Below are 57,671 nucleotides of genomic sequence, written 5' to 3' on the forward strand. Positions count from 1 at the left end.
CCCTGCGGATCCGGCCGTACGGCGCCCAACAGCGGGTTCGACGCCAGCGGCGAGACCTTCACCTGCGCGCCCGGCCGGGGTGCCTGCACCACCAGACCGTTGCCGATGTACAGCGCCACATGGGTGGCCTTCGGGAAGTAGACCACCAGGTCACCCGGGCGCAGCGCGTTCAGCGGCACCCTCGGCAGCTGCCGCCACTGCTCCTGCGAGGTCCGCGGAATGACCCGGCCCGCCTTCGCCCAGGCCTGCGAGGTGAGCCCCGAGCAGTCGAACGAGTCCGGTCCCTCCGCGCCCCACACGTACGGCTTGCCGACCTGCCCGATCGCGTACTTCACCGCTTCGTCGCCTGCCCGGGACGGCGGCCTGACCGAGGACAGCGCGCCCGAGGCGACCAGTGCGCCCTGGGCCTTCGCCGCGCCCTGCTGCTCCAGCCGGGACAGCTCGGCGAGCCGAGCGGCGGAGAGCTTGGCCAGCTTCGCCTCGACGGCCTTGAGCCGCGACTGCACGGCGTCCCGCTGCTTCTTCCGCTTCGTGGCCAGCACCTGCTGCCGGTCCAGCACCTTGCGCGACTCGGTCGCCAGCTCGTCCGCGCGCTTCTCCGCAGCGGCGAGTCGCTCCACGGTCGCCGCCCGCCCGGCCGCCGCCCGCCGGATCACGTGCTCCTGGTCCAGGAAGTGCTCGGGATCGGGGGCCAGCAGCAGCCGCACGTACGACGAGAAGTCCGACTGCCCCTGGTACTGCTCCCGGGCCAGCTCCCCCGCCGCGTCCCGACTGCCGGCCAGCGCGACGCGGGCGGTGGCGAGCGAGGCACTGAGCTTCTTCGCCTGCGCCGTACGCTTCTTCAGCTCCGCCGCGGTCCCGTTGTACGCCTCGGTGGCCTCCTCGGCCTGCTGGTACAACTTCTGCATCTCGGTCAGCAACGGTGCGACGCTCTTGCCCGCTGGCCCGGGGGCCGGGGCGGGAGGGGCCGTGGGCGCGACGGGCGGCTTCGCGGCACCGCTCGCCTCCGGCCCCGGCTCCACGGGTGCGGCGGCTGCCGGCCAGGCTACGACGATCGTGGCCAGCGCCGCGGTGCAGACCACGCGCAGGACTCCGCCTGACACGACATCACCTCCGGCGACGGGGCGAATCACGGAACTACCCCATGAGTGAGCGCAACGAATCAATACGGTCACTCGGTGTCAGGAGATTCAAGAACCCAGCGGTGTGGCCACAGACGGATTCGCCCGGAAGGCGGTGAGCGGGTGCGGAAGCCGAGGGCTTCGGCTATGGCCTGTCCGGCGGATCAGGGACGGGTGGCGGCCTTCTCGTAACGGGTGGCGAGGCAGCCTCGCTGCGGCGCACCATGGTAAGGCGCGAGCACGACATGGAGTACCTGCCAGGAGTTCGCCGGTGGCACGTGGACAGCTGCGGATCTACCTCGGGGCGGCCCCCGGGGTCGGGAAGACGTACGCCATGCTCGCGGAGGGGCAGCGGCTGCGTTCACTGGGGGCGGATGTCGTCGTGGGCTTCGTCGAGCCGCATGGGCGTCGGGTGACCGCGGCCATGGCCGACGGTCTGGAGACGATTCCCCGGCGTACTTTGGCCCATCGTGGTGCGGCGTTCTCCGAGATGGATCCGGACGCGGTGCTGGCCCGCCGCCCTCAGGTCGCGCTGGTGGACGAGCTGGCCCACTCCAATGTTCCGGGGGCCCGCAATGCCAAGCGGTGGCAGGACGTCGAGGAGCTCCTCGACGTCGGCATCGACGTCGTCACCACGCTCAACGTCCAGCACCTGGAATCCCTCAATGACGTGGTCCGGCAGATCACCGGGGTCAGGCAGCGCGAGACTCTGCCTGACGAGGTGGCGCGTCGCGCCGATCAGATCGAGCTGGTCGATCTGCCGCCCGAGGTGCTGCGCCGCCGTATGGTGCACGGCGACATCTACCCACCGGACCGAATCGAATCCGCCCTCACGCACTACTTCCGGGTCGGCAACCTGACCGCGCTGCGGGAACTTGCCTTGCTGTGGCTCGCCGACCGGGTGGAGGAGGGGTTGCAGCGCTACCGGGCCGAACACGGCATCTCCGTTCCCTGGGAGACCCGGGAACGGATTCTGGTGACCCTGAGCGGTGGCCCTGAGGGCGAGACGCTCATCCGCCGCGCCGCGCGGATCAGCGCCCGTACGCCCGGCACCGAGCTGCTGGCCCTCCACGTGGTCCCGGAGGACGGGATCACCGGCGTTGACCCGGCTGTACTGAATGCGCAGCGCACCCTTCTGGAGTCGCTCGGCGGCAGCTACCACCAGACCACGGGCGAGGAGGTTGCCGATGCCTTGCTCCAGTTCGCCGAGGCGGAGAACGTCACTCAGATCGTGCTGGGCGCGAGCCGACGCGGCCGTCTCGCCTCCCTTCTGAGAGCAGGCGTGGGAGAGCGGACGGTCAAGCGGTCCGGCCCCATCGACGTGCACATCGTCACCCATGAGGAGGCGGCAGGGACCGCTGTGCCGATGCTTCCGCGGCCGAGTCGTGGCACGGGCCCCCGGCGGTACTGGACCGCGCTGGTCGGCGCCGTGGTGCTGCTGCCCGTACTGACGCTCCTGCTGACCGCGCTTCGTGGACACCTCGGCCTCGCCGGTGACCTGGTGATCTATTTGCTTGCCGTGGTCGGGGCCGCCCTGGTCGGCGGTCTCTACCCCGCGCTGTTCGCCGCGGTTTTGGCGGCGCTGCTCGCCGATTACTACTTCACGGCACCGGTGCACTCGCTGGCCATCGAGCGCGCCGACGAGATCGCCGCGCTCGTGGTCTTCATCGCCACGGCCGCTCTCGTCGGCACGGCAGCCGGAAGAGCCGCACAGCGCACGCATCAGGCCGTACGCGCGACATCGGAGGCGAAGGCGTTGAGCCGCCTGGCCACCGCCATGATGCGTGGCCAGGAGCTGCCGGCACTGGTGGAGCAGATCCGGGAGAACTTCGGCCTCGGAGCGATCAGCCTGCTCGAAAGGGATCCCAGAGCGTCCCCCGTGCCCCGCTGGTACGTGGTCGCCAGCGCCGGGGAACGGCCGCCGGAAAAGCCCTACGAGGCGGATGTGGAAAGCCCGGTCGACGACAACCTCACGCTGGCCGCCCGCGGCAAAGGACTGAGTACGGAGGACCTACGCGTCCTCGCGGCGTGCGCAGCCGAACTGGGGCTGGTCCACGACCGGGGGCGTATGGTCCGGAGCGGCGGTGCCACGGACGCTCTCGCAGCCGCCGAACGCACCCGGGCATCTCTGCTTCTGGCAGCAGGCCGCGATCTGCGTGCTCCATTGCGCGCCGCCGAGGAGGCGCTCCAGCGCTTGCGGCGTGGGCGAGCCGACGAGCCGGTTCCCGAGGAGGCGCAGCTTCTGGATGCGGCCCGCGCGGCCGTGTACCGGGCGGCGCAGTTGGTCACCGATCTCGATGATCTGAGCCGTCTGCATGCCGGGGCCCTCGACCTCTACCTTCGCCCGGTCGACCTCAACGAGGCACTGGGTGCCGCCTTGGACGACCTCGGGCCCGGTGGCCACTCGATCGTTCTGCGCCTGCCGGAACAGTTGCCTGACGTGATCGCCGACGCCGCGCTCCTCACCCGTGCCCTGACCGCACTCGGGGCCGACGCACTGCGGCACAGCCCGCCGGACCGGCCCCCCGTCTTCACCGCCGAGGCCCGGGGCGACCGCCTGGTGATCCAGGTGAAGGACGGGAGGCACGGCCCGGGCCCGGAGCCGGGCACAGCCGCCACCAGGGCATCGAGTACCAGGAGTGACAGTCTGGCTCTGCGGCTGTCGCGCGACCTCACCGAAGCCATGAACGGCGCCCTGGAGACGACCACCGAGGACGGCGGGGCCGCCTTCTCGGTGGCGCTCACTCTTCCCAGCGCCGCGCCCGGCGGCGGCGCGACGTCAGGCCATGCCGGGTGAATCCCCACGCTCCACGTTCACCTGATCGGCCCGCGGGGAATCAGGCCACTCCCGAAGCGAACTGATATAGCGTCAAAAGCGAGCCATCGCGCCATATGTGGGCCACGGCGAGCAGTCCCGCCTCTGATGCCTCTGCGAGGTGCTTCGCGTATGCCGGACGTATCGTTCATCGGCCTCACGGTCGTGGTTTTCGCACTCATTGGTCTGGTCGCAAAGGGGGCCGGACGTCTGTGAGCGCGGAAAACATCGTGGGTTTGATCGTTGCCGTATGCCTCGTGATCTACCTGGTCGTCTGCCTGCTCCTCCCTGAGAAGTTCTAGGCGGAGTGGCTGGATGAACGACACTCTCGCGGGATGGCTCCAAGTACTTGCCCTGGCGGTCGCGCTGGGGCTCTCATTTCGACCGTTGGGCGGCTACATGGCCCGGGTCCTGACCACCGATCACCATGGGCGGGCGGAACGTCTGATCTACCGGGCAGGCGGAGTGAACGGCGACGCCGACCAGACGTGGCCGGTCTACCTGCGCAGCATCCTGGCCTTCTCCGCGGTGTCGGTAGTGTTCCTGTACGCATTCCTCCGCCTGCAGAACCATCTCCTGCTGTCTCTGGGAATGAAGCCGGTCGCCACGGACCAGTCGTTCAACACCGCGGCATCCTTTGTCACCAATACCAACTGGCAGTCGTATTCCGGCGAATCGACCATGGGGCACCTGGTCCAGATGGCGGGCCTCGCGGTGCAGAATTTCGTCTCGGCGGCTGTGGGCATCGCAGTCGTTGCCGCACTGATCCGGGGCTTCGCCAGGAAGAAGACCGACCGCGTCGGAAATTTCTGGGTCGACCTGACTCGGATCGTGCTTCGCGTTCTGCTGCCCCTGGCGTTCGTCTTCGCGATCGTTCTGGTGGCCGCCGGTGCCGTTCAGAATTTCCACGGAATCCACGACATCACCACCATCGCGGGCGGGCATCAGCGCCTGACCGGGGGCCCAGTCGCCTCCCAGGAGGCCATCAAGGAACTGGGCACCAACGGCGGTGGTTTCTACAACGCGAACTCCGCACACCCCTTCGAGAACCCAAACGCCTTCACCAACCTGATCGAGATCTACCTCATGCTGGTCATCTCGTTCTCGCTGCCGCGGACCTTCGGGACGATGGTCGGCGACAACCGACAGGGCTATGCCATCGTCGCCGTGATGGCATTGATCTGGGGCGCATCGGTCGCCATCGTTACTGCCAACGAGCTGCACAGCGTCAGCAGCACCGCCGGTCACGCGGCCGGCGGAATGATGGAGGGCAAGGAGGCGCGGTTCGGGATCTGGGCCTCCGCCCTGTTCGCCGCATCCACCACCCTTACGTCGTGCGGCGCGGTCAACTCCTCCCACGACTCGTACACGCCGGGCGGTGGCGGGATGGCGATCTTCAACATGATGCTGGGGGAGATCGCGCCCGGCGGCACCGGATCCGGGCTCTACGGAATCCTGATCCTGGCGATCGTCACGGTCTTCGTCGCCGGACTGATGGTCGGCCGTACGCCCGAGTACCTGGGCAAGAAGCTCCGGGGCCGGGAGATGAAACTTGCCTCGCTCTACATCCTGACCACACCCGCGCTCGCCCTGGTCGGTGCAGGCCTGGCCATGGCGTTCCCGGGGGAGAGGGCCGCCATGCTCAATTCCGGACCGCATGGCTTCTCCGAGGTCCTGTACGCCTTCGCGTCGGCTGCGAACAACAACGGCTCGGCGTTCGCAGGGCTGAGCGTGAACACCGTCTGGTACAACACCACACTTGGTGTGGTCATGCTCGGCGGCCGGTTTCTGCCGATGGTGTTCGTCCTGGCGCTTGCAGGCTCGCTCGCCGGGCAGCAGCCCGTTCCGGTCACCGCAGGCACCCTGCCCACTCACCGGCCTCAGTTCGTCGGCCTGCTGACCGGAGTGATCCTCATCGTCGTCGGTCTGACGTACTTTCCCGCGCTCGCACTCGGCCCCCTTGCGGAGGGTCTGCACTGATGTCCACGACCGCCGCTTCCGCTCCCACCCCGCCCGGCGGCGGGCGCCCGCAGCACCGGGTCTCGGGCGGACTGCTCGATCCCAAGCAGCTTCTGACGTCCTTCCCCGACGCCCTGCGCAAGCTGGATCCGCGCTCGATGGTCCACAACCCCGTCATGTTCGTGGTGGAGGTCGGAGCAGTCCTGACCACGCTGTCAGCCATCAGGACACCCGGTGTCTTCGCTTGGGTGATCACGGCATGGCTCTGGCTGACGTCCGTCTTCGCCAATCTCGCCGAAGCCGTGGCCGAAGGACGCGGCAAAGCCCAGGCGGAGACTCTGCGGCGCACCAGGACGACGACGACGGCCCGCCGTCTCACCGGCTGGCGGCCCGGCGCGATGGACGCAGCAGAGGAGGAGGTTCCGGGCGTCGACCTCCGCCTGGACGATCACGTCGTCGTGGAGGCCGGGCAGGTCATCCCCGGCGACGGCGATGTGGTCGAGGGCATCGCGAGCGTCGACGAGTCGGCCATCACGGGCGAGTCGGCACCGGTGATCCGTGAGTCGGGCGGTGACCGGTCGGCGGTCACGGGCGGTACCAAGGTGCTCTCGGACCGGATCGTGGTGAAGATCACCTCGAAGCCGGGCGAAACCTTCATCGACCGGATGATCGCACTCGTGGAGGGGGCCGCGAGGCAGAAGACACCGAACGAGATCGCGCTCAACATCATGCTGGCATCCCTCACGATCATTTTCCTGATCGCGGTGGCGACCCTGCAACCCTTCGCCATCTTCGCAGGGGCCGAGCAGACCCTCGTCGTGCTCGTCGCCCTCGTCGTTGCCCTGATCCCCACGACGATCGGCGCGCTGCTGTCGGCGATCGGCATCGCGGGCATGGACCGGCTCGTGCAGCGCAACGTACTGGCGATGTCCGGACGCGCGGTGGAGGCCGCCGGCGATGTCAACACCCTGCTGCTCGACAAGACCGGCACCATCACCCTCGGCAACCGTCAGGCCGCCGAGTTCCTGGCGGTGGACGGGGTGATCACCGAAGAACTCGCGGATGCCGCCCAACTGTCGTCGATCGCCGATGAAACGCCCGAGGGCCGCTCGATCGTCGTCCTCGCCAAGGAGCAATACGCGCTGCGCGGCCGTGGTGAGGGTGAACTGGCCCAGGCACAGTTCGTGCCCTTCACCGCTCAGAGCCGGATGAGCGGTGTCGACATCAGTGATCCTCAGGGCAACCGGTCTTTGCGCAAGGGAGCGGCGACGGCAGTGATGCGCTGGGTCCGTGACAACGGCGGTCACCCCACGGCAGAGGTCGGCGCCATCGTCGACGGAATCGCCGCGAGCGGCGGCACCCCGCTGGTCGTCGGCGAAGTGACTCGGCATGGCGAAGCTCGCGGCGCCCGGGTCCTCGGCGTCATCCACCTGAAGGACGTCGTCAAGGAAGGCATGCGCGAACGCTTCGACGAACTGCGCCGCATGGGCATCAAAACCGTCATGATCACCGGCGACAACCCGCTGACCGCGCGCGCCATCGCCCAGGAGGCAGGGGTGGACGACTTCCTTGCCGAGGCCGCGCCCGAGGACAAGATGGCCCTGATCCGGCGCGAACAAGAGGGCGGCAAGCTGGTCGCGATGACCGGCGATGGTACGAACGACGCGCCCGCTCTCGCCCAGGCCGATGTCGGCGTGGCGATGAACACCGGTACCTCGGCCGCGAAGGAGGCCGGGAACATGGTGGACCTGGACTCCAACCCGACGAAGCTGATCGAGATCGTCGAGATCGGCAAGCAACTGCTGATGACGCGCGGCGCGCTGACGACCTTCTCGATCGCCAACGACGTCGCGAAGTACTTCGCGATCATCCCGGCGATGTTCGCGGCGGTCCACCCGGGTCTGGACAAGCTCAACATCATGCGTCTGCACAGCCCGACCTCGGCGATCGCCTCCGCAATCGTCTTCAACGCGCTGATCATCATCGCGCTGATCCCGCTCGCGCTGCGCGGTGTGCGCTACCGGCCGTCCTCCGCCGCGAAACTGCTCAGTCGCAACATCTGGATGTACGGGCTCGGCGGGCTGGTACTTCCCTTCGTCGGCATCAAACTGCTCGACCTCCTCATCCAGTTCATCCCCGGCCTGCGCTGACAGACGTCCCGACGAAAGAAGAAGGCGATCCCACGGTGCGCCCCCACCTTCCCCCCGTACTCCGGCACCATCTGACCGCCTTGCGGATACTGCTGGCGTTCACCCTGCTCACTGGCATCGCCTATCCGCTGCTCGTCACCGCCATCGCCCAGGCCGGTTTCTCCCACCAGGCCGACGGCTCCCTACTGACGACGAACGGCAAGCCAGTGGCCTCCTCACTGATCGGCCAGAACTTCACACTGCAGAAGAAGAATCCCCAGGGCGCGCAGGAGTCGCTGCGCCCCGACCCCGCATGGTTCCAGCCCCGCCCGTCCACGGGCGGCTACGACCCCGTGAACTCAGGCGCCTCCAACCTTGGACCGAACAACACCGATCTGATCGAGACCGTCCAGGACCGCCTTGCCGCCGTTGCCGCCTTCGACGGAGTTCCGTTCTCGTCCGTCCCCCCGGACGCCGTCACCGCCAGTGGCTCCGGCCTCGACCCGGCGATCTCCCCTGCATACGCCTACGAACAGGTCGACCGTGTCGCGAAGGCACGCCACATCGCGCCCGCCAAAGTCAGGACGTTGGTCGCCCAGCACGTCCAGGGACGTGTTCTGGGCTTCCTGGGGCAGGAACACGTCAACGTGGTCGAACTCAACCACGATCTGGCCAAGCTGGTGTGACCACCTGCCGGTCGGCCTAAGAGGAGCTCACAAAATGGGAGTCCGATCAGCTCGCGGCGTCTGGTGCGTGCGATCGTAAGGCGCTGGGAGGCCCTTGTAGCGGAGCTACTAGGGCGTTTCGGCAACGCAGCGAGCGTGCGTGCCAGGCGTCGCGAGCCGGGCGCCCATTTTGTGAGCTCCTCTAAGCGACCGGGAACGCGTAGAAGATCCGGTCGCGCTGGATGACGGCGGTTGTTCCGGACGCCAGCACCCGGTACGGGGCGGTGACCGTGGGGCCCTTCGGGTCCTGGTCGCCGATGTCCTGGAACTTCCACAGCCGGCGGCCGTCCTCCGCCGTGAACGCGGTGACCTGGGACGCGTCCGCGGCCAGCAGTGTCCTGCCGGTCGTGCTGAGGGTCACCGCGGGGGCGGCGGTGCCGGGGGCGGCCTCCGTGGAGCGTCGCCAGCGCAGTCGGCCCGTCTCTCGGTCGACCGCGCCGACTTCCTGGTTGCGGTTGGTCGTGTGCAGCAGCGTGCCGGTGGCCACGGGAGTTCCGTACGGGGTCCCCGTGGTGCCGTTCAGCGTCCACTTCGGCTTGCCCGTGTGGAGTTCGAACGCCTGGAGGTCGTCGCCCACCGCCGCGTACAGTACGTCCCGGTCGTCGCCCAGAGCCGCCGCGTCCGGTGCGACCGTGCCGAACGACCGGCTCCACAGTTGCTTCCCGGTCTTCTGGTCGAAGCCCCGGAAGACGGCCTTCCCCTTGGCGGCCTTCACGTCGTCAGGGGTGAGCGTGGCCGTGCTCTGGCGTACGACGAAGTCGTCCTGCCCGGTCGCGATCAGCCGGTACACGGGGGCGGCGGGTCCACGCCCGGTGGGTACGGGGGTCCGCCACACTTCCTTGCGCTGGAGTACGTCGTACGCGAAGAGGTACGACCTGACGACCTGGGTGTCCTTGCCGCGCTTCTTGCCCTTCTTCGCTGGCGGGGCCTTGACCGTGACCTTGTGGGACCCGGTGAACCAGACCACCGGACCGAACGTGCCGACGATGTGCGACACCGTGAGGCCCGGCAACCCGGTGAACTGGTCCGCGTAGCCCGCCCGGTGCACGACCTTGCCGTCCTTCGGTGACAGCCACAGGAACTCGGTCGGACCCGCGACGAAACAGAGGTCCTTCCCAGCCGGCAGCGCGGCGCGCCCCATGGCGGCGTCCGCGTTCTGCCAGGCCCGGCGGCCGGTACGCAGATCGATGCCGACCGCCCCCTGCTCGCTGGTCACGACCAGCAGCCGGTCGTTCCAGAGGGTGGCGGTGAGCGGCGGCGGTTCGGCCGCCGGGTGACGGTACACCCAATGCGGCTGCGGCGGCAGCCCCGCGACGGCGGCACCGCTGTGGCTCGGTGCGGGCTTGGGGTCGTCGGTCGTGCCTCCGTCCCGGGACCCGAACGCGAGCACCCCGCCTCCGCCGACCACCAGCCCGGCGGCCCCGGCGGCGAGCCCGATGAAGAGGCCGCGCCGATCGAGCGTGGCGGAGGCGGGGGAGGATGCGGGAGTCACCGGGACCGGAAGCGGGCGGGGCGGCATCGGCGCGACGGGCGGGAGCACGGCAGGAAGCCCGGCGGAGGGACCGGCAGGCGGGCCGGCGAGTTCGCGGGGGACGGACAACTGGGTCGTCGGCCGGTCGGTCGTCGGTACGTGACGCCCGATGTCCCCGAGCTGAGTGGTACGTGTGTCCCCGGCGGGTGCCGGGGAGGTGGTGGTCGCGGGTTCCAGGGCGGCCGGGCCGACCGGAGCCTCGGACGATACGCTCGACGGCGCGACGGCGGGTGCGTCGGTCGGCTCATCGGCCGGGACCGAGTCCACGGGTCCGTCGACGGGGCCGTGGACGGGTCCAGCGGCCGGCTCGCCGACGACCCCGTCCGTCGGACCGCTCACCGGCGCATCCACCGGATGCCCCGCCTCGGTCAACTCCCGTACCCGCACCGCCTGTTCCGCCACCTCGGCCACCAGCCGCTCCGGCAGCCAGCCGTCCTTCGCCAGGCCCGCCGCCCCTTCCAGGGCGAGCTCTGCCGCCACCGTTCCCGCGGTCGGCCGGTCGGCCGGGTCCTTCGCCAGGCAGCGGGCGATCAGGTCGCGCAACTGCGCCGGGACCGCGCCGAGTTCGGGGTCCGTGCGGGCGATCCGTTCGGCGCCCTCGGCGGCCGGTCCGTCGGCGAGCGGGGTCGTGCCGGTTGCCGCGTACGCCAGCAGCAGGCCCAGCACGAAGAGGTCGGAGGCCGGTCCGGGCTCCTCGCCCTCGACCTGTTCCGGGGTGAGGTAGGCGAGCCGCACGGACAACTGCCCGCCGGGGCGGGCGTCGGCGGCGGCAGCGGCGGCCAGCGGGCCGAACGCGGTGAGCCGCGGCCCGTCCTCGGCCAGCAGCACCGTCCGGGGTGCCAGGCCCTGGAGTACGGCTCCGCTGGCGTGCACGCGGGAGAGGGTCTCGGCGATGCCCGCGCCCAGTATCCGTACGGCACGCTCGGGAAGCGGGCCCATGACCTCGATCGCCTCGGAGAGGCTCAGCGCGGGTACGTAGGGGCCGGCCGTCCACAGCAGGCCGTCCTCCGCGCCATCCGCCGGGGCGTCCAGGTGCGGCTGGACCCAGCCGCCGGCCAGCCGGTCCGCCGTGCGGGCCTCCGCCTGGAAACGGCGCCGGAAGGCGGGCAGCGCGGCGAGTTCGGGACGGGCGACGGTGAGCAGCACGGGCTCGCCGGTGGCGCCCCCGTCCTTGTCGGCGGCCGCGTCGTGTGCGACGTACTGCACGGCGCTCGCGGTCTCGCGGAACCGCGCCAGTGCGGTGTACGGACCGATGCGGCGTGGATCGTCCTGACGCAGCGCCTCCATGGCGCACCCCCTTGCTGACCGTTCCCGGCACCAGAGCGTCGATCTTAGACCGACCCCTCGGCCGCACCCGGCCCCGTACCCTCAGTCCGGCTTGGACCAGGGCCACTTGGGGCTGTGCCGCGCACGGCCCTCCGGGGCGTACTCGTACACCCAGCCGCGCGGAATTCCCAGCCGCTTGGAGTGACCGGCCGGGACTCGGCGGTACGCGTACACGGTGGCGGGCCCGCCGTCGGCGGCCGGCACCGGGACCTCGTACCACTTGGGCGGATGGCCGGTCGGGCCGACGAGGACGGGCAGTACCCGCCCGTCCAGCGGGCCGCCGGTGAAGGGGGTGTTCTCGCTTTTCACCGCGCCAGTCTGACCGATCAGCCCTCGGGCAGCAGATGGGCAGCTCCGCCGACGACCGGGATCAGCCGCTCCGCCAGCCGTCCGGCCGGCCCCGCCGCGGTCTCCAGCGGCAGCAGCTCCGCCACCGCCGAAGCCGTATCCGGGTCCGTCGCCGCCGTCGCGGCCAGCAGTGCGATCAGCTGGTCGACGAGCCAATCGCGCAGATCGGCCGCGGCGGGCCGCTTCCCCTCGTCCAGCCACATCAGGGACGCCGCTTCGACGGCCGCGATCCAGGTGCGCACCATCATGCGCAGCCGGGGCCCGGCGCCGTCCCCCGCACCCGCGTCGCCCCGGCCCAGGTGCAGCAGGATCTGCTCGGCCGCCGCCCGCCGTACCTCGTCGACGATCGCCGTCGTACGGGAGGTCTCGACGACGCTCCCGCCGCGCAGCAGTGCGCTGAAACCGGTGTCGTGCTCGTCGACGAACGCGAGATAACGGTCGAGCACGCGCAGCACCCGTTCGGTCGGCGGGCCCGCGGGCGGCTCGCTGAAGCACAGGATCAGCTTCTCGGCGGCGGACCTCAGCGCCGCCTCGTACAACTGCTGCCGCCCACCCGGGAAGTAGCGGTACACGAGCGGGCGGGAGACCCCGGCGACCGTCGCCACCTCGTCGAGCGAGACCTCGTCGGGGGCCCGGTGCGCGAACAGGGTGAGGGCCGCACCGAGGAGCTGGGTGCGGCGCTCCTCGACGCTGAGCCTTCGGTACGCACGGGTCTGCGGCGCGGCAGTGGTCATGCCATGAAGCGTAAGCGCTGCGGGCACCCGGGCGACGGGGCGTCGGCTCAGAGCCTGTCGGGCTCTCAGGCGAGCAGGCCCGAGCTCTTCCACAGCCTGCGCCCCACCCCGTTGAGTACCCCGATGTCCTCGAAGAAGTCCGTCAGCCGCTTCGCGCCGCTCTGCATGACCTCCGCCCGGTGGCCGCTCGCCCTCACCTGGGCGACGGCCTCGCGGCGGTCCAGGCCGACGTTCTCGTACACCTGCGGGTTCACGAAGCAGACGGAGAAGACCCGGGCCGCCTCGCCGCAGCTCACCCGGGTGAGCTCCCGCTCCCAGCGCGGGGCGGTCACCATCTGGCGGCGCAGCTCCTCGCGGGCGTACCGGACGTGCCGCGCCTCCTCGACGACATGGATACGGGTCACGCCGCGCACCAGCGTCTGGACGCGCTCGTCCGGGAACGTCAGCCGCTGCATCCAGTCGAGGATCTCCTCGCCGAGCAGGGTCGCGGCGAACGAACCGGGTGTGGTGGAGACGGTCTTCAGCACGCGTGCGAGGTTGTGATAGACGCGCGGTACGGGGTAGTCGGGCGAGCCGCCCCACTTGATCATGCGGCCGAACATCATCGAATGCCGGCACTCGTCGGCTATCTCGGTGAGCGCGTAGCGGACGTGGTTGCTGGTCACCCGCTTGTCGTAGATGTGGCGGATCAGCAGTTGCATGAGGATGATCTCGAACCAGATACCCAAGGAGGCCAGCGACGCCGCCTCGTGCCTGGACAGGTCCATCCGCTGCTCCTCGGACATCCGCCGCCACAGCGGGGTGTCGTAGAGCGAGACGAGCTCGGGCGGCCAGAACCACTTGCCGTCCTCGATCGCCGCGTCCCAGTCGAGTTCCTTGTCCGGGTCGAAGGAGTGCTTGGCCGAGGAGGCGAGCAGCCGCTCGGCGATCTCTTCGCGGTCCCGGAGCGGGCCGAGTGCGTCGCGGAGCAACTGCACGTCGCGTTCGGTCACTGTCGTCATGGCTGGAAGCACCTCACCCAGGGGTTACCGGCGGTCAGTCCTTATGAGACTCCCTGTCAGCAATGCCGTCAATCCCTTGCGTGCGACTTGTTGACCCCGCGTCTACCAACGTGTGAACCTGCCAACTGACGTAACCCCCATGGAACTTGTCGGAGCATGCAAGGCGAAAAGGAGCAGTCCGTGTCGACACACGACCTCTACACCACCGCCCCGGACACACCGCTCTGGCAGGTTCCCGCCTCCGGCGCGGCCCGCTTCAGCTGGGACTACGACGACGGCCGCGAACGCCTGCTCGCCCTCTACCAGAAGGGCAAGGACAAGCAGTGGGACGGCAACAAGCGCATCGACTGGTCCCTGGAGGTCGACCCCGCCGACCCGCTCGGCACCCCGGACGACGTCCTCACCCTGTACGGCACGCCGCACTGGGCGAAGATGACCGAGAAGGACCGGGGCGATCTGCGCACGCACTACACCGCCTGGCAGTTCAGCCAGTTCCTCCACGGCGAGCAGGGCGCCATGGTCTGCGCGGCCAGGATCGTGGAGTCCGTGCCCGACCTGGACGCGAAGTTCTACTCCGCGACGCAGACCATGGACGAGGCCCGGCACGCGGAGGTCTACAGCCGGTTCCTGCACGAGAAGATCGGGATGCTCTATCCGGTCAACGACAACCTCCAGGGGCTGCTCGGCGACACCCTGCGCGACTCCCGCTGGGACATGCCGTATCTCGGCATGCAGGTCCTCATCGAGGGCCTCGCCCTGGCCGCGTTCGGCATGATCCGCGACACGACGACCAAACCGCTGCCCAAGCAGATCCTCGCGTACGTCATGCAGGACGAGGCGCGGCACGTCGCCTTCGGGCGGATGGCACTGCGCGACTACTACAAGCAGCTGAGCGACGCCGAACTGCGCGAACGCGAGGAGTTCGTCATCGAGGGCTGCTATCTGATGCGCGACCGGCTCAGGGGCGTCGAGGTGCTGGAGAACTTCGGCATCGGCAAGCGCGAGGCCGAGGAACTCTCCGAGCAGTCACCGTTCCTGCAGCTCTTCCGCAAGCTGCTGTTCAGCCGGATAGTGCCGTGCGTCAAGGACATCGGCCTGTGGGGCGAACGGCTCCAGAAGGCGTACGTCGACATGGGCGTCCTCGAACTCGGCGACTCCAGCCTGGACCTGCTGATGGCCCAGGACGAAGAGCTGGCCGAGCAACTGGACCGGGACCGTTTCGCGGCTGAGGAACAGGCCAGGGTCGCCGAGGTCGAGGAGGCGATGACGCAGGGGGAGTCGAGCCCGTCGGGGGACTGAGGGCGGGAGCGTCCGGCCGGCGGGGGACCGGGTCTCAGAGCCGCGAGACGAACCCCCGCACCAGCGCGGCCACCTGCTCCGGCACCTCCAGCAGCATCGCGTGCGTCGCTCCGATGCCCTCGGCCGTGACGCCCGCCCGTTCCGCCGCCAGCTCCGACAGATCCCGGGCCAGGCCCCGCCCGTATGCCTCCATCAGCTCGTCCAGCCACTCCAGGCCGGGCGTCGGCGGCACCCGGTGCAGGGCCCGGACCAGCAGCAGCGGGCAGGGGACACGGCGGAACAGTGCGAACAGATCGAGGGCGTCCAGAGCATCCAGCATCTCCAGGGCGCACTCCCGCTCCGGCAGCAACTGCCACCCGCCGTCGTCGAGTTCCCGCACACTCGCGCGGAACGACGCCTCGGCCCGCTCGTAGGGGATGCCCAGCCCCATGCTGTACGCGGCCTGCTGCTCGACGTACTCCGCAGGCATCCGCTGCCCCGCCGACGCCTGGGCCATGTCACCGATGTCGGCCAGCCGCCTCGCCACCTCGTCCGGGTCCAGCCCCGGGTACTGCGCGGGCGTGCCCCACCAGAATCCGTCCAGATTCACCGCCCCCGGCACCCGGTCCGGCCGCTCGGCCGCGTACAGCGCGGCGACCATCCCGCCCAGCGAGTGCCCGACGGGGATCACCGGGCCCGTGATCCCCAGGGTGGCGAGGGTCTCGTCCAGGTCGCTCAGCACCGCGTCGAACGACCACGACGACGCGGCGCTGAGGCCGTGGCCGGGCAGGTCGACGGCGAGCACGCGGTGGCCGGAGGCGAGGAGGTGCGGAGCGACGGCGTCCCAGTCGGCGAGGGAGCGCGAGGCCGCGTGGAGCAGGAGAAGAGCCGGCCGGCCGTCGCCGTGGCCGCCGTGGTCGCGTACGTGAAGAACGGTCATGGGGCCACGGTAGGACGCGAAATCCGGCTCGAGATCGTTCGACAGCATGAGGGAACGGGACGCTTCCGTGGGCCATGATGGATGTACGCCATCCGCCGCCCCCGGAAGGATGGCGTGTATGACGCCTCCGCGAGGACGTCGGTCGCGCCGCCGAGCAGGCAGCTCTGCAGGCGGTCGTCACCCGCGCACACCCGGAAGGAGGCGCGGTGGCTGTCGCGGTCGCGGCGACGCTGTCGGGCCGGGTCGAAATCGCGTTCGCACGCGTGACGTAGCGTGGCGCCATGACCATGCCACCGCAGCCGCCGCAGGGCCCGTACGGACCGCCGCAGCCGCCGCAAAACCCGTACGGACCGCCGCAGCCGCCGCAGGGCCCGTACGGGCCTCCGCAGCCCCAGCCCCAGCCCCAGTACAACCCGTACGCCGAGCAGACCCCGTACGGCCATCCGCAGCTGCAACTTCCGCCGCAGGGGCCGTGGGGGCAGCCCGGGGCTCCCGGCCTGCCCGGCGCGCAGCCGCCGAAGAAGAAGCGGACCGGACTCGTCATCGGGATCACGGTTGCCGTACTCGCGGCGATGGGCGGGCTCGGCTACGCCGCCTTCAAGCTGGTGGATGCCGGCAATGCGGTCGCGGGCAGCTTCCCGCCGGCGGAGTACAGGCTCACCGTGGAGAAGAAGCTGCTGGACGGTGAGTTCACTCTGGCCGAGGACTTGTCGCAGACCCAGGGCAAGGAGATCGAGGACACGTACGACCCCAGCATCCGGAATCCGAAGGCGGCTGTCGCGCAGTACTCCTCGTCCGAGGGCGGTGTGCTGGTTCTGTCCGGTATGTGGGGGCAGCTGCGGAACCCCGAGTTCGCGCGGCGCAAGATCCTTTCGGGGGCCGCGGAGGCGGACGGTGCGACTGTTGCCGTACCCGCCAAGGAGTTCACGCCCGACGGATACGACATCACGGTCGAGTGCCAGGTCGTGCGGCAGAAGACCAGCGGCGTGTCGAGCAGCCTCCCCATGTGTGCCTGGGGCGACGGGAACACGGGCGCCATGGTCGCCGTGGTCACGCCCAGGACCGCGGTGAAGGACCCGCAGTCCATCGACCTGAAGCAACTGGCGGCGGACACCGCGAAGGTCAGGTCCGAGTCGCGCAAGCCGATCGGCTGATCACTCCGTTCAGTCCGGGGCCGGGGCGGGCGCCGGGAATGTCGTGCGCAGGGTGAACGCCCGCTCCGTCGGGCCGTGTTCGCGCAGGTTGCGCAGGCGCTCCTCATGGCCGCACGGTAGTCAGTGCGTTCTCCACCGCACGGGCCATTCCGAGCAACGAGGCGTCCGCCCCGCGGTCCGCCACCAACTGGAGCCCGACCGGGCAGCCGTCCGCGGTGAATCCGGCGGGCACACTCGCGGCGGGATGGCCGCTGAGGTTGAACGCCCAGGTCAGGGCGGTCGAGTAGAGCTCGCCCGGACCGTCGTGGCCGTGCGGACGGTTGGGGGTGGTCGGGGTGAGCAGCAGCGGAGTACGGGCGAACAGGGCGTCGAGCCGGAGGTCGTTCTCGCGCCGGATCTCCGCGGCGGCAGGGGACGGCTCCCCGCTCCGGACCGCCTGCCACGCCTCTCGCGGGTCGAGCAGCTCGCACCTGCGGTCCACGAGTTGCACCACCCCGGCGGCGACGAGCCGCCGCACCGCGTGCCGGACGACCGAATCGACTTCCGGGTCGATCTCCGCGTACCCCAGACCGGGAGTGAACACGGCGGGGACCGGAAGGTCCGCCGTCGCCGGGGCGTCCACCGTCGTCCGTTCGTGATGGTCCAGGACACAGTGCAGATAGGTCTCGGCATGAGCCGCCGAACGGGCCAGCACCCCGGCCGACGCGAGGCCGGACCGGTCGGGGGAGGGCAGCAGGCCGTTCGTCGTCTTCAGGCCGAACACCCCGCACCACGCCGCCGGAATCCGCACGGACCCCGCCCCGTCGCTGCCGGTCGCCAGTTCCACCAGATCCGCCGCGACCGCCGCCGCCGAGCCGGCCGAGGAACCGCCCGGCGTGCGGTCGGGGCGCCACGGGTTGACCGTACGGCCGTGGGCGCCCAGCCCCCAGGTCCGCCAGGGGGTACCGGGGCCCGGCACGGAGGTCGCGCCGACCGGGACGCCACCGGCCGCGATCAGCCGCCGGGCCGCGTACGAACGGATACCGCTCTTCCCCTTGACGGCGAACGGCATTCCACCCAAGGGGAGTTGACGGGACCGTTCCGTGTCGGCGAGCGCCCTTTCGGGCCACACCTCGATGAACGCGCACAGGCGCGGATCCTCCCGCCCGATCCGCTCCAGCGCCCGGCCCGCCGCACCCGTATCCGCCACCCGATCAGTCTCGCAGGGCCGCCTCCATGACGGAACGGGCGATCGGGGCCGCGCTGCCGCCGCCGCTGATGTCGGCCCGGTTCGCGGCGGCGTCCTCGACGACCACGGCGACCGCGACGGCCGGCTGCCCCGCGTTCGGCGCTTGCGCCCAGGAGATGAACCAGGCGTAGGGCCTGCCCGAGTTGTCGATGCCGTGCTGTGCGGTGCCGGTCTTGCCGCCGACCGTCACTCCGTCGATCGCGGCGTTGGATCCGGTGCCGCGCTCCACGACGTCCACCATCATCCGCCGCAGCTGCATGGCCGTCCGCGGGTTCATGGCCCGGTGGTAGGTGCGCGAGCCGTTCCGGTGGACGATCGAACCGCTTTTCGTGGTCGTACGGTCCACCAGATACGGGTACTTGAGGTCGCCGCCGTTCGCCACGGCAGAGGCGACCATCGCCATCTGGAGTGGTGTCGCCGACGTGTCGAACTGCCCGATCGACGAGAGCGCCAGCTGGTCGTCGCTCATCTTCGTGTCGAAGTTGCTCTTCGCCACCCCCGACGGGATCTGCAGCCCGGTGTCGTTGAAGCCGAACTTCCGCACGGCGTCCACCATGCCCTTCAGCCCGACGCGCACCCCGAGTTCCGCCATCACGGTGTTGCAGGAGACCCGGATCGCCTCGGCGAGCGGGGCGTTCTCGCAGCCCTCCGCCTCATTGGGGAGCGTGGTCGTCGTACCCGGCAGCACATAGGGGGACGGGGTGTCGGTCTCGGCGTCGGGATCGGTGACGACGCCCGCGTCGAGCGCCGCCGCCGCCGTCACGATCTTGAAGGTGGAGCCCGGCGGATACGTCTGCCGGATCGCCCGGTTGAGCATCGGCCGGCTCTTCGCCGCGTTCAGCTGCAGCCAGGCGTCGGTGACGGACGAACCGGTTCCGGAGAGCCGCCCGGGATCGTACGAGGGGGTGGAGACCAGCGCCAGGATCCTGCCGGTCGACGGTTCGACGGCGGCGACCGCGCCCCGCCGCCCGCCCAGCCCGTCGTAGGCGGCGCGCTGCATCGAGTCCTTGATCGTCGTGACGACATTGCCGCCGGGCTGCTGGCTGCGGGTGATCTCGTTCCACAGCGGGAACGGGGCGAGCATCGAGTCGGTGCCGGACAGGATGCCGTCCTCGGCGTGTTCGATCAGGGTCGTGCCGTACGTCTGCGAGGCGTAGCCGGTCACCGGCGCGTACAGCGGGCCGTTCTTGTACGTGCGCTCGTACTTGAGCTGCTCGCCGGTGTTCCGGGAGCCGGTGACGGACATGCCGCCGATCAGGATGTTGCCGCGCGGCTGGTGGTAGCGGGTGATCGTGAGGCGGCGGTTGGCGGGGTTGTTGTCCAGGCTGTCGGCTTCGAAGACCTGGACCCGGGCTGCGTTCAGCAGCAGCGCCACGAGCAGCAGAAGCAGCAGCGCGGCGGCCCGGCGGATGTAGCGGATCACGGCCTGACCTCCGGGGCTCGTGACGGGCACGACGGGTACGGGGGCACGGCGGGCCGGCGCGGGGCCACGGCTCGCGCGTACCGGATCGAGGCTTGTGCGAACGGGGCCACGGCTCGCGCGTACCGGATCGAGGGCGGCGCGCACGGGCTCACAGTTCGTCCTCCGTCATCGGCGCGATGACTCCGGTCTCCACCTGGCCGGAGTGCGGTCTGCGGGCCTGGTCGCTCACCCGGATCAGCAGCGCCACGATGATCCAGTTGGTGACGACGGACGAACCGCCCTGGGCGAGGAACGGCATCGCCATGCCCGTCAGCGGGATCAGCCCCATCACCCCGCCCGCGATCACGAACACCTGGAGTGCCAGGATCGAGGCGAGACCGATCGAAAGCAGCCGTCCGAAGGGGTCGCGCAGGGCGAGCCCAGCGCGGTAGCCGCGGGCGACGAGCAGTGTGTACAGCAGGAAGATCGCGGTCAGCCCCGTCAGGCCGAGCTCCTCGCCCGCCGTCGCCAGAATGAAGTCGGACTTGGCGGCGAAACCGATGAGGATGGAGTGGCCGAGCCCCAGCCCGGTGCCGAGCATCCCCCCCGCGGCGAACGCGAACAGCGACTGGGCCAGCTGGCTGGGGCCCTGACCGGCTTTGATGGAGGCGAACGGATCGAGCCAGTCCTGGACCCGGCTGTGCACATGCGGTTCGAAGGAGCCGACGACGAACGCGCCGACGGCGGCGAGCAGCAGACCCACCGCGATCCAGCCGGTTCGGCCGGTCGCCACATACAGCATGATCACGAAGAGGCCGAAGAAGAGCAGGGACGTGCCCAGATCGCGTTCCAGGACCAGTACGCCGACGCTGAGCAGCCAGATCGCCACGATCGGGCCGAGCACCCGGCCGGTGGGGAGCTGGAGCTTCCAGATGGTGCGGCCGGTGTAGGCGAGGGCGTTGCGGTTCGCGGCGAGATACGCGGCGAAGAACACCGCGAGCAGGATCTTGGCGAACTCACCGGGCTGGAAGGAGAATCCGCCGACCCGGATCCAGATCTTGGCGCCGTTCACCGCCGGGAAGAAGATCGGCACGATCATCAGGACCAGGGCGGTGGCTACCGAGAGATAGGCGTACCGCTGGAGCAGCCGGTGGTCGCGCAGGAAGACGACCACCGCGATGAAGAGCGCCACGCCGAGCGTGGACCAGATCAGCTGGGTGGGGGCCGCCTGGTCCTTGGGGGTCTCCAGGTCGAGCCGGTAGATCAGCACCAGGCCGAGACCGTTGAGGAGTACGGCGATGGGCAGCAGCAGCGGATCGGCGTACGGGGCACGTAACCGGACCGCGAGATGGGCGACGAGGGCGAGCAGCCCCAGGCCCGCGCCGTAACCGGCCACATCGGGCGGTACCGCGCCGTTCCGGGCCAGACCGACGGCGGCGTAGCCGTAGACGGGGATGAGGACGGCCCCGATGAGGAGCAGGAGCTCGACTCCGCGCCGCTTGGGCAGACGTAGATCGGGCGGGGGTGCGTCCGCCGTCGTTGCGGTCATGCCACGCAACGTAGCAAGAGGTGGTGTCTATTTCCCTTATGTCATAGCGGGTATGTCCGTCGGGATGACGGGCCGGCAACTGATGCCGACGTGCTCGGCCGATGTGTTCGTGAGGTCTGTCCGGCGGTGGGCGTCGGCGGCTACGTGACGTTGACGCACCGTCACTTCAGTGCTGCCGCCCGGACCCCGGATCGTCCCGGCGCTCCGCCGCCTCGTCGTCCGGTCGTGCGTACGCGGGGAGCGTCAGCCGGGCCACCGCGCCGCCGTCCGGAGCGTTGCGGAAGACGAGGTCGGCGCCGATGGCCGCGGCCTGCCCGACGGCGATGGTCAGCCCGAGACCGTGTCCCTTGCCGCCGCCCTCGGTACGGAACCGCTGCGGGCCGTCCTTCAGCAGATAGTCCGGAAAGCCCGGTCCGTGATCGCGTACCGTCACCGTCGGCCCGTCGACCGTCAGTACCACCGGGGGGCGGCCGTGCCTGTGCGCGTTGGTGATCAGATTGCCCAGCACCCGCTCCAGGCGCCGCTTGTCGGTCTCTACGCGCACCGGCGCCCGTGCTCGCCCCGGGCCGGTGCCTCCGAAACGGATCTCGGTGTCCGTTCCGGACGCGCGCACCACGCGTTCGACGAGCGGCGCCAGTTCGTGCACATCGAGATCGACCTGTTCGGTACGGGCATCCAGCCGGGAGATCTCCAGCAGGTCCTCCGTCAACGCCCGCATCGTCCGGACCCGGTCCCGCACCAGCTCGGACGGGCGTCCCGGCGGCAGCAGTTCGGCGGCGGCCGACAGCCCGGTCAGCGGGGTGCGGAGCTCGTGCGCCACATCGGCGGTGAACCGCTGCTCGGTCAGCAGCTTGCGCTGGAGCGTGGCCGCCATCGTGTCCAGCGCTCCGGCGACGATCGCCACCTCGTCCTGCGGGCGCGAAGGGTCCGCCGTACGCGGGTCGTCGACGCGGGCGTCGAGGTCGCCGGCACTGATCCGGCGCGCCACCCGGGCCGTCTGGTGCAGCCGCCGGGTGACCCGGGTGACGGCGAACGCGCCGACGAGGAGGGTGGCGCCGGTGGCCAGCAGGGAAGAACCGATGATTGCTCCGTCGAGGGCGTTGATCGTGCGGGCGCTCTGGCTGTAGTCCACCTGCGTGGCCAGTGCGTGGCCGTCGGCCGGAGCCGCCGCCCACATGGCGGGACGCCCGTTGTGATCGGCGACGAGCGTGCCGCGCCGGCCGTGCGCGGCCAGCGCGCGCAGGGAGGCGGGCAGCCCCGGCGGGTCGATGCCGGAACCCGGCGGGAGCTCCTCGCCCGTCTGGTACGCGGCGCTGACGTCCGCCAGTCGCGACAGTGCCTCCGCGCGGGCCTGGTCGACGGTCGCACGGGTCACCTCGGTGTGGACCAGCACGCTCAGCAGCGCGGCGAGGGTGCAGCACATCGCGGTGATGAAGACGGCCGACTTCCAGGTGAGCGTCGCGGTCCAGGAAGGCATCGGCGGTCTGCGCCGCTTTCCGCCCTGCTGTCCGGGCCCGCTCCGTTCCGCTGCCTGCCGACCGGTCCGGTGCCGTCTCATCGGCGCTCCGCGGACACGCCGACGGACCCGGTGGCGGCCGACCGGGTGGCGGTGGGGCGCGGCTGCGCGGCCCGGGTCGGAGGGATCCGCAGGATCTCGTCCCGGGTGGGCAGCATCGCGCGCTGCCGGTCGTCCCACGACCAGGCGGTGCGGTACTCGTATCCGGTGATGACCGACGGCACCCGCATGATCAGGTCCCGCCCGGCCAGCTCGACGCTGATCACGGCGTCCGCGGTCGACAGGATCCGGGTCAGGCCGCCCGCCTCCGGCATGTAGACCCGTACGGAGAGCTGGTGGTCGGCCAGCCGGATGCCGAGCACCATCTCGTCCTTGCCGTCGCCCGTCAGGTCACGGAAGTAGGGCCGCAGTACGGGACAGGAGGCCGGCTCGGTGCGGCACGCGTCGATGCGGTGGACGGTGTCGGCGGGGAGCTCGGCGGCGCCGCTGGCCCGGTTGGGCCGGGCCTTCAGGCCCGCCTGCACCACCGCGACCGGGTCCAGGCGGTGCACATCGCCGTGCGGCACCTCGATTCCGGGGATGCGCGCGGTCTCGCCCTCGCCGTAGTCGTACGGAGCGGCGGAGGCGGGCGGCAGCTCGGGCCAGAGCCGGGCGGGCCCGACGGCGTCCGGGGCAGGTCCGGTGCTCCGCAGTCCGCCGCCGACGCCACAGCCGGCCAGCAGCACTGTGCCGACGACGACCCCGAGGGCCGCCACCGTGCGGCCCCGCATCCGGCGCTGCGGACGCATAACAGCCTCCCTTCCCATGGTCCGTACCTCATAGACCTTATTCGGAAGGAAGTCTGTTATCCCTATTTAGTGCTTGTTGGTGCCGGTTAGTGCTGGTAGGGGTTCTGACTCTGACCACCCGGTGCGTATCCCGGCTGCCCCTGCGCCGGTCCCTGTCCCTGCCCGAACGGGTTGCCGTTCTGCGAGGCGGCATGCTGCGCCAGCAGTTGTTCGGCCGCCTCCTTCGGGACCTGCTGCTCCCCACCACAGAACGTGCACTGCGTCGCGAACTTCGTCGAGAACGGGAACAGCGGCACGAAGAACAGCGTGAACTTGGTGACGCGCTTGCGCAGCGTGTGCGCGGCCGGATTGCCGCACCAGCCGCAGACCATCGTCAGGATGGCCAGTTGGTACAGATAACCCCGCGTACCGAAAATGATCATGTTGTGGGTCCCTTCCCCGTATCACCCAGAAGAGCCTGTCGGCAGAGCGCCAGCAGCTTTTCGTCCTCGTATGTGTCGTGGCTGCCGTATCCGCCGTCCATCGCGTTGTGACGGCGTACGGAGGCGAGTTCGGCGCGTAGCGCGTGCGCCACGTCCGACCCTGCACCAGCGACCCCCGTCCGCGCCAGGGATTCCGCCACCCGGACCCGGACATGACGATGGTGCTCCCAGGCCGTCAGGAGCACCGGCACGGACTCGTCGGCCCGCCCGGACACGTCCCACAGCGCGACCGCCGCATCCACCCGCAGCCACGGCTCCTCGTGCCGGAGCAACGCGCGCAGCCGGGGCGCGGTCACCGCCGCCCGCGTCCCGAGCCCGCCCAGCGCGTTCACCGCGGAGCGCCGCTCGTGGACGCGCTCCGCCTGGAGGCCCTCGATCAGCACCGGCAGCACGGCGTCGGCATCCCCGTCGACCGCCCACAGCGCCTGAGCCGCCTCGGTCGCCGAGACGGACCCGGGACGGCGCAGCAGCGTACGCAACTCCGGTACGGCATTGTGCGCGGCGGGCCCGAACGAGCCGAGCGCCCGTAGCGCCGCCGTACGCAGCCACTCGCCCCGGTACTCCGGCGCGCCGCGCAGCACCCGCAGCACCTCCGGCGTCGCCTCGTCCGCCTGCAGCGCGGTCAGCCCCGCGAGCAGCGGGCCCGCCCGGTCGTACGCCGCCTCGTCGAGACGGACCTCGCCGAGCCTGCGGCGCAGCGCTGTGGCCAGCGGGGCCGCCGCCGCGCCCAGATGGCCGATGGTGAACCCCACATCGTGCGGCACCTCGGGCCGCTCCAGCGCCGCGGCCAGAGCGGGCACGGCTCGCGCATCGCCCAGCCGGGCCAGCGCCTTCACCGCGCTGCCGAGCCCCGCGGGGCCGCTCGGCCAGTCCTGCACCCAGGAATCGGGGTCCGCCGCCACCCGCGCGGCCAGCGCGTCGGCGGCGGGCGCGGCCAGCCCGAAGAGTTCCTCCAGCACATGCGCGGCGGCCCCGGCCAGCCGTGGCTCCGGCGTGGCGAGCTGCTCACCGACGAGCCGGACCAGCTCCTCGTACGAGCCGCGCCAGACCCGGATCAGCCCGCTGCTCATCCGCAGCGCATCGATCCGCTGGTGCCGGTCGGGGCTGCGCAGCTGGTCCGACAGCAGCGCCGTCCGCTCGGCGATCCGGTCGTCGAGCCCGACATGCAGCGTCCGCAGCAGATCCGCGGTCCAGGGGGCGGTGCGCCCCGAGGTCTCCTCGTCGGACAGCGCCCGCAGCTGCCCCACCAGCGTCACCGGCGCGGCCCGGTCCTCGGCGGGCGGCTCCCCGGCCCCGGCCGGATCGGCGTGCGCGTCGACGGCCGCGACCGCATCGGCCGCACCGGCCCCGGCCCCGGCACCGGCGGCGCCGGTCCGACCGTCGGTCGCGGGGGCCGCCCCGGACCGCCGTCCGGGGGCGGAGCGCAGCTGCCGCAGCAGCCCCGTCACCACCCGTACGACATCGCCCGGCAGCGCGTCCGGCGCGCAACGCGCCAACTGGGCCAGGGCGGCGAGCCGCAACCCCGCCGGGAACCCCTCACCGGCGAGCCGGGACAGCCAGCCGGCCGCCTGCCCGGCCAGCCCACGGTGCCGCAGAGCGACCCGCCCGGCGGCCTCGACCAGGGCGAGCCGCACCTCCTCGGCCGGCTCCACCGGCAGCCGCTCCCGCAGCAGCGCGAGCACCCGCGCCGGGCGGTTGTGGAGGGTGGCGAGCGCCAGGGGAGCGGTGAGCCGCACTCCCGGGTCCTCGTCGGCCATCAGCTCGCAGAACACCCCGGCGCCCGCGGTGACGGCGGTCGCCGCCATCGCGTAGTTCGCCGCGCCCTCGAGCTCCTCCTCGTCGATCTCGTCCTCGTCGTCCCCGTCCAGATCGATGCCGCCGATGCTGGTCAGCAGCTCGACGATGCCGCCCCGGTCCTGAATCCCCGGATCCACGACGAGCTCGAACAGAAAGGGAATGCAGGCCAGCGTGCATGCGTACACATCGCCCTGATGGTGAACGGCCCCGTACATACCGTCCAGCGCCACCTCGCGCTCCGCCGGATCGCCGGACGCGAGGCCCCGCAGCATCGCCGGCACATCATCGGCAGGCCCGTAGGCATGCTCCATCGAGGCCCAGTCGACCTCGTCGATTCCTGCGAACACGCCATCGCCTCCCCACGTAACTCCACGAAGCAGTGTCTGCGAGGAGTCTGCACCACGGTTCGGACGCTCCGCCCTCCGCATGCGGTCTTTTCCTTACGGACATGACAAGATCGTCCGTTATGCGCTATGCGGCCGTGGGGGCGAATTCCGGCCGTCCCGACGGCCCGTACGAGGTGTCATCCGCTCCGGCCCCGGACCCCGGGGCGGGGGGAACCACCCACGCCTGCCTCCCCGACCGCCGTCGCCGCGGACCACCGCTACCGCGCAGCCGGCAGCGGTCGCGCCCGGTCCGGATCGATGAGCGGCCCGAGCAGATCCCCGTACCGCTCCAGCCGCGCCGCCATGTCACCGGCCAGGAAGACCAACGTCCCCGGCGTCCGGCACGCCCCGATCTCCGCCCAGGTGACGGGCGCCGAGACGGTCGGTTCCGGCCGGGCGCGCAGCGTGTAGGGGGCCGCGGTCGTCTTCGCCGCCGCGTTCTGGCTGAAGTCGACGAACACCTTCCCCGGCCGCAACGCCCGCGTCATCCGGTGCACCACCCGCTCCGGAAGCACCTGTTCCGCCTCGACGGCCAACCGTTTCGCGTACGCGGACACCCGATCGGAGGGGGTCGGCTCCAGCGGTACGAGCAGATGCAGCCCCTTCGACCCGGAGGTCTTCCCGTACGCGGGCAACCCGTCCGCCGCCAGCCGCTCGCGCAGCCACAACGCCACCGCACAGCACTCCACGACGGTCGCGGGCGCACCCGGGTCGAGGTCGAACACCATCCGGTCGGCGATCCCGGGCATCTCGGCCCGCCACTGCGGAGTGTGGAATTCCACCACCAGATTGGCCGCCCACATCAGCGAGGCCAGATCCTCCACGACCACCTGTCTGGCCTGCTTGTCCTCCTCGTGCGGCACCGGGGTGGTCCGTACCCAGGACGGCGTACCCGGCGGCGGATTCTTGGTGAAGAAAAGCTGCCCGTCCGGCCCGTCCGGATAGCGCAGGAAGGACACCGGCCGGTCGCGCAGATGCGCAGGCAGGACCTCCGCCGCGGTGGTCGCGTAGTAGTGGAGCACCTCTCCCTTGGTGGTTCCCGTGGCCGGATACAGCACCTTGTCGAGGTTGCTGAGCGCCAGCCGCCGCCCCTCCACCTCTGTGATCGGCGTCATACGATAAGAATCACATGTTTCGTGGATCTATAGGCATCTGTGCGGACACAAGGGGTGAACGGTGAGGTCCATTTGGAACGGCGCCATCTCCTTCGGGCTGGTCAGCATCCCGATCAAACTGGTCAACGCCACCGAGAACCACTCGATCTCCTTCCGTCAGATCCACCTCGCCGACGGCGGCCGGATCCGTTACCGGAAGGTCTGCGAGATCGACGAGGAGGAGGTCACCGCGGCCGAGATCGGCAAGGCGTACGAGGAAGCCGACGGCTCGGTGATCCCGATCACCGACGAGGACCTCGGCGCGCTCCCGCTTCCCACGGCCAAGACGATCGAGATCGTCGCCTTCGTGCCGGCCGCCTCGATCGACCCGCTCCAGATGGACGCCGCGTACTACCTCTCCGCCAACGGGGTCCCGGCGGCCAAACCGTACGTCCTGCTGCGTGAGGCGCTGAAGCGGAGCGAGAAGGTCGCCCTGGCGAAGTACGCGCTCCGCGGCCGCGAACGGCTCGGCATGCTGCGGGTGGTCGACGATGTGATCGCCATGCACGGCCTCCTGTGGCCGGACGAGATCCGCAGCCCCGAGGGCGTCGCCCCGGAGGCCGAGGTCAAGGTCCGCGACGCCGAACTCGACCTTGCCGACGCGCTGATGAACACACTCGGCGAGGTCGACATGGACTCGCTCCACGACGACTACCGCGAGGCGGTCGAGGAGCTCATCGCGGCGAAGGCGGAAGGCCGGAGCCTGGCGCCGGCCCAGGAGGCGGAAGCCGGCGGCAAGGTCATCGACCTGATCTCGGCGCTGGAGAGAAGCGTCCGGGCCGCGAAGGAGGCTCGCGGAGAGGAGACAGGGACCGAGGAGCCGCAGCCGGAGAAGGAGGCGGCGAACGCCCCCGCGGCCGAGGTCACTTCGCTCGCCGGCCGAAAGAAGTCGGGCGGAACCGGAGCGAAGAAGAAGACCGCGGCGACCACCGGGAAGACCGCTGCGAAGAAGTCCGCGTCGAGCAGGGCACCGGCCGGGAAGACCTCGGCGCAGTCGACGGCGAAGAAGCCGGCAGCCAGGACCGCGGCGAAGAAGACCGCGGCGAAGTCGGACGCCAAGCCGACGAAGAAGGCGGCCCCGCGCAAGCGCGCCTCCGCCTGACGGGTGCCTGCCGCGCGGTGATGCCCGCGCTGTTCCTGCTGACGGGTGCCTGCCGCGCGGTGATGCCCGCGGCTGTCCGCCCTGACCGGCGCCTGCCATGCGGCGACGCCCGCACCTACCCCTCCTTCTCCTCCGCCGGTGCCGGTGTGAAGCCGATCAGTCCGAGCCGCTGGGTGGCGCGGGTCAGCGCCACGTACAGGTCGTTGACGCCGCGCGGCGAGCCGGTTCTGATCCGCTCCGGCGCCACGACGATCACCGAGTCGAACTCCAGCCCCTTGGACTGCCGCGCGTCCAGCAGGACGACGGGGCCGGTCAGGTCCGGTTTCGGGCCGTGCGACGCATCCGGCATCGCGTCGGCGAGCGCGGCGTGCAGTTCCGGCGGTGCGATCACCGCGACCTTCCCCTCGGCGCAGCACTCCTTGGCGACGGCTTCGGACGTGGCATGCACCAGCTGTTCCGGCTCGACCGCCATGGTCCACGGTTCGACACCGGTCGAGCGCACCGACCGGGGCGGCTCGAAGGCGGGGTCGGCCTCCCTGCGGACCTCGGCGGCGGCCTCCATGATCTCCGCCGGGGTGCGGTAGTTGACGCCGAGACGGGCGTGGTGCCAACGGTCACCGACGTACGGGCCGAGGATCTGCTCCCACGAGTCGGAGCCGGCGGCGGAGCCGGTCTGCGCAGGGTCGCCCACCAGCGTCATGGAGCGCGTGGGGCAGCGGCGCATCAGCAGCCGCCAGGACATCGCCGAGAGCTCCTGCGCCTCGTCGACGACTATGTGGCCGAAGGCCCAGGTCCGGTCGGCCGCGGCCCGCTCGGCGGCGCTGCGGTGGTCCGTCTCCTCCTGGCGTTCGGCGAAGCGTTCGGCGTCGATGATGTCGTGGGCGGAGAGCACTTCCGCGTCGTCCTCGTCGTCGAAGTCGGTGCTGCGCGAGCCGAGGGAGAGGTCGAGGACGCCCTGGGCGTAGGCGATCCGCTCCCGGCGCTCGGCCTCCTCGGCGGCGCGCACGGCACTGTTGTCCTCGCCCAGCAGTTCGGCGGCCTCATCGAGCAGCGGCACATCGGCGGCCGTCCACTCGGTACGGTCCGTCAGGGCGGTGGGGTCGACGCCGGGGCGGCGGATCGACGCGGCCTCCGCGGGCGGCAGATGCGTGGGCCGGGCGAGGAAGTCGGCGACCAGCCCTTGAGGGGTGAGCCGAGGCCACAGACTGTCGATTGCGGCGTGCACCTCGTGGTTGGCGGCCACTTCCTTGTGGAGCTGCTCGATGTCGGAGGCGTCGAGCAGGTTGGGGCCGCCGAGCGGGTCGGCGCCGATGCGGTCGGTGAGCTGCTCCGTCAGCGCGTCGATGATCCGGGCGGCGAAGTGGCGGTGGGCGAGGTTGTGGGGCAGTCCGGTGTCACGGGCACCGGCCCGGGCGCGGGCCGCCGATGCGCGGTCGAGGACCAGGTTCTCCCGGCCGTGGCCGATCTCGATGGCGGGATCGGGCAGTTGCTGCCGGTCGGCCACCGCCGTGCGCAGGATGCCTGCCATCCGGACGTCACCCTTGACGGCGGCGGCCTCCGGGCTGTCCGTGCCGGTGGCCTGTACGCCGGGAAAGAGGTCGCCCACGGTCGCCAGCAGTACGCCCGTCTCACCGAGAGAGGGCAGCACATTGCCGATGTAGCCGAGGAAAGCGGGGTTGGGGCCGACGATCAGCACCGCGCGACGGGCCAGCTGCTCGCGGTGGGCGTACAGGAGGTAGGCGGCACGGTGCAGGGCGACCGCCGTCTTGCCGGTGCCGGGGCCGCCCTCGACGACGAGGACGCCTCGGTGCGGAGCGCGGATGATGTGGTCCTGCTCGGCCTGAATGGTGCGCACGATGTCGGTCATGCGCCCGGTGCGGGTCGCGTTCACGGCGGCGAGCAGGACGGCGTCGTCGTTGGGGTCCTCGAAGCCGGTGCGCAGGCCCGGCTCGGTCTCCTGGAGATCCAGGATCTCGTCGTGCAGAGCGGTGACCCGGCGCCCGCGCGTGGTCAGGTGCCTGCGGCGGCGCAGACCCATCGGTGTGTGGCCGGTCGCGAGATAGAACGGGCGGGCCACCGGTGCGCGCCAGTCGATGAGCAGCGGCGTGTGCTCCTCGTCGCTGATTCCCAGACGGCCGATGTGATGGTGTTCGCCGTTCCGCAGATCGATCCTGCCGAAGCAGAGCCCGTTCTCCACGGCGTTCAGCGCGGCGAGGCGGTCGGACTGCTCCGCGACCGCGATATCCCGCTCCAGCCGGGCCTGCCGTCCTTCGGCGGCCTGGCCCAACGAGGTCCGGACGGCTCCTTCGGCCCGTTCCCGGAGTGCGTCGACACGCCCGTGGAGCAGGGTGATGAATTCCTGTTCCCGCCCCATTTCTTTGCTTGACAATTGCACTCCAGACCCGATAAAATGCGAATGTTGAATAACTCTAAAGGCTCATTGTGTAAGCCATATAAATATTCAATATACGCAGACAGGTGACCCGGACGTCAATTTCGTCCGGGATTTTTTATGGGCCCTGCTCGGGTACCCAGCCCTTACGGGCCCGAGCAGGGCGGGGCGCGGGGGAGTCCGGCGGGCCGTACACACGGGACCGCCCCGGGGCTGCCGCTCCGGGGCGGTCCTCACATCGTGGCGGTATGCCGTGGTCCGGACGTCAGTGCCGGCGGTACGAGTTCACGTAACCGGCCGCCGGAGTCCCGACCCCCGTCACGTCGTCGTACCCCTTGACCGCCTTGAGCGAGGCGTCCTTGCCGAGGCTCCGCACCGACGTCAGCAGGCCGTCCGACGCGTCGACGCTGTTGGCGAAGTCGACCCGGGCCACCGCGAGATCGCGGTTCGGGCCCAGCGGGTGGTCGGTGACGTCGTGGTACGCCTTGGAGCCGTACCGGGCGTAGATCGCCGGGTTGGCGAACCCGATCGGCAGACCGTGCCGGGCCTGCTGCGCGAGCGCCTGGACGCCGGCGATGACCGGCGCGGCCAGCGATGTGCCGCCGATGCGGTACTCGTCGTAGCCGAGCGAGCCGTCGGGCAGCGTCTGGGTCTGGCCGACCAGGAAGCCGGTGTTCGGGTCGGCGACGGCCGCGATGTCCGGGGCCGTGCGCATCCGCTGCTTCCCGTTCGCCCGCGCGAGCGAGTCCGGGACGACGCCGCGCTGGTAGAACGGCTGCTTCACCGTCGAGCTGGTGCCGCCGCCCGCGCCGGAGGTGTACGCGCCGGGGAAGCCCGTCCAGCTCTTGCCGTCGTCGGCGAGGCCGGCCTTCAGCGTGCCCCAGCCGGTTTCCCACTGGTACGTGTCGTTCTTGCCGACGGCCAGTGCGGTGCCGCCGACCGACGTCACCCATGCGGAGTTGGACGGGACGTCGATCTGCTTCGTACCCGTGGACGCGACGTTGTCGCCGTCGTCGCCGGAGGAGAAGTAGAAGCCGATGCCCTCGACCGCGCCCATCTTGAAGACCTGGTCGTACGCTGCCGCGATGTCCGGGGTCTCATTGGCCTCGATGTCGCCCCAGGAGTTGGAGACGATGTCCGCGAGCCGGTGGTCGACGACCTTGTTCAGCGAGTCCAGTAGATCGGCGTCGTAGCAGGAGGCGCCGCCCACGTACACGATGTCGGCGGCGGGCGCGACGGCGTGCACGGCCTCGACGTCGAGGGTCTCCTCGCCGTACCAGCCGGAGGCCCCGCACTCCTCGGTCTTGGTGTAGTCGGCCGGCAGTACCTGGCTGAGCTGCCCGCGACGGTACGGGGCGTCGCCGTTGCGCTTGGCGTACTCGGCGGCGTCCTTCGCGATGGTCGGCGAGGCGTAGGCGTCGGTGATGGCGACGGTGACGCCCTGGCCGGTCCAGTCGCCCGCACCGTACGCGGCCCGCAGCTGCTTGCCGGTGTACCCCTTGACGGCGTACGGCACCTTCGCCCCGTAGGCGCTCGGCAACGACGACGCGGTCTTCGAGCCGAAGTACGAGGAGAAGGGGCCCGAGTTGCGGAACACCGCGTCCGGCGGCGGCAGCGTCTCGTCGTGGGTCGACTTGTGCGGCGCATTGTCCAGGCCGGAGACGGCCAGAACGGCATTGCTCAGCGCGGCGGGCACGGAGGCGGTGGAGGCCGGGGCGCGGTAAGTGTGCCCGCCCTTACGGTAGTTGCGCAGCTGGGTGTCGAACGCCTTCTCGGCGGCCGCGACATCACCGGTGGCCGACACGTAGTGCTGGTTGGCTCCGGTGACGGTCAGCCCGTTCGACTTCAGCCATTGGCTGACCTGGTCGATCTGCTGCTGAGTGGCCCCGAACCGGGCCTGCGCCCGCTCGGCGCTCAGATACTTCCCGTACGAAGCGGACCCGGGGTCGGACACGGCGGCGGCGTAGGCGGCCAGCCCCTTCGGGTCCCGTCCGGCCAGATGGACCCGGACGGCGACCTTGCCGCTGTCGGCCGTGGCCCCCTGGTCGGCCTCGGCGGTCGCCCAGGCCGGTTTCGTGCCCTGCAGCGCCTCCCGCCCGCTCGGCGCGGAGTCCGCGCTGGCGTTCGGTATCCCGAGGGCGAGCGCACCGGCGAGCAGCGGCAGTGTCGCTGCCATGCTCAGCGCGGCGCGACTTCTCGCGCGGCTGGTTCTCATATGACCCCCTGCGATGTGGTTCTTCGCGTGTGGAGCATGTGCCGGATGATGTGCACATGTAATGCGCCACTCTGGCGAGGAACGCCTCATGTACGGGGCATGCATTCACCAAGAATCGACCAAGTGGGCGGACACGCAGGGCAGTTCACCGGGTATGCGGGTAAATGCGCACTCAGAGGAGCTCACATGTTCGAGGTCGGGTCCGCCGGGCCGATGCCGAACGAGGGCGAACTCGTCATGTACGTGCAGCCGGTGTACCGGTACCCGGGCTGGATCTTCGAGCCGTCCGCGTAGCTGCTGACGATCGCGTTCGACGAACCGCCTCGGTGCTTGTACAGGAAGTGGTACTCGCCCGCTGGCAGCCACAGCGTCACCTGCGGATAGTTCTTCCCCTTGGCTTTGCAGGCCGACAGCGAATCGGCCGGCAGGGAGTACGACCGGCAGCTGCCGCACCCCTTGATGACGGCCTTCCCCGTCATCGGTCCCGTGTACAGAATCTCGACCCCGTCGGGGGCGTCGTTGCTGATGACGAGCTGCATCCGGGTGCCGCCCGGCCGGCTTGCGGGCGGCAGGTGCTTCCCGGCCGCGGGCCGCTTCTCGGCGATCTCCGCGGCGATGGCGATGTCCCGGGCGCGGTCCCCCCGCTTGTCCTTCTTGTACGTGGTGGCGAACTCCGTCAGTGTCTGCCGCGCCACGCCGAACCGCTTGTCCTTGAACTCCGCGAGCCCGCAGGCGTAGACGCCGTTCTCGATGCCGCCGTCGGCTCTCCCCGCCAGCGCCGAGACCTTCTTGTCCGGCAGCGAGAGGGCCGTCGCACGGATCCGGCGCAGGGACTCCGTGGCCGCGCAGGGGTCGTTCCCCTGCACGGCCCGGCTCTGCTCCGAGATCTTCCCGGAGACGGCCGGCCCCACCTTCCCGGCCTGTGCCGAGCCGGGGAACGTACGCAGCAACTCGTTCAGTTCGTCGCCGTTCGTACCGGTCACCACGGCACCCAGCTTCGACACCCCGCACTCGTACAACGAGGCGGCCAGTGGGCCGTCGGGATAGCCGGTCAGATCGCCCAGCAGCTTCGGATCGATCGCCTCGGGCACGGTCCGCAGATAGGTCAGCGGCTCGATGGCCTCGCAGTGCTTCTGCTGCCGGTACGGCGCCGATACCGCCCGGTAGTACGCGTCGAGCCGCTTCGGAACGAGCTTCCCGGCCCGCGACCCGGCGTGCTTCTCTCCGAGGTCGCGGTAGACGGCGAGCGCCGACCGGTAGTCGCCGCGCGCGGCGTCGAAGGGCTTGCCGGCAGCCCCGGCGACGCTCCGGTCACCTGTCTCCAGCCGGTCAAGCAGCATCTGCTCGACGGCCTCGTCCCGCTCGGAACCGTAGAACACCACGCCCCCCGCGGGCACCGCCAGCAGCAGCAGACCGGCCCCCGCCGCCGCCACCGGCCGCCAGGACCCGCCGACCGTGCGCCGCCGGGCGATGCGAGCCCCGTCCAGGGCCGCCAGGACCAGCACGAAGAGATACGCCACCACCAGTCCGCCGGCCACCCCGTCGGGATCGGCCGGCAGCGCGACGAGCAACAGGGCACCGGTCGCCACCCAGCACAGAACCGTTCTGAACCAGCACCGCATCAGCACGTAGCCGAGCCCGAACCCGGTCAGATTGAGCAGCCCGGCGGCCACGGAGCGCAGCGCACTCCCCGGTGGCGGCGGCCCGACCGTCGGCGGCCGACTCGGAGGAGGTGGCGCAGGGAAAGCGGGCGGTGGCGAAGGCGAGTCCCCTGCCCCGAAATGCTGATCGTCCCAACTCACGTCGGCCCCCCACCCGTTGAGCGCATCGGGCCCGCTGCTCGCACCCGGCTGGATTACCATCCACGACGTCCTGAACGGAGTCAATCCGGGCACCTGTCCACCGGTCCGCGGCCGACCCGGTACCGCCCGGTGCCGGGTCCGCCCCGCGAGAGGCACGCCGAAGACGCCGCCCCCTTCCCTTCGGGAGCCGGTCGCCGTACGGGCGGCGGCGCGCCGTGGATGCGTTCCCACAGGGGAACGGGCCCGTCCGCCTCGCGCGGCGGCGTTCCGCGCCTATGCTCACGGAATGGAGCAGAGCGAAGTGGTGAAGCGCGTGGTGGGAATCCTCACGGAGGCGGGCGAGATCCGTCGGCTCCTGGAGGAGAACGTCGACCGTGACGACGTGGAAGCCGATTCGAGTGTGGTGACCGCGCTCCTCAACGAGACGATGCCCCGGATCACGATCCCCGAGGACGCCTCGATCGAAGAGGTCGCGGTGCTGGTCGGCCGGGAGGTCGGTGGTGCGGTGGAGCAACTGGTCGGCGCGTTCACGCTGGCCTTCGCGATGCTGGCCCAGGTGCACGACTCCGGGCAGACGGACGTGTCCTCCGCCGACGTGCTGCAGGACCTGGCGCTGCGAGCGGAACAGATCGGCTCCGGCGGACCGGACGACACGGACTCGTAGACCGAAACAACCCGTACCCACCGGTTGGCGACCATGCGGCGCCGGTCGTACAGGCGGGCGGCGCCGTCAAGAGGTGCCCCATGCACCCAGCAGCTCCGCAGGCCCGTAAACCGCATCCAGTGCTCCGCAGTCGGTCCCACTGCGCGAGACCGCGACCACCGGCACCGGTTCGGGCGTCAGCGCGGCCCGGTGCCGGTGCAGCGCGGCCAGGTCGTGGCGGTCGAAGGGGGAGTTCTCCAGCCACTTCACCGAGCCGACGAACAGCAGCTCCTTGGCGATCGGGGCCCGGTCCGCGCCCACGATGTCGATCTCCACGTCGTTCGTACGCGTCCAGTAGCCGCCGATGGCCGGGGCCGCCGAAAGGTTCCCGTCAGGCAGCAGGCGTGCCAACGCCTCCCGGACCAGGGGCTCGACGGCCCGGCCGCGCCAGCTCGTCCAGTTCTCCCTGATGCGGGTCAGCGTCAGATCGCCCCGGCCGCGCTCGATCTCCGGGAGGGCCGGGCCGAGCAGTTTCAGCCAGAAGCGCAGGTACGGGTCGGCGACCCGGTAGCGGCGGTCCCTGGACGGCCGGGTGGACAGGGGCAGTTCGGCGGCGACCATCCGTTTGTCCGTGAGGGTGGTGAGGGACCGTTGCAGGGAGGCGCCGGGCAGGCCGCCGGCCGCGCGGGCGATCTTGGAGAACGTCCGCTCGCCGCTCCCGATCGCGGACAGCACCGTACGGGCCTGCAACTCCTTGGGGAACTCCGCCGCCAGTGACCGCTCGGCCGAGACCAGGAGAGCGGAGACCGGGTCACTGAGGGCCTCCGCAAGAAAGTCCCACAGACCCGCTCCGTGCTTCCATTCCGCGCAGATGAGCGGCAGTCCGCCCGTGACCAGCGTGGCGTCGAAGGCCGACGCGGCGTCGAGGCCGAGCATCCGGCCCACCTCCGCCGGGTTCAGCGGTCCGAGCACCATCTCGCGGCCACGCTGGTGGAACGGGCGTCCGTAGCTGTTCAGCGCCTCCATCATCGACAGGTCGGACCCGATGAGGACAAGAAGCACGGGCTTGGTCTCCAGCACCCGGTCCCAGGCGCGTTGCAGCACACCCTCGAAGGTACCGTTCGCGTCCATCAGGTACGGCAGTTCGTCCAGGACGACCACGCTCGCCCGGTCGTGGGGCAGGGCCGCCGCCAGTACGTCGAACGCGGCGTCCCAGCTCGCCGGCCGGGCTCCGGCGAGGAGGCCCGCCAGCGGCAGGGTGGACGCGTCCGCATCCCGGGCCAGCCTCTGGAGGTCGGCCTCCGGTGATGCCCCGGTGGCGGCGTAGAAGAGGAACGGTGCCCCCGAACGCTCGGCGAAGCGCTCGACCAGCCTGGACTTGCCCACACGGCGGCGCCCCCTCAGCATCACGCACCTGCCGGGGCGCTCCCGGCCGGCACCGGCCGCGACCCTGCCCAGCTCGCGCTCAAGCGTGGCCAGCTCGGCCTGCCGCCCCACGAAATCCGCCATGCACAGCCTCCAGTGATGGGACACGAACATTTACGTTACTAACATCAATGATAGTAATGCCCTGGTTCTCATCCCAGACCCTCGTGCGGCACGCGCCGCACACCGCGTACCGGGTGCCTCCGGGCTCGTACAGCCATGTCCGTCGCCGCGTCGCACCTGGTCGGAGGGGAACGGTTCACACCAGTGGCTCTGCTTGAATCCTTGGCCCGTTCCGGACCTCTTCCGGTTCCCCGACGCTGCCGGACGATGCGGAGAATTTTTGCGACAGTTCTTGCGGCCCGTGCCAGGGTGAGGGCGTGGCAAAGACCGAGATGGCAGATGTGTTTGCGGCCGAACGCCGCGGTGGGGGTGGGAGTCTCTATGCGTATCGGGTGCGCGGGCTCGGCCGCAGCGCGGTAGTTCTGTGGATCGGTGGCAGAGGTGACGAACCCGATCAGGTGCTGGCGTTGCCAGAAGCTGATCGCCGGCAGGTGCCGGTGTTCATGACCGTTCGGCAGGCGCGCGTGTACGTGAGCCGGCGGGGGCGGAAGCTGGCCAATTCTGAGGCCAACACACTGGAGCTCACCCGTGTCCAGCACTGGCTGGAGGACCCGGTGCGCCGACACGTCCCCCCGGGTGTGGTGCTGGAGGCGTGGAACTTCTTCGAGGATCTGGCCCGAGGGCTCCGCGAAGTCCACCGGCTACAGCAGGGAGCTGTGCATGACAGCGCCTACGAGAAGCTGTTCGGAGGCGAGTGCGCCGCATGGACTCCCGACGAGCAGCGCGCGGTACTGGAACTGATCACGGCCGGGGTGGAGCTGTGGAACTCCTGCCCAGTGGTCGTAAAGCCCTGTTCGAGCATCGTCCTGGACAGTGGGCGGGGCGTCCCCCGGGGCTTGTGACCCGTGAAGTCGGCCGGCTCGCTGAGGTGCTTTCACGCAGCCTTGGCCGGGTAATCGGTCCAGGACCGGATCGGTGAGTCGCAACACGCCGTTCAGTGCGCTACGGGGCCCTGCTCGCAGGAGGGGGTGTCACCGACGGTTCGATCGTCGACCGGATGTAGATCCGAGTGGTGTCGTGCTCGAACTCGTGGGTGAAGAGGTCGACGCAGCGCTGGAGGTACTTGCCTTCCGGGGTCGCGAGTTCATCGGGGCACAGACTGATCTTCCGCAGCCCTTGGGTCAACGTCTCCGGCTCGGGCAGTTCCAGGTGGCCGAAGGCAGCCGCAGGACGGTAGTCCTTCTCCTCGGGGTGGAAGTTCTCGATCATCCTGGTGTCGCTCCGGATGAGCCGACCGGTGTACGTCTTTGCTTCGCTGCTCGGGAGGACGAAGGACAGCAGGCCGGTGTCGTAGCGCTCCCCGACTTTGTAACCCGCACGACGGTCCGATGCCTCCGCTGGAATCCGGATGCCCATCTGGTCGCTCATCCACGCAGGCGTGGCTCCATTCTCCCAGCAGCAGGTCATCTCCTGGCCCGACAGGTCCGACGACACGTCGTCGGCGACGCAGGAGACCACGCCGATCGTGGAGGCGACGCAGGCGAGGAGCACCAGGACGACAACGACTGCGACCGGCACTCGACGCCGACGCACGGGCTGCGCATCCGCCTGGAGCTGTGCCCACTCGTCGTCGAACGTCATGAGTCCCCCGGCCCTGACCGATGTCAACCCGTCACCCTGACAACGGTGTTGTGGTGTGATCACCCGGCATCACCGGTGTTCGGTATGAGCAGGTGATGCTACGGGTGGTCCCGGAGGCGTCCGGGACCACCCGCGCGTGACTGTCCGGGGTCAGACCAGCTCACTGACGAACGCGTGCCAGGCGCCGTGGCCGAAGGTGATGACGGGGCCGGCGGGACGCTTGCTGTCGCGGACGGGAACGAGGTGGGGGAGGTTGCGGGCGACCTCGACGCACTCGTTATTGCCCCCGCTGTATGTACTGGCGCGCCACCTCGCGCCCGACAGGTCCGGCGTGCTGCGGTGTGCGCTGTTCATGCTTGATGCTCCTTGGCCCGGCGATGGATGGCGGCACGGGACTCGGTCCGTGAGAGCGCTGACGTGCGCGCGGCGTCGAACAGGTCTTGGTAGCGGGACACGTCCGCTTCCCGCTCCAGCCACATGGAACCGGACGGGTTGTCCGCCAGTACCACGTCGAGCGCGCCCTCCTCAGGAAATCCCAGCACTACGTACGGGCCGAACATACTCGCATGGGCGCCACGCGAGAACGGCAGTACCTGGATGGTCACATGGGGATGTTCGGAACTGGCCAGCAGGTGTGCCAACTGCGCGTTCATGACGCGCGGGCCGCCGACCTGCTGAAGAAGTACGGCCTCCGATACCACGGCCCACAACTGCAGCGGGTTGTCGGAGAGCAGGCGCTCCTGCCGAGCCAGTCGTACCTGTACGAACTTCTCGATCTCGTCTGCTGACTGCCACTGCTGTGAAGCAACGGTGACTGCTCGGATGTACTCCGGAGTCTGGAGCAGGCCGGGTACCAACTGGGCCTGGAAGGTTCGGATGGACCCAGCCATGGCCTCCAGAGCGATGTAGTCGCGATACGTGTCGGCAAGTACATCGCCGTACTGGTTCCACCACCCCTCCCGGCGCCTGCGGTTGGCCTTGCGAGCAAGCGAGGTGAGGCGCTCGCGGGCCTCGTCATCCGAAACCGCGTACGCGTGGAGCATCGCGGTGAGTGGTCGTTCCGGGCTTCGTCCCGTCGTCGATGTCCGCGCGGCGCATCCATTTCCACAGTGTCATCGAGTGGACTCCGAAGTCGGCGGCCACCTGCTCGATCGTCACGCCCGGGCCGCGGTTCCTCGCGACCCGCACCACGTCCGCGCGGAACTCTTCGGGATAAGGCTTGGGCACAGCGACATCCGTTCCACCCGCCCTGCAGGGCAGGCAACTTCAGATGTCACCCGACCGTGCGGCAGACCCTGGCTCCGCGCGGCGAACAAGATCCTCTCCATCAATACTCCACGGATTCTCCGCGACTCCGACAATCGCGCTCTGTGGGCAATACGGTTATCTGCGTGCGACTCGTCACATAGGGTTGCCCATCAGGCAGTTGGGGCGGGGACACTTTCGTGTCCAGGTTGCATTGCTTTGGGGGCTTTGTGCGTGAAATGGTCAAGGGCTCGAATGTATCTCTGTCAGCCCTGAGTGAGAACGTCGGTTCGGCGATCGTCGGTCTGGGCTGGGGGAGCCCGACCGGTGAAGGAGATGCCGACGTGTCCGTCCTGCTGCTGGACGCGAACGGCAAGGTCCGCAGCGATGCCGACTTCTACTTCTACAACAACCCTGTTGCCGCTGACGGGAGCGTGCAGCTTTTGGGTAAGACGCCGACGGCAGACGGAAGCGAGGACCGGATCAGCTTTGACTTGACTGCGGTCCCGTTCGACGTCGACCGCATCATCGTGGCTGCCAGCCGGCACGAGGGTGCCTGCTTCGGAGAACTGGAGGGCGTGAAGCTGTCGTTGGCGGACGGAGGCGGTGAGGAACTTCTCCGCTTCGCCATCGACGACGCCGACTCGGTGAGCGCGGTCATCTTTGGGGAGCTGTACCGGCGTGGGGAAGAGTGGAAGTTCCGCGCAGTCGGCCAGGGCTACGACACGGGCCTCGCCGGTCTGGCGACGGACTTCGGGGTCGACATCGAGGACGATGCGGCGGGAGAGGAAGCTCAGGACAACGCCGTCATCGACGATCAGGCGGACACGGCACCATCAGTGCCAGCCGACGAACCCACGCCCCAAGAGACGCTGGTGGCCGTCCCTGCTCCTCGTCGGCCTGACGAAGAGGTCGAGCCGAGGAAGTCGACCGCACGACCTCGTACCGCGAAGAAGAAGGTCACGCTTCCAAAGACGGCCAAGAAAACGCTGGCGGAGAACGAGTCGTGGAAAGAGGCCAGACTCTTCCCGGTGTCGGCGCTCAAAAGCGACCGGGACCGCGAAATGCGTGCGACGTCGGTGCTGCTGTCGGTTATGGCACAGGTGCCGGAGTTCGGCAGGAGGCTCACCGCCGCGTTCGGAGCACCGGCCGGTCGCATGGAAACCTTCACCGAGGTCACCCTTCCTCACGGTGACACCCCGCGCCGCCCCGACGGAGTGATCCGTGTTGAGCGGGCCGGCAAGCTGTGGACGGCGCTGGTCGAGACGAAGACCAACGGCAATGCCCTCAGGGTCGATCAGGTACAGGCCTACATGGATATCGCCGCGCGCCGTGGCTACGAAGCCGTGATCACTCTGTCGAACGACGTCGCATTGGAGGGCAGCCCGCTCGTCGACGTGAAGATCGACGGACGACGCAAGCACAAGGTGGCTATCTGGCACCTGTCATGGGCGGAAGTCGCTCATCAGGCACAGATGCTGATCCGGCACGAGGGCGTCGGCAATGCGGCGCACGCCTGGCTCCTCCAGGAACTACTGCGCTACTTGCAGCACGAGAACTCCGGCTGCCACGGCTTCCAGAACATGGGCCCGGCCTGGGTTCCGGTACGCAACGGAATCGACGACGAAACCTTGTGCCAGGGAGACCCCCGCGCACTGGAGGTCGTGGAGAGCTGGGAGCGGCTCATTCGCCAGGTCTGCCTCCGGCTGGGCGGCGAACTGGGACAGAAAGTACTGCCCGTCCAACGCGCCAAGCGTGGAACCGATCCAAAAACACTTCGGGACCGCCTCGCCGATCAGCTCTGTCTCGAGGGGAAACTGGAAGCGAAGCTGCGCATCGAGGGAACGCCCGGCGTCCTGGCGATCAGCGCAGACCTGCGTACAGGCAAGCTCCGCGCCTCCATCGAGATCCCGGCGCCAGAGCAGGGCTACCCCTTGGCGTGGGCGAAGCGGCTCGTCCGACGCTTGGCCGAGGCACCGGCGGATCTTCACGTCGAAACTCTCATCGAAGGGGAAAAAGGCGGCCCACGGGGAACGCTCGAACGGCTTCGCCCGGAGCCGGCGGACATGCTGCCCAAGGAGAATGGCACCCAGATCGCTGGCTTCCGCCTGTCCCTCTTCAAGGGCATGGGAAGCAGTCGCGGCAATGCAGAGTCCGGATTCATTCGCAGCGTCGACGACGCGGTGCAACGCTTCTACACCACTGTGGTGGTCCACTTGGACGGTGCGACCCCTCGTCGAGCACCGTCCAGGGGAGGGGCGACGACAGGCTGAAGCCCAGCGATCACCTTGGCCGCCTCGGACTGCACGCATCTGCGGCGATCGAGGGACGGCAGGAATTCGCTAACCGCAAGATCGAAGAAATGCTGCGCGAGTACGACCGAGGCAGCTCGCGGATGGGCCGCAGGTTCGAGTGCTGGGCGGGGGACTCGGAGCATGGGAACAGGGAAAGCCGGCGGTCGAGGGCGGGCAGTTGGTGATCGAGACGGCTTTTCGGCTGAAGTTTTGAGCGCCTCGACGAAGGTGGTGAAAGCTCCGGTTGGGAAGGAGAGGGTGGCCCTGGCCGGGGCCTTGGAGTCGCGTATGGATACGCGGGTGGGCGCGCGCTGCACCGGTCGAACCGTCAGGTGGACGCACTGAAGGTGTACCAAGAGCTCAAGCGGCGCTTCGGGGCGATCGCTTTCCGTATGAGCTCACCGAGCGGGGAAGGTGAGCCGCAGAACGATCTCGCCGTCGTCGATCTCCCCGGTGGGCTCGAACCCGAACTTCTGGTAGAAGGGCCACGGTTCGCCGTCACCGGGCTCGTAGCTGGTCAGCAGCTCGGTGGCGCCGTCCGTGCGAACCAGGGCGGTGATCTGCGTGAGCGCCTCTCGGCCGATCCCTCGCCCCTGGTACCGCTTGTCGACGAGAAGGCGCCAGATGAAGTGCCGCCCTTTGTAAGGACCAGTCGGCGGTTTCCACGACAGCATCACGAAGCCGACTGGCTCGTCGTCGCGGTACAGGGCGCGGTACCAGGGATTGGCCTCCGGTTTCTTTGTCGCCTCCTTGAGCGACTTGGAGACGGAGGCGACGAACTGCTTCTGGCCGCGTCGGACGCGGAGGGCACGAACGGCATCCCGGTTGTCGTCGGTGATCTCCCGCAGGTGCACGCCTGGGAACGTCATGCCATGCCCCTTCCTACATCCGGCAACTGCGCCATCCGGGCCGACGTGAAGAGCCTCTGCCGTGCGCAGTCCGCTGTGTGTACGCAATTTCAAGGACGTCAGATTGGACGTCTTCGCAGCGTATTCGATGCAGCGGAACTGGAGCGGGACTGGCACGCCGGGCTGTGTCCGCGTCCGAGGCAGCTGCTTTGATCTGGGCAGACGCTCCGAGATCCTGTCCATGAAAGTCCACAGACCGCGTCTGCGGCGTCGCTCTGTCCGCCGGGCAAGTAGTCCAGCCACTCGGGCGTCGATTGCATGCCTTGGCGTCCTACGGCTTGCCCTCCCCGCCCCGGAGTGACGACAGGACCAAGCGCCCGTACCGTGTTGTCAAGGCCGCTGCTGTGGCAGCGACGGACAATGCGAGTGCTATGAGCAGGTGTGTCGCGGAGTCATCGCCGAGGACCTGCAGGATGCTGAGAGCGGTGCCGAGGGGCAGGCCGAGAATGGTCAGGACGCCCAGGGCGCCGCTGATCTGCTGGCTCTCCTGTGTCTGTACAAGCCTGCTGTAGTCGGCGGCTTCGGCGAGGATCTCGTTGAAGCGGGCGGGTAGCCGGTGCTGGTTCTGGAAGGCGAGCAGTAGATCGTTCGCCGGGCCGTGGGCAGTGAGGTGTTGTCGCCAGTAGGTGCTGCGAAAAGCGGCGATGTTCCTCTCCAGACCGGCGACGCGGCGTGCCAGTCGTGCAGAGTCGAACACCCCCGAGAGTTCCTCGGTGAGTTCGTCGATGTGATCGCGCTGGAGGGAGCCGAGGAGCAGGGCGTCGAGATAGACGGTACGGGAGTGCAGTGCCCCGAACTCGTAGAAGTCGCCCGTGCCGGTGTCGGGCCGGTGGCCGAGAAAGGCAGCTCCTTGTCGCAGCACCAGGGCGCTCCAGTCCGCCGAAATCCGCACGGTGTGCTTGAGTTGTTCGTCGGCGGTCTCCGGTGGGAGGGGGAAGTCCTCCGGTGTGGAGCGTGAGGCCAGTTGCCATAGCCAGCGGTCCGCAGTAGCCGGTAGTTCTCCTTCCGAGCCGGCGCGGAGAGCGGGGGCGTGCTGGGCCGTTGGGGTCATGAAGGCGATGGTGTAGGGCCGTGCGGTGGCGAACGGTGCGCCGGAGGCACGGACGTCCGCGATGCCGGCGAGAAGCGGGTCAGGGTCGAACGGCCCGGTGAGCGGGTCATCGGCAGAGTCCGGCCGCCGTCCGGCCAAGGCCCGCAGCACAGGCAGCAGCGGTCGGTCCACACTGAAGTGCAGTACTGCCAGGGCGTGTTCGGGGCTGCGGGCGGTGGCCGCGCGCAGGAGTTCCAAACCGAGCAGGTGCATACCATCGTGTTTGACGTCCTGCGGCAGGTGCCAGCGACAGGGCCGCCCGAGTGCCCCGTACAGGGCGCGCGCGGAGGCGGGAGCAAAGTAGGTGGACCGGGTCTCGGTGTCGGTGCGGCGACTGCCCAGCTCGAACGGGAAGGGGCCTTCGGGCCAGTTGGGGAGGCGCAGCAGCCGCACGGGTAGCACCACGGTCAGCTCCTGGCGTGCCCCTACGGCTTCGTCGAGCAGCAGAACCTCGGCGGTCACTGGTAGTACTCGGCCGGGTCGGGCTGGCCCAGGCGGATGACGAACTCCGCCCGGTCCGGGCTTTCGGCGCTGATGTGGAAGCGGACGCGTTCGCCGCTGCGGATGGTCCGGAACCCTTCGGTCACGATCTGCCGGTAGTCGAAGCCGTAGTACCGCTCGTCTTCGTCGTCTCGGACAATGTAGGAGCTGAGCACACCGCGTGGTCCTCCGCCGCTTTGCCGTGTGTCGACGATGGTTCCGTGGCGGGGCCCCTTGCCGCTCATGCTGGCGTCTCCTCTGTATTGCTGGTGTCGCTTTCGAGGTCTTGCACGCATCGGAAGCCGACGGCGTTGCTTGCGCCGTTCTTTCTGTAGACGCTCTTGCTGCTGGCCTGTATGGCGCGCATCGGGTTGTCGTAGCTGCCGCCGCAGATGACCGCCTCGCCAGGGTCGGTAAGGCTGTTGGAGGTCCATTCCCAGCAGTTGCCCACCATGTCGACGATGCCGAACGGTGAGCGGTTGCCGGGGCGTTCCGCGACAGCTGTGACCCCGGCTCGGCGTACGGCGTCGCCCGCGAAGTCCCGGTACCACGCCTGGTACGTCACGACAGGTCGGCCTACCCACGCGTCGGCGCAGTTGACACGGGCGTTGTCGGGTGTGTCGCCCCAGGGGAACAGCCGCCCGTCGGCGCCGCGCGCGGCAGCCTCCCACTCGAGCGCGGTCGGCAGGCGTTTACCTTCGAACGCGGCGAAGGCGTAGGCGCTCCACCAGCCGATGCAGACGGCCGGGTGGTCGGCGCAGTGCGGGCTTTCGTAGTAGTCGGGCTGCCGTAGCCGGTCGATTGCGGGGCGGTGTGTGATGTGGGCGGGCTGGTCGGGGTGGTCCCACTGTGAGGTGCCGTCCGCGTCGAGGGCGTCGAGGAAGCGGCGATAGCGTGCGACAGTCACGGCGTGGCGGTCGAAGCGTACGGGACGCTCGACGCGACGGATCAGCAGCCGTTCGGCCGGGCCTACCAGGTATGCCCCGGCGGGCAGTACGCAGTCATCGGTCTGCGCAGTGCCGGGCATTTCGGCGAGGAAGGCGCGCACTTGCTCGGTGAGGAAGGGCCCTCCCGGGATGTCCGCTGCTGCGTTCCGGTTCGCGGGGGCGGCGAGATACCGGGCGGCCAGCAACTCCTGGTACGCCGTGTGCACGAAGGCGACGTGGTCGGCTCCGGCGGGGCGCAGCAGTGGAGCGAGGGCACAGGCGTCGAGATCGAGGCGCCCGTCCGTGAAGGCGTCGACGCCCAGCTGCCGGAGTAGGTCGAGGAGGGAGAAGACGGTCTGGTCGGTGAGGAACGCGTGCCCGAACGTGGCGGGCAGCCGCGCCTCCAGGCCTGGCCGACCGCGCTCGGTCAGCGTCCGTGTGACATGTGTGCCGAGGATGTCCGTCAGGGCCTGTCCCGGCGGAAGCTCCAGCGCCGCGGTGAGGTGCTTCTCCAGAGGCGTGGCTTCGGGCTCGGCCAGGCGCACGACATGGAAATGCGGGATGCGTGCCGGGTCCAAGCCGTTCGCGTACATCTGCTCGACCAGCTGCTCGCTGCGACCCGCGCCGCTGTCCAGCAGCTGGCGGACTTGCGGCGAGTCCGCCAGGAAGGACACCCGTGAACTCATGACCACCGCGGATTCGGCGGACAGGACGGCCGCGAGATCGGTGAAGAGCCGCAGAAATCCGGCGGGGCTCGACTCCTCCACCCCTTCGTCGACGGCATCGAGCACGCACAACGCGGTCCCGGACCGGATCAGATAGAGGAAGAGGTCGTACGCACGGGAGCGGTCCGACGGCGTCATGGCCGGCGCCAGGACACGGGCCGCGTACTCGGAGAACGGTTCGCCCTTCGGCTTGAGACCCAGGTCGAAGTAGAAACGGAAGCGACGGATCTCCGGGCTGGCAGCCAGCGCGCGCAGAAGTGTGCTCTTCCCGCTTCCGGGACGACCAGTCACCAGCACGTTCGCACTGCCGCGCGAGAGGCGCTCGAGTAGCTCGGCCGCGTCCCCGGACTGCACCACCTTCGACTCGCCGGTGAGCGGATCGGTGGTCAGCGTCGCCGCGGCGACAGCGGACCGCGGCTCGGCAGGGCTGTCGACGCAGGACAGAGGGGCGAGGTGGTCGTCGAGATGGACGATCGCGTCCACGAAACCGTCGTAGCGCACGATCCGGAAGTCCAGGCCCAGCATCTGATGAAGCGCGCCAGACGCCGCACCGTCGCCACTGTTGTCGTCCAGGACCACGAACCGAGTGAGCTTGGGTAGCCGCGTCCGCAGCAGCTCGCCACCGCTGGAGGCAAGGACGGCACTCAGGTCGCCGGCGTCCCGGGAAAGCAGGAGCTCTACATACTCCAGCCGCATCCCCGACTCGCGGCAGAACAGCTGGTACACGGTGTCCGGGCTGAGAACGAACCGCTTGGCCTGTCGGTAGCCGAGAGTGACGTACAGCCCGGCGAGGAACTCGCAGCGACGCGCCACCTCAGGGGCCATATTGGGCTCACCGCCGAGCAGCGCCGCGCTCCCGGTGTCGGTGAACCAGACCAGCACATCGACGAGCCTGCGGACCGCCAGCAAGCCGTCCTCGTCGCTGATGTCGTACCCGTCGTGCGTGGACCGGTTGCGCAGCCGCCGGATGTCGTCGAGCGCGTCCAGGACCGTACTGCTGCGGATGTGTGGGCGGCAACGCTTGACGAGGTCGTTCAGGGCCTTCGTCGAAGGGTCGCCCTCGACGCCGTGGTGCCGCCACAGCTCCTTGAGAAGCTTCTCGGTCAGTTTCCCGACCAGAGCGACCGCGTTCTCCGGATAGCCGTCGTTGAGGGACCGCAGCGGCCGTTCCAGATCGAGCCCTAATCGGTCGGCGATCCGCGAATGATCGTCGAGTTCATTCCTCAGGCGCCGCAGCCGTTCGTCGACCACGGTGCTCACGTGCCCTCCGCTCGTCGCTGCCCGAAGACGAACGCAAAACGGTCGGGAAACACCAGGACAGGCTCCGGGTGCGCCGCCTGCATCTCTTCGATGCCCTTCTCGATCTCACTGTCACTGAACGTGGACAGCAAGGACATGTAGCGGGCGCGCACCATGCCGAAGTACTTGTCCCGGTCGATGCGCAGCTCATGCTCGACGTGGGTGAGGCTGGCTTCCAGCCCGGCCGCACTCAAGTGCGCCTGGATATCGGCAGGGTCCGGCTGAAGCTCCTCGAAGCGGTCGAGGGCCGCCTGGAACAGCGGGTACTGGATCGTGGCCGGGAGCATCACCACCAGCAGCCGTCCTCCGGGGGCCAGGCGGTCGGCCAGGCCCCGCAGCGTGCGTGCCTGGTCGGTCACATGGTGCACCGACTCCTTGAGCCACATCGCGTCGAGCTGTTCGTACGGTAGACCGGCGCGCCCTTCTGCGACGTCCTCGGCCGAAGCGACGATCGGCGTCAGGCCGGGCGCCGGCGGGGTGCCCAGCTGACGGAGCATCGATTCGGAAGGATCGACGCACAGAATCGAATGACCTGGCTGGAGCTGACTGGCCACTTCCCTGGCGAACAAACCCGTACCAGAGCCGATGTCGGCGATCCGGTCCGCGGGGCTGAGTCGCAGCGCCTCGGCGATCCGGCCGGCCATCCAGGGAATGTAGTCCGGGCCGTAGACCCAGTGCTCGTCGTACTCGGCTGCCAGTTCCTCGTAGTGCCCCCGCACGTCGCGCCGCTCCACGATTCCCCTCTTGCCGCTCGTGTGTCGCCAACTGTGTCGGCGCCTGTGCCGCACAAGACAGGTGCAGGCTATCGCGGGTGCACGACACGACAACAGGGCGTCACCCGGCCAGGATTGGACTTGATCGCCGCATCCCGGCGACGCCGACGCTGCTCCAGCCGCTGGTGGCGGGGTGCCGTTGCAGGTGCTCGCGTGCGAGCTGGGCGCGGCTCGGAGGAACGAGGTGGATCAGCCTCGGAACCTGGTGAAGTCCGTCACCGCGGAGTAGGTGTCGCCCTTCAGGGCCTCGGCGAAGGCGGTGAAGGCTCCGGTCGGGATGGAGAGGGTGGCCCTGGCCGGGGCCTTCGAATCGCGGATGGCTATGTGGGTGTGGCGATGTGCAACCTCCACGCAGGCGTCGCCCTGGCCACCGCCGGAGTAGGACGACTTTTGCCAGGTATTGGGGGTCATCATGGACTCACAGCTCCTTCGTCATCCGGAGGATGAGGTCACGCGAACGCTCGGGTTCGAGCGATGCCGCTTCTACCCTACGGAAGAGCGTTCGGTAGCGGCCGAGTTGGGCTTCGGCGTCGATGAACGCAGGGCCATTGGGCCCGTCACGCACGACGGTGTCCAGCTTGGGGACCGGACCACCTGCGTACACCATGGCGCTTCCTGCTCCGGCAAAGCCGTCCAGATCGAAGGGGATGACGCGTACGGTGACGTGATCGGCTTCAGAGAGTTCCAGGACGCGGGCGAGCTGAGCCCGTGCCGCGGCTCGGTCACCGACCCTGATGCGCAGCGCTGCCTCATGGATCACCGTCCTATATGGGATCGGGTCGGGCCGTTCGATGATGACTGTGCGCTTCATCCGGTGTTCCACCCAGCGCTCCACATCGCTCTTCGGGAATTCCGGGTTCACGTACGAGAAGAGGGCCAGGGCGTAGTCCTCGGTCTGCAAAAGGCCTGGGACGTGCAGGAAGTCCACGTCCCACCGGTAGCTGGCGTGGTGCTCCAACTCGGCGAGGTCAAGGAACGGCTGGGGCAGCAGATCTCGGTACTCATCCCACCAGCCGCGCGTTCGTTCAGTCGCCATTGCCACCAGCGCTGAGAGCAACCCCTCGTCCGTACAGCTGTAATGAGCGGCAAGGCGCCGTACCCGTTCCTCGCTGACGCCCGCAACCCCGGACTCGATGTGACTCATCTGGACCGAGTTGGACCCGAGCAGCGCGGCGGCCTCACGGGCCCTGAGTCCTGCGGCTTCACGTAGCTTCCGCAATTCAGTGCCCAGGCGAACCTGACGTGCGGTTGGTTGCAGTCTGGGCGGCATGACTTCCTCTTCGCCTTCAACGGCCTTGGCGCGGTGACTCGTTCGGTGCCAGGTTACGCGACCGGCTTGCAGCGGAACAATTTTATGCCATACCGTCAGTGACGTAGCGCACACGCTGCGGAAGCGCACCGCTCCGTCGTGCCATGACGGCTGCGGCAATGCCACCGCTTGCCCCGCAACCCCACCCCACCCAAAACGGAGCTGACGCATGCCCGAAAACCTGACCGAGCCCTGGGAGTACTGCCTCTACATCCCGAACGACTTGCGCGCCGTCACCATCAGCCGTCGCACCCTCCGCCTCATCCTCACCATGCACGGGCTGATCCGCTTGGTCGACACCGCCGAACTTCTTGCGACCGAGCTGATCTCCAACGCTGTACGCCACACCAAGGGCCCGGCCGCACTGCGCGTGCGCTGGTCGGCAGGTGTGCTGCGGCTCGGGGCCTGGGACGCCGACCCCGAGCCGCCGGAGCCGGCCGTGCCGCTTGAGCAGGTCGCCGACGCGGAGGAAGGGCGGGGGCTGGTGCTCGTCCGGGCCTGCGCCGATCTGTGGGGCTGGCAGCTGCTGACGAGGGACGGTAGTCGGGGGAAGGTCGTGTGGTGTGAGTTGGCCGCCGCGTAGCCGCTCCGGCACTGAGTGGCAGATGCGTTCCGTCGTCTGGATGCCCGACCTGGGGGATTGCCCGAAGGTCTGAAATAGATCTGCCAATTACTGCTCAGCGCCTCGCAAGGAGCCGCTCGCGCTTCGTCCGCATAGGCGGCGAGCCTGATCATCATCGGAGTCGGATCGACGCAGCAGAGATCGACCGCTTCAGGGCGGCGCTGGGCTGAACTGCAGGGAGCAGCCCCGAACGAGACGGTCGCACTATCGACCCGCCGCCCTACGGGAAGTCGACTCCCCCACAGTAAGAAGCCGCGATGACTACCGCCCCGCCGACGGTGGTCGCCGGACCCCCGGGCGGGCTCGCACCTCCGCATGAGCCGACCCAGTCGCGCTCGATGACCTGACTGAGCAGCCCGACCCCCCGAATCATGACCATGTCATCACGCACGCGGCCCGGCCCTCACCGCAGAGCTGCGGGGCAGGGCCACTTGCGCCGTGACAGCGACAGCCCTCATGGGTGCGGTGATGGCCTTTCTGATCTTTGAGGGGCTTGCCGCCTTTGGTCGCAAAAGCCTCTGAGAAGGTAATATCACCCTCCGGGAAGTCCCTGGGGCAGAGTCGAAAGTTTCTGAGAGGCCTCAGGGATCCGAGCGCTAGATGCTGAGGCGACGGCCCGGAATTCGCCCCACGGGACAGCTGGGCAAACGGTTACTGACCGCTTGCGTTCAGTAATCGTGGCGGTCCCTCGGGCTCATTCATCTAGGCTGTGCTCGCAGTGTGTGCGGGCCCCTCGCGCAGAGTGGGCGGGGCTGGGTGGAAGTCGAGACGGAGTAGACGGCGGATATGGCGGACGAGCAGTTGGGCCTTGGATTTTCCGTGCCGGAGGTACCCAGGGAGCGCTCCGAGGAGGCCTCACCGCCGCGTGCGCTCGGGGACGACGAGACGATCGACTACATCTCGGGCAAGGACATCCTCAAGCTGACCGAGGCCGAGAAGGTCCGCCAGCACATCGCCCGGGTTCTCGTGCACCAGTACGGGATCAATCCTGATGACATGAAGCGCGACTACACGATCGAGATCCCGGCGCCCGAGGGCGGCCGCAAGACCCGCAAGAAGGTCAGCATCGCCGTCTTCGAGCCCGGCCAGCCGAAGACAGTGGATCACCTGCGGCGCATCGTCATCACCAAGCCACGCCCCAAGACCGGCCGCACAGTTACCAAGATCCGCACGCACGAGCAGGCGACGAAGGACATCGACGAGCTTCAGTTCCTGATGAGTGTGGCGGGGCCGGCTTGTCATCTGGGGCTGTGGACCGACGACATCGACCTGTACTTCGTGGAGAAGATCAAGCGCGACGACGAGGGGCGGAAAGTCCGGTTCGAGGACCGATTCCGGCCGCTGCCGAACTGGCCCCGAGGGGACGATTCGGCCTTCGACGCCACTGGTGATGCGTCCTCTCTGAAGGAGATCAGGCGCGCGGACAAGTACATGCTCCGTTTCGCCTTCCGGCGCTGTCACAACTACATTCACGGCAACGAGGGGCTGCCCAAGGACGCGGCGTTCTGGCAGTTCCTCTATGTCCTCTTCGCGAGGATCTACGACGAGCGCCAGGTCCGCGAGGAGGGCAAGGACTCGCGCTTCCGCATCGACATCGCAGACCTGGTGCGGACTGAGACGACCGCCACCGGGGCCAAGCGCAGGTCGGGCAGCCCCGAGGTGGCGGGCCGCGTCAGGGATCTCTTCAAGGAGGTGAAGGAGTTCTACAAGGAGCAGAAGCTCTTCGACCACCGGGACGAACTCACCCTGACCGATCCAGCGCTCACCTTCATCGTCGGCGAGCTGGCCCCCTACGACCTCGGCAGTACTGACATCGACGCCAAGGGAGTCGCCTACCAGGAACTGGTCGGCGACAACCTGCGCGGCGACCGTGGTCAGTACTTCACGCCCAATGAAGCGGTGAAGCTGGTCGTCGACATCCTCGACCCGAAGGAGCACGAGACTGTCTTGGACCCGTGCTGCGGCACGGGAGGCTTCCTGCGCGAGACCCTGAACCATCTGCTGCGCAAGTGGCAGAAGGTCGAGGACGACGGTGCCACCTTCACCAACGCCAAGGAAATTGCGAGGCGGATGGCCGACTCCCGGCGAAGGCTGGCTGCGTACGCGGACAAGCACCTCTTCGGCGCCGACTTCGACCCCTTCCTGCGCCGGGCGACCGTGATGAGCCTGATGACGCTCACCGACACGGCCGGACACGCTTTTCACATGGATTCGCTCGCTTTCCCGGACAGTCACCTCGCGGGCAACGATGAGGCGCTGAACTTCCCACAGATAGGGCTGGGGGAGGTGCACGTGCTTATGACCAACCCACCGTTCGGCTCGGACATCCCGGTGTCGGAGGACCTGATCCTCACGCGATTCCGTAAGAGCGGAGGCCAGTTCGGCGTCGCCTATAACTGGACCCGTGACAAGGACACAGGCAAGCTGGTTAAGGCTGGCGAGGCGACCGCGGTTTCCCCGGAGCAGCTCTTCGTCCAGCGGGCCGTGGAGTGGGTCAGGCCCGGCGGGCGTATCGGCATCGTTCTGCCGAACGGCATCCTGTCCAACCCCGGCCCCTCCGACGAGGCGGTCCGGCGCTACATCCTCGACCAGTGCTGGGTCCTGGGCAGCGTGGAACTCCCGGTGGAGACCTTTATCGCCGAGGCCAACGTCAACATCCTCACCACCCTGCTCTTCCTGCGCCGCAAGACGGCCCAGGAACGGCAGGAGGAGATCGAGTTCGGCGCCGCCGACTACCCGGTGTTCATGGCCGTCGCCGAGAAGGTCGGCATCGACCGCCGCGGGAACAAGGTCTACGTGCGCACTCCGGATGGCGAGATCGTGACCGAGGAGAAGACGGAGCACGAGATCCTGCGGATCGGCGGTGCCGAGGTGCAGCGCAAGATCAGCCGCCGGGAACCAATGCTCGACAACGACCTGCCGAAGATCGCCGAGGCGTACCACGAGTTCTCCGAGCGCCACGCCCACGAGTTTCCCTGGAACGCGCGCTCATGATCACCCGGATCGAGGCGTACAACTACCGCTGCTTCGAAGACCTCGCCGTCGACCTGGCCGGTTTCCATGTGCTGGCCGGTGCCAACGGCTCCGGCAAGAGCACGCTGCTCGACATTCCGGTCCTGCTCGCTGAGCTGCTGGGCGCCGAGCGGATCGAGGATGCCTTCCTGCGTCCGTCCGCCCGCACCGGTCGGCCACCGCGCGCTCAGTCGCTCACCGAGCCCGCCCACCGGGGCCGGGACGGCGGCTTCGGTTTCGCGATGGAGGCGTGGCTCCCGGAGGAGATCACCGAGCTCCTGGCCGAGGCCACCCGCAACCCGCGCCTCCCACTGCCCACCCATCTACGGTACGAGCTGCACCTCGCGCCGGTCGAGGGCGGTCGGGGAATCGAGATCGCGGGGGAGTACCTGGTGCTGTTCCCCGAGGAGCATCCGGTGCGGCCGGTGCCGGGGGAGCGGGCCTTCGAGGACCCGGACGAGACGGTGACCACCGGGCGGGGCGGCAGTCGCCGAGTCCGGTGGGCCTGGGAGGAGAGCTGGCGTCCGGTGATCGCTCGTACCGGTGGTCCGGTGGCGCGTTTCACCTCCGAGACCGGGGGACAGCCCCCGTTGACGTGGCAGAGCCCGCACAGCCGGCTTGCGCTGGACACGGTGCCGTTCGACGAGGCGCACTTCCCGGTGGCCCTCTGGTTCCGTTCCCTGCTGCGGGAGGGAACGCTCGCCTATGCCCCGGACTGGGCCGCCCTGCGCCAGGCCGCCCCGCCCGCCGGCCGCAGGCCCCAGCTCGATCCCGTCGGCCGTAACACTCCCTGGCTGGCCCTGCGTCTCAAGGGCGAGGACAAGGAGCTCTACGACGCCTGGGTGGACCTGGTCCGGATCGCTCTGCCGCAGGTCCAGGACATCGACGTCGTGGAACGCGAGGACGACCACCACGCCTATTTCCGCGTGACCTATGCGGGTGGCCATGAGGTCACTTCCTCGGGCCTGTCTGACGGCACTCTGCGCGTATTCGCCCTGACCCTGATCGCCTTCATGCCCGACCCGCCGGCCCTGCTAGTCACGGAGGAACCGGAGAACGGCATCTATCCACAGGCCATCGAGATCGTCATGCAGGCGCTTCAGGCCGTACGGGACTGTCAGGTGCTGGTGGCCACGCAGTCGCCGCTGGTCCTGGCCAACGTGGAACTGCCGGACGTGCTCGCAACGCGTGTCGACTACGACACCGGGGCCGTGACCGTCGTGCGCGGCGACAGGCATCCCCGGCTGGCCGACTGGCGAGGGGATCTTGATCTGGGGACGCTGTTCGCGACGGGGGTGTTCGAGTGAGCAAGGGGGCCGGGCGGCGGACGGGGCGCGGAGGGGGAGCGATCGCTCCGGTACCACGGCAGGCGGCCGTGCCCTCGGACGAGTCCGGGAAGCGCGATGTCGTCTTCTACGTCGCCGACCAGGGGATGAAGGCCATGATCGGTGCCTTCCTGGACCGCAAGGACATCCACCACAAGTTGGGCTGCGGTCCGTTCGTCTTCGACGGCCGACGGGACATCAAGGTCAGCGACAACAAGGACTCCGAGTTGCCTGTACGGGCCGGTGTGCTGCTGCAACCGTGGCGGGGTGAGTACGAGCGCGCGGTCGTGGTGATGGACCACGCCTACAAGGGGGCGCCGCCGGTCGCCGAGATCCGCAAACGCATCAGTGAGCAGCTGGAGGACTTCTGGCCGCAGTATGCGGTCGTCGTCATCGAGCCAGAGCTGGAGAACTGGTTCTGGTCGGACCACACCGAGGTGATCAAGAAGGCCCTCGTGTGGCGGCCGAGCAAGGGCGACGAGCGTACGCCGCGCCAAGTGCTGGAGGACGCCGGACTGTGGGCCCCTGGCAAGGACAAGCCCGACGATCCGAAGGAAGCGGTTGCGTACCTGCACCGGCTGAAGTACACCGGCCCCAAGAACAACGGCATCTTCCGGCGCTTCGCGGAGCAGGTTCCGTCCGTTCGAGGCTGCACGGACTCGTCATTCCAACATCTGATGGCGACCCTTGGGGCCTGGTTTCCGCCAGCCGGGACCACGACCGCATACACGACGACCATAACGACGGAGTACGGGCAGTGAAGATCGCGTCCAAAGACAATCCGGTACGGCTGGGGTGGCTGCGGGAGCAGGGGCTTCGGATGGATGCGGCGCCCTATTTGTCGGGGGCGTTTGAGGCGCGGAAGTTGTTGGAGCGGTTGCCGCGTACGGTGCCATTGCGGGAGGTCACGCGAGGCGGGGCGGGGATCTTCCACGCGGGGCGGCCATTGCGGCGCTGGGTCACCGCGCCGGAACACGGGGTTCGGTTCTTCTCCAGTACGGACATCATGGAGGCGGACTTCTCGAATCTGCCGTTCATTTCCAAGACATCCGTCGCGCTCAATCCCCGCCTGACGATTCGGGCGGGCTGGACTCTGATCACGCGCTCAGGGAACGTCGGCCGTATCGCGTACGCCCGTCCTGACATCGACGGTTATACATGCAGCGAGCACGTGATGAGGGTCGTACCGGGCCAGGGTCTCATTCCTCCTGGTTACCTCAACACGTTCCTGCGCAGCCGCTTCGGTGTTCCGATCGTCGCCAGCCAGGCCTATGGCGCGATCATTCAGCACATCGAGCCTCATCACATTGAAGGGCTTCCGGTTCCGCGCTTCGATTCGGCGCTGGAAGAGGAGATCCATGACCTTGTCGAGGAGTCGGCCATGCTGCGGGCCGAGTTCCAGGCCGGTGTGGTCGGGGCTACCGAGGATCTGTTCAGGACGGCGGGGCTTGAGGAACTGATCGACCTGCGGTGGCATGACCAACCTCGGGATCTGGGCTTCGAGCAGCGGAAGTTGACGCCCCTGACGCTGCGGGCCTTGAATTACCAGCCGAAGGCTCGGCAGATCTTGGACGCGTTGCGCGGTGTGGATCACTTGACGCTCGGCGAGATCTGCGAGGGCGGGCAGCTCGGATCCGGCGTGCGCTTCAAGCGTGTCGATGCCGAGCCAGGCCATGGCGCTGTCTGTCTGATTGGGCAGAGGCAGGGGTTCTGGATTCGCCCTGAAGGGCGTTGGATCAGCCCTAGCCAAGCGCCTCCAGGAATTTTCGCTAAGGACGAGACGGTCATGATCCCGTCCCAGGGCACTCTGGGGGAAAATGAGGTTTTCTGCCGCGCGATCTTTGTCACCGGTTCTTGGCTTGAGTACGCGTACACGCAGCACTTTCTTCGGGTTGTAACGGGAACTTCTGATATCCCGGGTGCCTACCTCTTTGCCTTCCTCCGCTCCGAAGCAATGTTTCGAGTCCTGCGTTCCATGTCGACCGGTGGGAAGCAACAGGATGTCCACGAGGGACTGCGCGCCCAGATCCCCGTTCCTGTCCTAACCTCGCCCGATCGGGAGCGTATTGCTGAAACGATCCGCGGCGCTTATCACAAGCGGGATGAGGCCGATCAGAAGGAAGACAGGGCGCTGGAGCTGCTGGAGCAGGCAGTGTTGGAGCACAGCGCGTCCTGAACCATCGCCAGTTCTGTTCCGCATGGCGTGATGGGACAGGTCCGGACACCCTGGCTCGCAAGGCGATGAGGGAGCGGGCCGTCAACGGAACAAGTCACATGGTGGGTTCCGCGTTGCTCTTCACTGAAGTATCGAAGGCGTCCCATGCGGTCGAGGTGAAGAGCAAGGGCGCGGTGAGGGGTGTCTTGCTTCACGGACGGGGACGAGGCCAGGGACGCCGTCGGCTACTTCGACGCAGGCGTCACCCCTGTTGAAGATGGCGACGGAGAGTGGTGATGAGGGTGCGAACAGTGATTTCCGCTGCTCGTGGGCTCACGTACCTCGTTCCCTGGAGGCCGTCGATGGACGTTGCCCAGCCCCCCCCACACCAACACCCCGGACCCCCCGCCTCCGTCGTGGGAGACTTGGCCTACGACACCGTCCGCAACCGCTACGGCGTCGTCATGGAGCGCACCCCTGGGCAGGTGCACCTGCGCCCCAGAGGCGGCGGCCGAGAGTGGACCGCGCGGCCCGAACACGTCGAACTCGCACGTGCCAGCGAGGCGTTGAGCTCGCAAGTGGCGCAGGTCAACGCCTCGCTGGCACGTGGGGAAGTCCTGTGACCCAGCCGCCACGCATTCGCCGTACGACCGGGAACGGCGCCGCCACCCGGCACGGGACGGCTGTACCGCCGGCAGAGCCCCCGGCCCTCCCGCAGCCCAACGCCTACGACCCGCCCGTAGGCCTTCCCGGCCTCCCCGTCGGAGCCCTCGTGCTCGACCGGGCCACCGGACGCGCGCCCTGCCCGTCGGCTCGCCTTTCTCCGTCCGGTGGGCGGAGGCAGAGAGTGGACCACCGCGCC

The 57,671-nt window shown here is 69.1% G+C and carries 45 protein-coding genes and 3 pseudogenes (1 of these 48 running past the window's edge); 17 read left to right on the top strand and 31 right to left on the bottom strand.

Going from position 1 to position 57,671, the window contains the following annotated elements; all coding sequences use genetic code 11:
- Positions 1 to 1,103, bottom strand: partial view of a C40 family peptidase gene (locus tag ACZ7L9_RS07670; protein WP_471413398.1) — the 5' portion only. 97 nt of this gene lie to the left of the window's left edge; only the first 1,103 of its 1,200 coding nucleotides appear in the window; it begins with the start codon at positions 1,101 to 1,103; its stop codon lies off the left edge, out of view.
- Positions 1,104 to 1,392: 289 nt separating this feature from the next.
- Here ACZ7L9_RS07670 and ACZ7L9_RS07675 point away from each other — a divergent pair, with 289 nt between their 5' ends.
- The 5 genes from ACZ7L9_RS07675 (at position 1,393) to kdpC (ending at position 8,710) form a co-directional block, all read left to right on the top strand.
- Positions 1,393 to 3,918 (top strand): sensor histidine kinase, encoded by a 2,526-nt coding sequence (locus tag ACZ7L9_RS07675; RefSeq protein WP_471413400.1) that lies wholly within the window; start codon positions 1,393 to 1,395, stop codon positions 3,916 to 3,918.
- A gap of 95 nt (positions 3,919 to 4,013) precedes the next feature.
- Positions 4,014 to 4,238: a K(+)-transporting ATPase subunit F gene (gene kdpF, locus ACZ7L9_RS07680; RefSeq protein ID WP_471413402.1), complete on the top strand. Its 225-nt coding sequence runs from the start codon at positions 4,014 to 4,016 to the stop codon at positions 4,236 to 4,238.
- A 13-nt stretch (positions 4,239 to 4,251) separates the two neighbouring features.
- The gene (kdpA, locus tag ACZ7L9_RS07685; RefSeq protein WP_471413403.1) at positions 4,252 to 5,916 is read left to right on the top strand and encodes a potassium-transporting ATPase subunit KdpA; all 1,665 of its coding nucleotides are present in this window, start codon (positions 4,252 to 4,254) and stop codon (positions 5,914 to 5,916) included.
- On the top strand, positions 5,916 to 8,045 hold the full coding sequence (gene kdpB / locus ACZ7L9_RS07690) for a potassium-transporting ATPase subunit KdpB (protein ID WP_471413405.1): 2,130 nt from the start codon (positions 5,916 to 5,918) through the stop codon (positions 8,043 to 8,045). Before kdpA ends, kdpB begins: the two co-directional genes overlap by 1 nt.
- 35 nt (positions 8,046 to 8,080) lie before the next feature.
- Positions 8,081 to 8,710 carry a potassium-transporting ATPase subunit KdpC gene (kdpC, locus tag ACZ7L9_RS07695; protein ID WP_471413407.1) on the top strand — a complete coding sequence of 210 codons (630 nt, stop codon included), beginning with the start codon at positions 8,081 to 8,083 and terminating at the stop codon, positions 8,708 to 8,710.
- A gap of 181 nt (positions 8,711 to 8,891) precedes the next feature.
- Here kdpC and ACZ7L9_RS07700 read toward each other — a convergent pair whose 3' ends face one another.
- From ACZ7L9_RS07700 to ACZ7L9_RS07715, 4 genes are all read right to left on the bottom strand, one after another.
- Positions 8,892 to 11,567 carry an outer membrane protein assembly factor BamB family protein gene (locus tag ACZ7L9_RS07700; RefSeq protein WP_471413409.1) on the bottom strand — a complete coding sequence of 892 codons (2,676 nt, stop codon included), beginning with the start codon at positions 11,565 to 11,567 and terminating at the stop codon, positions 8,892 to 8,894.
- A gap of 81 nt (positions 11,568 to 11,648) precedes the next feature.
- A complete protein-coding gene (locus ACZ7L9_RS07705; RefSeq protein WP_471413410.1) occupies positions 11,649 to 11,915 on the bottom strand; it encodes a hypothetical protein in 267 nt (88 codons plus the stop codon).
- A 17-nt stretch (positions 11,916 to 11,932) separates the two neighbouring features.
- Positions 11,933 to 12,688, bottom strand: coding sequence for a TetR/AcrR family transcriptional regulator (locus tag ACZ7L9_RS07710; protein WP_471413411.1), 756 nt, complete (start codon positions 12,686 to 12,688; stop codon positions 11,933 to 11,935).
- Positions 12,689 to 12,753: 65 nt separating this feature from the next.
- The gene (locus ACZ7L9_RS07715; protein ID WP_471413412.1) at positions 12,754 to 13,689 is read right to left on the bottom strand and encodes an AurF N-oxygenase family protein; all 936 of its coding nucleotides are present in this window, start codon (positions 13,687 to 13,689) and stop codon (positions 12,754 to 12,756) included.
- Between the two features lie 180 nt (positions 13,690 to 13,869).
- Here ACZ7L9_RS07715 and ACZ7L9_RS07720 point away from each other — a divergent pair, with 180 nt between their 5' ends.
- Positions 13,870 to 14,988 (top strand): ferritin-like domain-containing protein, encoded by a 1,119-nt coding sequence (locus ACZ7L9_RS07720; RefSeq protein ID WP_471413414.1) that lies wholly within the window; start codon positions 13,870 to 13,872, stop codon positions 14,986 to 14,988.
- A gap of 34 nt (positions 14,989 to 15,022) precedes the next feature.
- On the opposite strand, the gene ACZ7L9_RS07725 is transcribed toward ACZ7L9_RS07720, so the two are convergent.
- A complete protein-coding gene (locus ACZ7L9_RS07725; protein WP_471413415.1) occupies positions 15,023 to 15,907 on the bottom strand; it encodes an alpha/beta hydrolase in 885 nt (294 codons plus the stop codon).
- Positions 15,908 to 16,188: 281 nt separating this feature from the next.
- On the opposite strand from ACZ7L9_RS07725, the gene ACZ7L9_RS07730 reads away from it, so the two are divergent.
- Positions 16,189 to 17,061: a hypothetical protein gene (locus ACZ7L9_RS07730; protein WP_471413416.1), complete on the top strand. Its 873-nt coding sequence runs from the start codon at positions 16,189 to 16,191 to the stop codon at positions 17,059 to 17,061.
- Positions 17,062 to 17,070: 9 nt separating this feature from the next.
- On the opposite strand, the pseudogene ACZ7L9_RS07735 reads toward ACZ7L9_RS07730, so the two are convergent.
- The 9 genes and pseudogenes from ACZ7L9_RS07735 to ligD all read right to left on the bottom strand — a co-directional run.
- A pseudogene (locus ACZ7L9_RS07735) lies at positions 17,071 to 17,166 on the bottom strand (DUF3291 domain-containing protein); the annotation flags it as partial.
- The gene (locus ACZ7L9_RS07740) at positions 17,165 to 18,250 is read right to left on the bottom strand and encodes an amidase family protein (RefSeq protein WP_471413418.1); all 1,086 of its coding nucleotides are present in this window, start codon (positions 18,248 to 18,250) and stop codon (positions 17,165 to 17,167) included. The pseudogene ACZ7L9_RS07735 and the gene ACZ7L9_RS07740, both read right to left, overlap by 2 nt.
- A gap of 4 nt (positions 18,251 to 18,254) precedes the next feature.
- On the bottom strand, positions 18,255 to 19,712 hold the full coding sequence (locus ACZ7L9_RS07745) for a peptidoglycan D,D-transpeptidase FtsI family protein (RefSeq protein ID WP_471413419.1): 1,458 nt from the start codon (positions 19,710 to 19,712) through the stop codon (positions 18,255 to 18,257).
- 148 nt (positions 19,713 to 19,860) lie between these two features.
- On the bottom strand, positions 19,861 to 21,240 hold the full coding sequence (locus ACZ7L9_RS07750; RefSeq protein WP_471413420.1) for an FtsW/RodA/SpoVE family cell cycle protein: 1,380 nt from the start codon (positions 21,238 to 21,240) through the stop codon (positions 19,861 to 19,863).
- Positions 21,241 to 21,406: 166 nt separating this feature from the next.
- Entirely contained in the window at positions 21,407 to 22,717 is a 1,311-nt protein-coding gene (locus tag ACZ7L9_RS07755) for an ATP-binding protein (protein ID WP_471413422.1), read from the bottom strand.
- A 77-nt stretch (positions 22,718 to 22,794) separates the two neighbouring features.
- A complete protein-coding gene (locus ACZ7L9_RS07760) occupies positions 22,795 to 23,544 on the bottom strand; it encodes a hypothetical protein (RefSeq protein ID WP_471413424.1) in 750 nt (249 codons plus the stop codon).
- An 86-nt stretch (positions 23,545 to 23,630) separates the two neighbouring features.
- On the bottom strand, positions 23,631 to 23,966 hold the full coding sequence (locus ACZ7L9_RS07765; protein WP_471413426.1) for a zinc ribbon domain-containing protein: 336 nt from the start codon (positions 23,964 to 23,966) through the stop codon (positions 23,631 to 23,633).
- Positions 23,963 to 26,170: a HEAT repeat domain-containing protein gene (locus tag ACZ7L9_RS07770; protein ID WP_471413428.1), complete on the bottom strand. Its 2,208-nt coding sequence runs from the start codon at positions 26,168 to 26,170 to the stop codon at positions 23,963 to 23,965. Before ACZ7L9_RS07770 ends, ACZ7L9_RS07765 begins: the two co-directional genes overlap by 4 nt.
- Before the next feature lie 257 nt (positions 26,171 to 26,427).
- The gene (gene ligD / locus ACZ7L9_RS07775) at positions 26,428 to 27,324 is read right to left on the bottom strand and encodes a non-homologous end-joining DNA ligase (RefSeq protein ID WP_471413429.1); all 897 of its coding nucleotides are present in this window, start codon (positions 27,322 to 27,324) and stop codon (positions 26,428 to 26,430) included.
- Positions 27,325 to 27,385: 61 nt separating this feature from the next.
- Between ligD and ku the strand changes: the two genes are divergently transcribed.
- Positions 27,386 to 28,465: a non-homologous end joining protein Ku gene (gene ku, locus ACZ7L9_RS07780; protein WP_471413431.1), complete on the top strand. Its 1,080-nt coding sequence runs from the start codon at positions 27,386 to 27,388 to the stop codon at positions 28,463 to 28,465.
- A gap of 115 nt (positions 28,466 to 28,580) precedes the next feature.
- Here the strand turns inward: ku and ACZ7L9_RS07785 are convergent, their stop codons facing one another.
- From ACZ7L9_RS07785 to ACZ7L9_RS07795, 3 genes are all read right to left on the bottom strand, one after another.
- Entirely contained in the window at positions 28,581 to 30,839 is a 2,259-nt protein-coding gene (locus ACZ7L9_RS07785; protein WP_471413500.1) for a HelD family protein, read from the bottom strand.
- Between the two features lie 283 nt (positions 30,840 to 31,122).
- On the bottom strand, positions 31,123 to 33,072 hold the full coding sequence (locus ACZ7L9_RS07790; RefSeq protein ID WP_471413433.1) for a S53 family peptidase: 1,950 nt from the start codon (positions 33,070 to 33,072) through the stop codon (positions 31,123 to 31,125).
- 182 nt (positions 33,073 to 33,254) lie between these two features.
- Complete coding sequence (locus tag ACZ7L9_RS07795; protein WP_471413435.1) at positions 33,255 to 34,745, bottom strand: hypothetical protein; 1,491 nt, start codon at positions 34,743 to 34,745, stop codon at positions 33,255 to 33,257.
- A 415-nt stretch (positions 34,746 to 35,160) separates the two neighbouring features.
- On the opposite strand from ACZ7L9_RS07795, the gene ACZ7L9_RS07800 reads away from it, so the two are divergent.
- Complete coding sequence (locus ACZ7L9_RS07800) at positions 35,161 to 35,538, top strand: hypothetical protein (protein WP_471413436.1); 378 nt, start codon at positions 35,161 to 35,163, stop codon at positions 35,536 to 35,538.
- A gap of 66 nt (positions 35,539 to 35,604) precedes the next feature.
- Here ACZ7L9_RS07800 and ACZ7L9_RS07805 read toward each other — a convergent pair whose 3' ends face one another.
- Positions 35,605 to 37,026: an ATP-binding protein gene (locus ACZ7L9_RS07805; RefSeq protein ID WP_471413438.1), complete on the bottom strand. Its 1,422-nt coding sequence runs from the start codon at positions 37,024 to 37,026 to the stop codon at positions 35,605 to 35,607.
- Between the two features lie 296 nt (positions 37,027 to 37,322).
- Between ACZ7L9_RS07805 and ACZ7L9_RS07810 the strand changes: the two genes are divergently transcribed.
- Positions 37,323 to 37,907: a hypothetical protein gene (locus ACZ7L9_RS07810; protein WP_471413439.1), complete on the top strand. Its 585-nt coding sequence runs from the start codon at positions 37,323 to 37,325 to the stop codon at positions 37,905 to 37,907.
- Between the two features lie 100 nt (positions 37,908 to 38,007).
- Here ACZ7L9_RS07810 and ACZ7L9_RS07815 read toward each other — a convergent pair whose 3' ends face one another.
- The 4 genes and pseudogenes from ACZ7L9_RS07815 to ACZ7L9_RS07830 all read right to left on the bottom strand — a co-directional run bounded on the left by ACZ7L9_RS07815 (position 38,008) and on the right by ACZ7L9_RS07830 (position 39,873).
- Positions 38,008 to 38,646, bottom strand: a complete 639-nt coding sequence (locus tag ACZ7L9_RS07815; RefSeq protein ID WP_471413441.1) for a hypothetical protein — start codon at positions 38,644 to 38,646, stop codon at positions 38,008 to 38,010.
- Between the two features lie 150 nt (positions 38,647 to 38,796).
- A complete protein-coding gene (locus ACZ7L9_RS07820) occupies positions 38,797 to 39,000 on the bottom strand; it encodes a DUF397 domain-containing protein (RefSeq protein WP_471413442.1) in 204 nt (67 codons plus the stop codon).
- Positions 38,997 to 39,698 (bottom strand): annotated as a pseudogene (locus ACZ7L9_RS07825) (DUF5753 domain-containing protein); the annotation flags it as partial. The gene ACZ7L9_RS07820 and the pseudogene ACZ7L9_RS07825, both read right to left, overlap by 4 nt.
- Positions 39,661 to 39,873: a transposase gene (locus tag ACZ7L9_RS07830; protein ID WP_471413443.1), complete on the bottom strand. Its 213-nt coding sequence runs from the start codon at positions 39,871 to 39,873 to the stop codon at positions 39,661 to 39,663. The gene ACZ7L9_RS07830 and the pseudogene ACZ7L9_RS07825, both read right to left, overlap by 38 nt.
- A 257-nt stretch (positions 39,874 to 40,130) precedes the next feature.
- Here ACZ7L9_RS07830 and ACZ7L9_RS07835 point away from each other — a divergent pair, with 257 nt between their 5' ends.
- Positions 40,131 to 42,164 (top strand): TerD family protein, encoded by a 2,034-nt coding sequence (locus ACZ7L9_RS07835; protein WP_471413502.1) that lies wholly within the window; start codon positions 40,131 to 40,133, stop codon positions 42,162 to 42,164.
- A gap of 227 nt (positions 42,165 to 42,391) precedes the next feature.
- Here the strand turns inward: ACZ7L9_RS07835 and ACZ7L9_RS07840 are convergent.
- The 8 genes and pseudogenes from ACZ7L9_RS07840 to ACZ7L9_RS07875 form a co-directional block, all read right to left on the bottom strand.
- A pseudogene (locus ACZ7L9_RS07840) lies at positions 42,392 to 42,541 on the bottom strand (DUF397 domain-containing protein); the annotation flags it as partial.
- Positions 42,542 to 42,583: 42 nt separating this feature from the next.
- The gene (locus ACZ7L9_RS07845) at positions 42,584 to 43,054 is read right to left on the bottom strand and encodes a GNAT family N-acetyltransferase (protein ID WP_471413444.1); all 471 of its coding nucleotides are present in this window, start codon (positions 43,052 to 43,054) and stop codon (positions 42,584 to 42,586) included.
- A gap of 310 nt (positions 43,055 to 43,364) precedes the next feature.
- Positions 43,365 to 44,645: a hypothetical protein gene (locus tag ACZ7L9_RS07850; RefSeq protein ID WP_471413446.1), complete on the bottom strand. Its 1,281-nt coding sequence runs from the start codon at positions 44,643 to 44,645 to the stop codon at positions 43,365 to 43,367.
- Entirely contained in the window at positions 44,642 to 44,908 is a 267-nt protein-coding gene (locus ACZ7L9_RS07855; RefSeq protein WP_471413447.1) for a hypothetical protein, read from the bottom strand. Before ACZ7L9_RS07855 ends, ACZ7L9_RS07850 begins: the two co-directional genes overlap by 4 nt.
- Entirely contained in the window at positions 44,905 to 47,574 is a 2,670-nt protein-coding gene (locus tag ACZ7L9_RS07860; protein WP_471413449.1) for an SUMF1/EgtB/PvdO family nonheme iron enzyme, read from the bottom strand. The genes ACZ7L9_RS07855 and ACZ7L9_RS07860 overlap by 4 nt, the downstream gene beginning before the upstream one ends.
- Positions 47,571 to 48,257 (bottom strand): class I SAM-dependent methyltransferase, encoded by a 687-nt coding sequence (locus ACZ7L9_RS07865; protein ID WP_471413450.1) that lies wholly within the window; start codon positions 48,255 to 48,257, stop codon positions 47,571 to 47,573. The genes ACZ7L9_RS07860 and ACZ7L9_RS07865 overlap by 4 nt, the downstream gene beginning before the upstream one ends.
- A 318-nt stretch (positions 48,258 to 48,575) precedes the next feature.
- A complete protein-coding gene (locus tag ACZ7L9_RS07870; RefSeq protein ID WP_471413452.1) occupies positions 48,576 to 48,800 on the bottom strand; it encodes a DUF397 domain-containing protein in 225 nt (74 codons plus the stop codon).
- Positions 48,801 to 48,804: 4 nt separating this feature from the next.
- Positions 48,805 to 49,656 (bottom strand): helix-turn-helix domain-containing protein, encoded by an 852-nt coding sequence (locus tag ACZ7L9_RS07875; RefSeq protein WP_471413504.1) that lies wholly within the window; start codon positions 49,654 to 49,656, stop codon positions 48,805 to 48,807.
- A gap of 208 nt (positions 49,657 to 49,864) precedes the next feature.
- On the opposite strand from ACZ7L9_RS07875, the gene ACZ7L9_RS07880 reads away from it, so the two are divergent.
- The 6 genes from ACZ7L9_RS07880 (at position 49,865) to ACZ7L9_RS07905 (ending at position 57,432) form a co-directional block, all read left to right on the top strand.
- Complete coding sequence (locus ACZ7L9_RS07880; RefSeq protein ID WP_471413453.1) at positions 49,865 to 50,278, top strand: ATP-binding protein; 414 nt, start codon at positions 49,865 to 49,867, stop codon at positions 50,276 to 50,278.
- 858 nt (positions 50,279 to 51,136) lie between these two features.
- A complete protein-coding gene (gene mads2, locus ACZ7L9_RS07885) occupies positions 51,137 to 53,311 on the top strand; it encodes a methylation-associated defense system DNA methyltransferase MAD2 (RefSeq protein WP_471413454.1) in 2,175 nt (724 codons plus the stop codon).
- Entirely contained in the window at positions 53,308 to 54,636 is a 1,329-nt protein-coding gene (gene mads3 / locus ACZ7L9_RS07890) for a methylation-associated defense system AAA family ATPase MAD3 (protein WP_471413456.1), read from the top strand. The genes mads2 and mads3 overlap by 4 nt, the downstream gene beginning before the upstream one ends.
- Before the next feature lie 68 nt (positions 54,637 to 54,704).
- The gene (mads4, locus tag ACZ7L9_RS07895) at positions 54,705 to 55,415 is read left to right on the top strand and encodes a methylation-associated defense system protein MAD4 (protein ID WP_471413458.1); all 711 of its coding nucleotides are present in this window, start codon (positions 54,705 to 54,707) and stop codon (positions 55,413 to 55,415) included.
- Positions 55,412 to 56,830, top strand: a complete 1,419-nt coding sequence (gene mads5 / locus ACZ7L9_RS07900) for a methylation-associated defense system restriction endonuclease subunit S MAD5 (protein WP_471413459.1) — start codon at positions 55,412 to 55,414, stop codon at positions 56,828 to 56,830. The genes mads4 and mads5 overlap by 4 nt, the downstream gene beginning before the upstream one ends.
- A 404-nt stretch (positions 56,831 to 57,234) precedes the next feature.
- A complete protein-coding gene (locus tag ACZ7L9_RS07905) occupies positions 57,235 to 57,432 on the top strand; it encodes a hypothetical protein (protein ID WP_471413460.1) in 198 nt (65 codons plus the stop codon).
- The last annotated feature ends 239 nt before the right edge of the window (positions 57,433 to 57,671 follow it).

It is taken from the genome of Streptomyces sp. NPDC111516 (genome assembly GCF_055635345.1).

Bases quoted from the DNA above. Each gene is read 5' to 3' on its own strand.
- kdpF (WP_471413402.1), top strand. From the start codon at position 4,014: ATGTGGGCCACGGCGAGCAGTCCCGCCTCTGATGCCTCTGCGAGGTGC.
- kdpA (WP_471413403.1), top strand. From the start codon at position 4,252: ATGAACGACACTCTCGCGGGATGGCTCCAAGTACTTGCCCTGGCGGTC.
- kdpB (WP_471413405.1), top strand. From the start codon at position 5,916: ATGTCCACGACCGCCGCTTCCGCTCCCACCCCGCCCGGCGGCGGGCGC.
- ACZ7L9_RS07700 (WP_471413409.1), bottom strand. From the start codon at position 11,567: ATGGAGGCGCTGCGTCAGGACGATCCACGCCGCATCGGTCCGTACACC.
- ACZ7L9_RS07710 (WP_471413411.1), bottom strand. From the start codon at position 12,688: ATGACCACTGCCGCGCCGCAGACCCGTGCGTACCGAAGGCTCAGCGTC.
- ACZ7L9_RS07715 (WP_471413412.1), bottom strand. From the start codon at position 13,689: ATGACGACAGTGACCGAACGCGACGTGCAGTTGCTCCGCGACGCACTC.
- ACZ7L9_RS07725 (WP_471413415.1), bottom strand. From the start codon at position 15,907: ATGACCGTTCTTCACGTACGCGACCACGGCGGCCACGGCGACGGCCGG.
- ACZ7L9_RS07730 (WP_471413416.1), top strand. From the start codon at position 16,189: ATGACCATGCCACCGCAGCCGCCGCAGGGCCCGTACGGACCGCCGCAG.
- ACZ7L9_RS07750 (WP_471413420.1), bottom strand. From the start codon at position 21,240: ATGACCGCAACGACGGCGGACGCACCCCCGCCCGATCTACGTCTGCCC.
- ACZ7L9_RS07755 (WP_471413422.1), bottom strand. From the start codon at position 22,717: ATGCCTTCCTGGACCGCGACGCTCACCTGGAAGTCGGCCGTCTTCATC.
- ACZ7L9_RS07760 (WP_471413424.1), bottom strand. From the start codon at position 23,544: ATGCGTCCGCAGCGCCGGATGCGGGGCCGCACGGTGGCGGCCCTCGGG.
- ACZ7L9_RS07765 (WP_471413426.1), bottom strand. From the start codon at position 23,966: ATGATCATTTTCGGTACGCGGGGTTATCTGTACCAACTGGCCATCCTG.
- ligD (WP_471413429.1), bottom strand. From the start codon at position 27,324: ATGACGCCGATCACAGAGGTGGAGGGGCGGCGGCTGGCGCTCAGCAAC.
- ACZ7L9_RS07785 (WP_471413500.1), bottom strand. From the start codon at position 30,839: ATGGGGCGGGAACAGGAATTCATCACCCTGCTCCACGGGCGTGTCGAC.
- ACZ7L9_RS07790 (WP_471413433.1), bottom strand. From the start codon at position 33,072: ATGAGAACCAGCCGCGCGAGAAGTCGCGCCGCGCTGAGCATGGCAGCG.
- ACZ7L9_RS07800 (WP_471413436.1), top strand. From the start codon at position 35,161: ATGGAGCAGAGCGAAGTGGTGAAGCGCGTGGTGGGAATCCTCACGGAG.
- ACZ7L9_RS07805 (WP_471413438.1), bottom strand. From the start codon at position 37,026: ATGGCGGATTTCGTGGGGCGGCAGGCCGAGCTGGCCACGCTTGAGCGC.
- ACZ7L9_RS07815 (WP_471413441.1), bottom strand. From the start codon at position 38,646: ATGACGTTCGACGACGAGTGGGCACAGCTCCAGGCGGATGCGCAGCCC.
- ACZ7L9_RS07820 (WP_471413442.1), bottom strand. From the start codon at position 39,000: ATGAACAGCGCACACCGCAGCACGCCGGACCTGTCGGGCGCGAGGTGG.
- ACZ7L9_RS07835 (WP_471413502.1), top strand. From the start codon at position 40,131: ATGGTCAAGGGCTCGAATGTATCTCTGTCAGCCCTGAGTGAGAACGTC.
- ACZ7L9_RS07845 (WP_471413444.1), bottom strand. From the start codon at position 43,054: ATGACGTTCCCAGGCGTGCACCTGCGGGAGATCACCGACGACAACCGG.
- ACZ7L9_RS07855 (WP_471413447.1), bottom strand. From the start codon at position 44,908: ATGAGCGGCAAGGGGCCCCGCCACGGAACCATCGTCGACACACGGCAA.
- ACZ7L9_RS07865 (WP_471413450.1), bottom strand. From the start codon at position 48,257: ATGGCCGGCCGGATCGCCGAGGCGCTGCGACTCAGCCCCGCGGACCGG.
- ACZ7L9_RS07870 (WP_471413452.1), bottom strand. From the start codon at position 48,800: ATGATGACCCCCAATACCTGGCAAAAGTCGTCCTACTCCGGCGGTGGC.
- ACZ7L9_RS07875 (WP_471413504.1), bottom strand. From the start codon at position 49,656: ATGCCGCCCAGACTGCAACCAACCGCACGTCAGGTTCGCCTGGGCACT.
- ACZ7L9_RS07880 (WP_471413453.1), top strand. From the start codon at position 49,865: ATGCCCGAAAACCTGACCGAGCCCTGGGAGTACTGCCTCTACATCCCG.
- mads3 (WP_471413456.1), top strand. From the start codon at position 53,308: ATGATCACCCGGATCGAGGCGTACAACTACCGCTGCTTCGAAGACCTC.